The organism is Sphingomonas sp., assembly GCF_017304635.1.
In the GTDB taxonomy this organism is placed as follows: domain Bacteria; phylum Pseudomonadota; class Alphaproteobacteria; order Sphingomonadales; family Sphingomonadaceae; genus Sphingomonas.
On sequence record NZ_JAFKMA010000001.1, the window covers coordinates 228718 to 283900 of the forward strand.

Genomic DNA, 55183 nt, shown 5'->3' on the forward strand with positions numbered 1-55183 from the left:
GGTGCTGTTGCTGGCGGCGCGGTTCGACTTGCCGGTCTGTCCGCATGCCGGCGGGGTCGGGCTGTGCGAATATGTCCAGCATCTGTCGATGATCGATTACCTGTGCTTCTCCGGCACGACCGACGGGCGCGTCGCGGAATATGTCGATCACCTGCACGAGCATTTCGTCGATCCGTGCATCGTCGAACACGCCGCCTATCGCGCGCCCGCTCAGCCGGGCTATTCGATCGAGATGAAGCCGGAGACGCTGGTCGATTATCGCTATGTGCCATGACGTCGCGGTCTGTCGGCAATAAGCTCGACGGCGCGAGGAAATAGGAGAGGGGGGAAGATGACCGCTGGAACCGGACGCCGCTACGTTCCCGCCATCGTCCTGACCGTGTCGCTGTTCTTCCTGTGGGGGATGGCGAACAACCTCAACGATATCCTGATCGCGCAGTTCAAGCGCAGCTTTACGCTTACGGATTTCGAAACCAGCTTCGTTCAGCAATCCTTCTATGTCGGGTATTTCCTGTTCGCGATTCCGGCGGCGATCGTCGCGCGGCGGGGTGGATACAAGGCGGCGATCGTCACCGGGTTGCTGCTATACGCGGCCGGCGCGTTGCTGTTCTATCCGGCGGCACGGTTCGCCGAATATCGCTGGTTCCTGGCGGCTCTGTTCGTGATCGCGAGCGGTCTGGCGTTCCTGGAGACGGCGGCGAACCCGCTGGTCACCGAACTGGGCGCGCCGGAGGGGGCCGCGTGGCGGCTGACGCTCGCGCAGGCGGCGAACCCGCTCGGCACGGTCACCGGCGTCCTGATCGGGCGATTCTTCATCCTGTCCGACTTGCCCGCCGACCCAGCGCGGATCGCGACGCTAAGCGCGGCCGAGCGCGCGGCATTGCTGCGCGCCGACGTCGCCGCGGTGCAGGCGCCGTACATCGCGATCGGCGTCGTAGTGCTCGCGTTCGCGCTCGCGGCGGCACTGATCCGCTTTCCCGAGCGGGCCGAGGTGGAGACCAACGGCCAGGGCGGCGGCGCGCGCGATGTCGCGCAGGCGCTGCGCGATCCACGGCTGCGCTTCGCGGCGGTCGCGCAATTCTTCTATGTCGGCGCGCAGGTCGGCCTGTGGAGCTACACGATCCGCTACGCCCAGGCGAACGTGCCGGGGATGAGCGAGCGTACCGCCGCTGACTATCTGTTCGCCAGCTTGGTCCTGTTCGGATTCGGCCGGTTGGCGGGCTCGGCCCTGATGCGCCGCATCGCGCCGCCGCTGCTGCTCGCCGCCTTCGCGCTCGCCAGTCTGACCCTCGCGATTGCCGCCGCGCTGATCGGCGGCGAGGCCGGCCTGTGGGCGCTGGTCGCGACGAGCTTCTTCATGTCGGTGCAGTTCCCGACGATCTTTGCGTTGGGTATCGAGCGGCTGGGGCCGCTGCGGCGCGCCGGGTCGTCGATCATCGTGATGGCGGTGATCGGCGGCGCGGTCGTCACCGCGATCATGGGGCGCGTGTCGGACCTCGCGAGCATCGATCGCGCCATGCTGGTGCCGGCGGTCTGCTTCGTCGTCGTGCTGTTGTTTGCGCGTCGCGTTCGCAGTAGCGCGCCCGTTGCGATGCGCGTTCATTAATCGCCGCCCCACCCCCTTTACGCCGCTGCTTTTCGCTGCTTGACCGACGTTGAGGCCGGACGCGATCCGGCCCTATTTTAGTCATTCAGGAACCAGCATATGCGATCGTTCGATCAACTCAGCGAGCGTGAAGTCCTCGCGCTGGCGATCAGCAACGAGGAAGAGGATCGCCGCATCTACGGCGATTTCGCCGAGCATCTGCGTGAGAATTATCCGGATTCGGCCAAGGTGTTCGACGATATGGCGGCGGAAGAGGACGAGCATCGCCGCCTGCTGCTCGATCTGTACGAGGAGCGGTTCGGGCGGCACTTGCCCTACATCACGCGGCGCGAGGTGCGCGGAGCGCCACATCCGCGCGAGCCGCGCCAGGTGATTCGGCGCGGGATCGACGCGATCCGCGACGCCGCGCGCATGATGGAGCGCGACGCTAGCCGCTTCTACCAGCAGGCATCGGCGCGGACGACCGACCCCGCGATCCGCAAGTTGCTCGGGGATCTGGCGGCGGCCGAGATGGACCATATGGCCAGCGCCGAGGAAGTGCAGCAACGCCACCTGACCCCCGGCAAGCGCGATGCCGAGGACGACAGCGCGCGCCGCCGCTTCGTGCTGCAGATCGTGCAGCCGGGCTTGGTCGGGCTGATGGACGGATCGGTCTCGACGCTGGCGCCGGTCTTCGCTGCCGCCTTCGCCACGCACCAGCCGTTCAACGCGTTCCTGGTCGGGATGGCGGCGTCGATCGGCGCAGGCATCTCGATGGGGTTCGCCGAGGCGCTGGCCGATGACGGCAAGCTGTCGGGGCGCGGCGCGCCGTTTCTGCGCGGCGCGGTGTGCGGGCTGATGACGACGGCGGGCGGGATCGGCCACACGCTGCCGTTCCTGATCGGCGATTTCCGGCTGGCGATCATCGTCGCCGGCATCGTCGTGCTGATCGAACTCGGCACGATCGCGTGGATTCAGTACAAATATATGGAAACGCCGCCGCTGTCCGCCGCCGCCAAGGTCATGCTGGGCGGTCTACTCGTGCTGGCGGCGGGCATCCTGATCGGGAGCGGGTGACCGGCACGCGGCGCGCGCCGGTCCGATACCCTACAGCTTGATCCGCGCGGTCAGCGTCAGCAGCCGCGGCATGCCCGGCACCAGCTGGATGTCGCCGGTCAGACCCGCGCTTTCGATATAGCGCGTGTCGAACAGGTTGGTGACCTTCAGCGTCAGGTTGAGCCGGTCGCTGGGATTGTAATACAGGCCGGCATCGACCGTGGTGTAGCCTTTGAGCGGCAGCGTGCCGTTTTCCGGCCCCGCAGCGATCGGGCTGACCGGCAACAGGCCGACGCGCTTGCCGATATAGGACACGCCCAAGCCGAGCCCGAGCCGCGCCAGCGCGCCGTCCTGAATGTCGTAACGCGTCCAGAAATTGAACGCGTCGTCCGGCGAGTTGGTCTGTCGCGCGCCGACCTGGGTCGCGACGTTCGAGCTGACGACCCGCGCCTTGGTATGGGCGTAGCCGCCGGTGATATTCCAGCCGGGCAGGGGGTTGGCGTTGACTTCGACCTCGAAGCCGCGTGAACGGTCGGCGCCGAGCTGGTTGGAGCACGTACCGGTGGCGATCGTCGCCCCGGTCGGAATGGCGATTCCCGCCGCGATCAACTGCGCCTGTGTCAGGCAGTTGAAGGTGTTGAGCACGTTCTTGCGCTCGATATCGAAATAGGCGGCGGTGAGATTCAGCCGGCCGTCGAACAGGTTGGTCTTGACGCCGCCCTCATACGATTTCGCCTCGGTCGGCTTGAACGGGTTGAGCCCGAAATTATCCTGCGAGGACGCCGCGACCGGGACGAACGACGTGCTGTAGCTGGCATAGAAGGTCAGGTGCCGGTTGGGCTCGATCAGCAACCCGGCCTGCGGCAACAACTTGGTGTCCTTCTTGTAGATCGGCACGAACGTGGTGATGCGCTTGTCGGAGATCGCCTGCCGCTCGTTGGCGTAGCGGACGCCGACCATCAGTTTCACGATGTCACCGAACGAGATCAGGTCGGACGCATAGGCGCCGAGCGAATTCTGCGACGTGTAGCGCCAGTTCAAGTTGGCCGATTGCCCGGTATTGTAGAGCGGAAAGCTTTCGAGCGCCGGCGCCACGCCGAGCGCCGGGTTGTAGATCGACAGGTTGAGCGAGGTGCAAGCCGGTGTCGGGGTCGGCTGGCAGTTGTAGAATTGCGTGCGGTCGAAGCTCGACGTCTCCTGCCCGCCATTGAACCCGACCAGCAGCGTGTTGCCGATCCCGGCGACCGTGAACTTGGCCGACAGGTTGGTGTCGACGAAGCTGTAGGTGCGCAGGTTGATCTGACCGCGCGCGCGGCGCGTGATCGTGGTCAGCGGGCTGGTCGAAGAGAAACCGATGACGTCGTAATTGCGCTGGCGATCATCGTGATCGACGTAGCGATAGCCGACGTAGAACTTCACTGCGTCACTGAACTGATGGTTGAAATAGACGTTGCCGATCGCCCCGCGCTCGGCGAGGAAATCGCCCGGCTCCTGATAGCTGGTGTCGATATTGGCGATCAGGTTCGCATCCTTGCCGGGCGCGACCAGATAGGTGTCCTGGTGAGTTTTCACGTAGCGATATTCGCCGCCCACGGTCAGCGTGGTGCGCGGCGACAGGCGCCAGGTCAGGCTGGGGGCAATGTAGATCGGCTGCTCATAGGCATATTGCCGGAAGCCGCGGGTATAGCCGGTCTCCCCGACCACGCGGACGGCCAGGTTCTCGGCACTGTCGACCGGCCCGGTGAAGTCGAAAGACACCAGCCCACCGAGCTGGCGGTTGTACGGGCCGAGCCCGGTCAGCCCCTTGAACTCGACCTCGAACTCGGGCGTGAACTTGGGCTTCTTGGTTATGATATTGATGAAGCCGCCGGGCTGGCCCTGGCCGTAGAGGACGGCGGTCGGGCCCTTGACCAGATCGATATGGTCGGTGCCGATGGTCGGCGGCGATCCGAACCGCACCGACAGGCCGGGCAGGCCGTCGGTCAGGATCGCGCCGCGATCACTGCCCGACGTCTTGAACCCGCGGAAGGTGATGTCGTACCCGGTGTTGCCGGCGCGCTGGATGCCGGTCATGTAGCGGTAGAGGTCGGAGACGTTGGTCGTCTCGATCGCCTTCAGGAAATTGCCGTTGTAGCTGTCGGTACTGGCCGGCGTGTCGAGCAGGCGGATGTCCATCTTCGACGCGGTCGATCCTTGCGTATCGACGAAGCGGCCGGTGACGACGATATCCTTCTCATCGGCGGCGGCGGCGTCCGCTGCCGGTTTCGCAGTCTGGCCGGCGGCTTGGTCTGAGGGAGCCGGGGCGGCGGCCGGGTTGGGACCGGTCTGCGCGGAAGCGGGCGTCGCCAGCACGACCGCGAGCGCGCCCAGCGAGCAAGCGCCGATCGTCTTGATCCAAACGGCCCGGCCGGCCGCCATCGCTTCACCCGTCATGATCCCTCTCCCCAGCGGTCACGGGCTCCGGCCTTTTGCCGTGTCCGGACATCGTAGGGAAGGTCTTTGCATATGAGAGCGCGACCCAATCTAAACTGCGCATGAAAACGCGTTAAGCTGAGTGTCAGGACGGCCTCAGCTTCGCCGCCCGAGGTAGAGAGGGGTGAGCACGACATTGGGCGCCGCGCCGCCGAAGCGCCGCTCTACCAGATCGCCGATGCGGTCGAGCAGGCGGTGGCGATCGGCATCCGGCAGCAATCGCACGAACGAGAAACTGGCATAGAGCCCGCGCATCGCGGCGGCGTCGAGCATGCGTTCGGTGGTGAACACCTCCGCTTGCACCGCATCGAACCCGCCGTCGGCCAGTTCGGCGCACTGGCGCTCGCGGTCGAGGTAGCGATGGCCGCCGGCACCCTCGGACGGCGGCAGGGCGAGGCCGTGCAGCGATTCCGCCAGCGCGTCGAAGAACGGATCGCGGTGCGGGTTGCGTAGGAATGCCACCACAATGCGACCGCGCCGCCGCGTCGCACGATCGCGCGCAGCTTGGCATGGCCGGCGGCCGGCTCGATCCAGTGGAACGCGCACGCCGCCACGGCGAGGTCGAACGCGGCGTGCGGCAGGTCGGTATCGACGAACCCGGAATCCACGATGTGGAGACGGCGGTCGGCGATTGTCGCGCGGAGGTATTCGACCATGCCCGCATCAGGCTCGACCGCGACGAGATCGGCGACGCCGCGATCGAGCAGCGCGCGGGTCGCGAGTCCGGTGCCCGGCCCGATTTCGACCACGCGCGGCGCGCTGTCGCCGGCATAGGTCAGGATGCGGTCGAACAGCGCGTCCGGATAGCCGAGGCGCGCCGCGTGATAGCCCGTCGCATCGCTGCCGAAGACGACGCTGCCCGCCGACCGGGCGAGCAACGTCGGGTCGTCGCGCACGTCAGCCGCCAAACCGTGCGAACAGCGCCAGCGCGACGGTCACCGTCAGCGCGCCGCCGATCCGCGTCGCGACCTGCGCGAATGGCATCAGCACCATCCGGTTCGACGCGCTGAGGATCGCGACGTCGCCGGTCCCGCCCTGACTCGCGCGGCACGCGGTGACGATGCCCGCTTCGACCGGATGGATATTCACCAGCCGCCCGGTCACGAAGCCGGTCACGACCAGCGCGCCGACGGTCGCGACGATCGTCAGGATCTCGGCGACGTTGAATGCGCTCATCAGCTTTTCCCACGGCGTCTTGGCGACGCCCAGCGCGAACAGCAGCGGGTAGGTCACCACCTGCGCGAAGAACTGGTAGCTGCGATAGGCGCCCTGTTCGAGCTGCGGCGACACCAGCCGGCCAAGTTTCAGCGCCAGTGCCACGAACAGCATCGTCACCGGCCCGGGAAATCCGGTCAGCTGCTGGACCAAAGCGCCGATCGTGTAGAGCGTCATCGCCAGCACGACCGCGCCGCCGATCGTCGGCAGATCGGGCAGGAAGCGGGGCGCCGCGGAACCGCTCAGCGGCACGTCGTGCTCGCCCGGTTGCAACTCGCCGTCGCCGGTCAGGTGCGGATGTCGCTTGCCGAGCAGGTTGAGCCCGCCAGCGCTCAGCACGGCGGCGAGGTTGCCGAACATCACCGCCGGCAGGATTTCGGCGAGCATATCGCCCTGCGGCATGCCGGACAGCGCGGCGTACCCGATCGACAGCGGAATCGCGCCTTCGCCGACCCCGCCGCCCAGCACCGGCACGACGATGAAGAATGCGACGTGCGACAGGCTGAACCCCAGCGCCACCCCGACCGTGCACCCGGCGATCACCGCGGCGATCGACCCCGCCAGCATCGGCGCCAGAATCTTCAGGAAACCGCCGATCAGCATCCGGCGGTCCATCCCAAGGATCGACCCGACGATGATCGTGCCGATGAACAGATAGAGGAAGTTGCTCTGGTCGGTAAAAGTGGCGATCGACGCCTTGAGCGGGGCCGGGATGATGCCGAGCCAGACCAGCAGCGACGGCACGAATGCGGCCAGGATCGCGGCGGCCCCGACGCGGCGCAACCCGGGCAGATGCTTGCCGACCTCCGCACAGGCGAACCCGCCGGCGGTCAGGATCAGGATATTGGTGGTCAGGTCCGCCGGCACCTTGCCCAGCCGGACATAGGCCGCGATCAGGCCGACGATCACCACGAATACCGGCAGCGGAACGATACCGATTCGCGTCTCCATGATCCGCCACCACCAGCCCGGGCCGCTCTCGCCATCGGCAGTGTGTGCCGGGTCGACCGGCGTCACCTCGACCTGCGCAGAGCCGGCGAGCGGGGTCACCGGAACGGCACCCCGACGATCGCCTTGACCGTCCAATGGTCCTTGTTGGCGCCGTAGCCGCGGCCGACCCCGACATTCAGGTCCCATTTGCCGACATGCGTATCGGCGGTCAGGTAGGTCGACTGGTCGCTGGTACCGAACCGCCCCAGCCGGCGAAATTCGCCGACGCCGTTGTAGTTCTCGATTCCGATCGAGAAGCCGCGCGTCACCGCATAGCTGATCTTGCTCGCGATCTCGAGCGAGGCGGGACCGGGGGCGGGACCTGACACGGTGAAATCGATATTGGCGTTCGCCGCCACCGTCCAGCGTCCGGCATGGACGCCGCCGATCAGCTTGGCCTCGGCATTGTAGGGGTTCTGGTCGAGCGCGTAGCGGACGCGGCCGATCTCGAAATTGGCCCCCCAGAATACTTTGGTGTCGCGTTGGCTGCCGATATATTTCAGCCGGAACTTGATTCCGTCGACGGTGAAGCGGCCGCGATGGTCGATCGCCGCCAGCGGCAGATACGCGCCGAGCTCGAAATGATCGGACAGGCCGTAGGAGAATTCGGGCGTGATGCGATATTGGTGCAGCGACTGCCGCTCACCGAGATAATCGGGGGTGCGGTCGCCGCTCAGGACGTAATTATTGTGGATGTCGAGCCCGAACTCGCGCGCCCGGCTCATCTCGTCCATATATACCTGGATTTCCTCGGGCGCCGCCGGCGCCGCGACCGGCCAGATCGCGGCCATGACGGACGCCATCGCCACCAGATTGTGCCGCATCGTCTCAATCCTCCCCCAGCGCGATCGTTCGCTGACGGGCCTGCTACCGAAGCGGCGCGCGGCGGGGCTGTATTTTTCCCTAATTCCATTTCAGGTTGCCTTCAGGCAGCGTCGCGCGGCGCCTGTTACGCGCGACGGTGGAGAGGACAGGCGGATGAAGATTCTGGTGGTCGAGGACCACGCCCAGCTCGCCGCCTTCGTTCGGCGGGCACTGACCGAGCAGAGTTATTCAGTGTCGCTCGCGACGACTTGTGCCGAGGCGGCGGACATGCTGGCCGAGGAGAAGTTCGACCTAGTCGTGCTCGATATCGGCCTGCCCGACGGCAGCGGGCTCGGGCTGCTGCGCGCCTGGCGGGAGACCGGGTTTAACGAGCCGGTGCTGATCCTGAGCGCGCGCGACGCGGTCGACGATCGCGTGACCGGGCTCGATATCGGCGCCGACGTATACCTCGCTAAGCCGTTCCAGGTGAACGAACTGCTGGCGAACGTGCGTGCGCTGCTTCGCCGCCAGTCGATCGCGCGCAAGACCATCCTGACCCATCGCGGCATCACGCTCGACCTCGTCGCGCACACCGCGATGCTCGACGGCCGCGCGCTCGAGTTGACCGCCCGCGAGTTCGCGTTGCTCGAAATCTTCCTCCACAATGCCGGCCGCATCCTGACCCGTACCTTCATCAGCGAGAAGATTTGGCAGAGCCACGAGGACGTCGATACCAACCTGCTCGACGTCTATATGAGCCGGTTGCGCGCGCGGATCGAAACGCCGGAGGACAAATATTTCCGCACCGTGCGCGGCGTCGGATACCAGCTGCAATGACCTCGCTCGCGGCACGGCTGACGTTGCTCTATGCCGCGACCTTCCTGATCGCGACTGCCGGCATCCTCGGCATCGGCTATTGGCAGATCGACAACCGGCTGGTCGCGGGCGTCGACCGGCTGCTGACCACCGAGAACCAGCGGATCGACACCCACCTCGATCTGCTGGGGAAGGCCGACGATCCCGCGGTGCTGGCGCGCGGATTGCGGCGGACGACCGACAATGCGGCGGCGCTGTTCCGGGTCGAGATCAAGGATGCGGCGGGGCGCTCGCTGTTCCGCTCGACCAACCTGGCGCAGCCGATCGTGTCGGCCGGCGGCGCGCCCGCGTTTCACAGCATCACCATGCCCGATGGCGAGCGAGTTCGTGTCGGCCGGTTCGCGCACGCCAACGTCTTCGCGCTGATCGCGACGCCGCTGACCAACGTGACCGCCGGGATGTGGGCCTATGTCGAGATGTCGGCGGTATTGCTGGTCGCGATGATCGGGGTGGGGGTGGGGCTGGGCTATGTGCTGAGCCAGGTCGCGCTGCGTCCCTTGCGCGATATCGCGGCGACCGCGTCGCGGGTTGGGTCCGACAATCTCGCCGAGCGGATCCCGGTCGGGCGGCGCGACGACGAGGTGGGGGCGCTGGCGCGGTTGCTGAACGCGATGCTCGATCGCATCGAATCGTCGTTCCGCCAGATCCGCCAGTTCACCGCCGATGCCAGCCATGAGCTCAAGACGCCGCTGTCGCTCGTCCGCCTGCATGCCGAAGCGCTGCTGACCGGCCCGCCACTGTCCGAGCCGCAGGAGAACCATGTCGTCGCGCAGGTGGCGCAGATCGATCAGCTGTCGGCGATGATCGAGGATCTGCTGGTGCTGGCGCGCGCCGATTCGAGCAGCATGGCCTTGGCGATTGCTCCACATGACCCGAGCGCGTTCCTCGACCTGCTCGCGCCCGACGCGCGCGTGCTGGCGGAGGCGAGCCAGTGCCGGCTCGAGATCGCCCATCGCGGCACCGGGACGGCCGCGTTCGATGCCGTCTGGCTGCGGCGGATCGTCTTCAACCTCTTGTCCAACGCCTTTCGCGCGAGCCCGGCGGGCGGCACGGTGACGGTCACGTCGATCCGCGACGCCCGCGGCTGGCGGCTGGCGGTGCGCGACGAGGGCCCGGGCGTGTCGGCCGACGTGCGCGAGCGGTTGTTCGACCGCTTCTTCACCAATGCCGATGGCGGAACAGGGCTCGGGCTCGCGATCTGCCGGAGCATCGTCGAGCTCCATGACGGTACCATCACGGCGGCGCCGGCGCCGGATGGCGGACTCGAAGTCGCATTCGCGATCCCGCACCCGCCGATCACCTGAATACGGTTTCAGGCGGCTTTCAGTCATCCCGCCGACCGTGCCGCTATCCTTTGCCATCCGCACGCATCACGCGCGCCGGCAGGATCGATCATGAGCAGGATCAAGCGCTTCGCGACCTTCACGCATCTGTGGTTCGGGCTCACGGTCGGCCTGCTCGGCTGTTTCCTGGCGGCGACCGGCGGGTGGGTGTTGTTGCGGCCGCAGGGCGATGCGATCGCCAACACCTATCTGGTTTCGCCGACACGGTGCGCGACGCCGACCTCGTTCGACGGCATCCTGAAGACCGCGCGCGGGGTGCACGCGTCGCCGGTCGATTCGCTGTGGTGGAAGGCCGATCCGGCGGCGTCGCTGATGGTGCGGTACAAGGATGAGCAACAGGCCTATTTCGATCGCTGTGACGGGCATCTGCTCGGGCTGCATTCGCGCTGGGACGGCGCGTTCGGGTTCATCGAGAAGCTCCACCGCCTGCGCTTCCTGCCGACCGATATCGCGGGTCAGGTTGCCGCGACGATCGCCGCGTGCATGGCGGTGGTGATGGCGGGGTTCGGGCTGTTCATCTGGTGGCCGCGGCGACGATCGGCGTGGAAGCCGGCGCTGCGCTTCGACGGGTCGCTCGACGGTCGCGCGCGGACGCGCAACCGGCATTCGGTGGTGGGCGCGTTCGCGGCGCCGATGCTGCTGCTGATCGCGGCGACCGGCGTCGTGATCGGGTTCGACTCGGTGCAGGCGTTCATCATGACCGTCACTGGCTCGAAGCCGCTGCACAAGCCCAGGCCGGCGGCATTGCCCAAGGGCCGGCCGGCGGCGGTGGACGCGGCATGGCGCAACGTCGTGGCGCTTGCCGGCACCCTGCCGCGCACCGCGACGCTGAAGCCGCCATCGGCCAAGCAATCCGCGATCGAAATCTATTATAATCTGCCGAGCGACGCGCATCGCGAGATCCGCAACTATGCCTATGCCGAAGCGGCGACGGGCAGCATCGTCCAGGCGACGCCCTACGCCAGATTGTCGCTCGGCCAGCGCATCTATCAATGGATCCTGGGATTGCATCAGGGTGCGGTCGGTGGACTGTTCGGCCAGTTGCTGACGCTCGCGGCGATGCTCGCGATCCTCTATCTCGGCTATAGCGGCGTGCGCAGCTACGTGCAGAAGCGGCTGGGCAAGCGTCCGCCGCTGCTCGTCCGCGTCGCCGCGATCCGGGACGAAGCGCCGGGGATCAAGTCGTTCGAACTGACCTCGGTCGGCCGCCGCCTGCCGCGCTTCGCGGCCGGCGCGCATATCGACGTGCACGTGCCCGATGGCCCCAAGCGGCAATTCTCGCTGACCAACGGTCCGCGCCAGCGCGACCGCTTCACCATCGCGGTGCGGCTGGAGGACGAGTCGCGCGGCGGGTCGCGCGGGATGCACAAGCTGGTGCCGGGGCAGGAACTGCGTATCGGGGCGCCGCGCAACCTGTTCCCGATCGATCGCGCGACGCGCCATGCGACGCTGATCGCGGCGGGCATCGGCATCACGCCGATCCTGAGCATGGCGCGACATCTGGCAGCGCGGCGGGTGCCGTTCGTGATCCACTATTTCGGCCGCGACGCCGAAGGGATGGCGTTCCGCGACGCGCTCGCCGAGCCGCCGCTGGCGGGGCATGTCCAGACGCATGTCGGCCTCGGCCGTGCGGCCATTCCCGCGGCGCTGTCGGCCATCCTCGCGAATCGGCCAGTCGGCGGGCACCTCTACATGTGCGGGCCGGACGGGTTCATGACCGCGGTCGACGAAGTGGTGCAAGCAGCCGGCTGGCCAGCCCGCGCGATCCATCGCGAGCATTTCGCCGCGCCGCTCGCCGCCTCGGCCGGCCCGCGCGAGGCGATCGAGGTCACGCTGGCGCGATCGGGCCGCAAGCTGCTCGTCGCGGCCGACGAAAGCATCCTCGACGCGCTGAAGGCGGCGGGCGTCGCCAGTTCGAGCTCGTGCGAGCAGGGCACCTGTGGCGACTGTGCGCTACGCGTGTGCGCCGGCGAGGTCGACCATCGCGACCACTTTCTGACCGAGGCACAGCGCCAGCGCGGCGACGTCATGCTGCCGTGCGTGTCGCGTGCGCGGGGTCGAGCGTTGACGCTCGACCGGTGAGGGTTACTGGCTGAGTGCGCCCTGGAAGGTGTCGCACTGCTGCGGGTCGCCGGTGTCCATCCCGCGCTTCAGCCATTCCATCCGCTGCGCCGAGGTGCCGTGGGTGAAGCTGTCAGGCACGATGCGGCCCTGCGTCTCCTGCTGCAACGTGTCGTCGCCGATCGCGCGGGCGGCGGTCATGCCTTCCTGGACGTCGCCCGGGTCCATCCGGTCGCGATTCTTTGCCGCCCAGACGCCGGCGAAACAGTCGGCCTGGAGTTCGAGCATCACCGAATAGCGATTGCCCTCCGCCTGGCTCGACCGGGCCTCCATGCGGGTGACCTGATCGGAAATACCGAGCAGGTTCTGGATGTGATGGCCGAATTCGTGCGCGATCACGTAGTCCTGCGCGAAATCGCCCTTCGCGCCGAAGCGGCTGGCGAGTTCGTCGAAGAAGCTGGTGTCGAGGTAAATGTCATGGTCGGTCGGGCAATAGAATGGCCCCATCGCCGATTGCGCCGCACCGCACCCGGACTGGCCAGATCCCGAATAGAAGCGCAGGCCCGGCTTCTGGAAAGTGCGCCCTTGCTGCGCGAAGATCGCTGCCCACGTCTTTTGCGCCGAATCAAAGGCGTTGCATGCGGACTTCGCGTTTGCATTCGCGGTGCAGAGCCGGGTGACTTCCGCCGGACCAGTCGTGGTCTGTTGCGACTGCGGTGCTCCCCCGCTCAATAATCCGCCAAGATTGCCGAATCCGCCGAACACCAGCAACAACCCGAGCACGATCGCCGTTCCGAGACAGCCGAGCCGGCTGAATAGCATCGGCAGGAACGCGAACAGCAGACCGCCACCGCCACCGCCAAGGTTGAACCCGCCGCCGCCACGGGCCTCGCCAACGTCGATGTCGTTAGGATCGAAATCGTCGAGCCGCATCGCGGATGCCCCCTTGGTCGTTGCCGTCGCGTACCAAATGCGCCGCGCTCGTCCGAGTTGCAATCGACGCGTGCAATCGTGCGGTTGATCGCCGGCCTGGCTTGGCCCATGCGATAGCCGCAATCACGAAAGGCACGACATGTTCCTGAAGGGCAAGAGCGCGATCGTCACCGGTTCGACGTCGGGGATCGGCCTGGCTTACGCAAGGGCGCTGGCGGCGGAAGGTGCGGCGGTGGTCATCAACGGCTTCGGCGACGCTGCCGCGATCGAGGCGGAACGCGCGGCGCTGGCGGCGGCGAGCGGATCCGTCGCCCTGTACGACCCCGCCGACATGACGAAGCCGGACGAGATCGCGGCGATGGTGCAGCGTTGCACCGACACGCTCGGCGGCCCCGACATCGTCATCAACAATGCCGGTATCCAGCACGTTGCGCCGGTCGACCAGTTCCCGACCGACAAATGGGACGCGATCATCGCGATCAACCTGTCGAGCGCGTTCCACGTCATCCACGCCGCGGTGCCGGCGATGAAGGCGAAGGGCTGGGGGCGCATCATCTCGACCGCCTCGGCGCACAGCCTGGTCGCGAGCCCCAACAAATCGGCCTATGTCGCGGCCAAGCACGGCGTCGTCGGGCTGAGCAAGGCCGTCGCGCTGGAGGTTGCGCGCGACGGCATCACGGTCAATTGCATCTCGCCCGGCTACGTCTGGACGCCGCTGGTCGAGAACCAGATCCCCGACACGATGAAGGCGCGCGGGCTGACGCGCGAGCAAGTGATGAACGACGTGCTGCTGGCGGCGCAACCGACCAAGCAGTTCGTGACGCCCGAGCAGGTCGCGGCGCTGGCGCTGTTCCTCTGCCGCGACGAAGCGAGCGCGATCACCGGCGCCAATCTGTCGGTCGACGGCGGGTGGACCGCGGCATGACGGCGTTGCGCTGGGCGATGCTCGCGGGGCTGGCGCTGGTCGCGGCGCCGGCGGCGGCGCGCGATTCGGTGCCGACCAACTGGCGCAACGTCGTGGCGGAGCACGACGCGATCAGCCTGCGCAACACGCGCCAGGCGTGGATCGATGCGCTGGCGAAGGCGCGGGCCGGCGGGGCGGGCGCGAGGATCGCGGCGGAGGGCGCCCTGTTCGATTTCGATCGAGCCCAGCCCAAGGTGAAGCTGCCGGTCGGCGAATATCGCTGCCGCGTGTTCAAGCTGGGGGCGAAGGCGGCGGGCAATCTCGATTTCGTCGCCTATCCCTGGGCGCATTGCCAGGTGACCGCCGACGGTCCGCTGACGCACCTGACCAAGCTGGACGGGGCGCAGCGGCAGGACGGGCGGCTGTACGACGATGGTACCGCAAGGCAGGTGTTCCTGGGCACGCTGGCGCTGGCGGACGAGACGAAGTGGCTGACCTATGGCCGCGACACGCTGCGCGACGTCGCGGGCATGGTCGAGCGGGTCGGGCCGGCGCGGTGGCGGATCGCAATCCCCTATCCGAAATTCGAATCCATGCTCGACGTGATCGAGCTGGTGCCGGCGAGTTAGGCGCCACTGGCCTCGCAATGACGAGGGGAAGTCGTCTTGAGGGTATCCCGCGCTAAACGGTCAGTCCGAACTCGCCGACCAGCCAGTCGTATATCTCGGGCAGCTTCTGCCGCACCAGCATGCGCGTATAGGGCGGCCGGGCGGCGTGGCCGCACAACGTCACCGACGCCACCATCGCGAAGAATTCGAGCGGGTTGGTGTAGAGATACGCCTGGGCCGGCCAGTCGCCGCGCGCCTTCGCCGCATCGTAGAAACGGATCACCGTCCGGTTGGCGCGACCGTCGGGCAGGCGCAGCAAATGGTAGCGATGGAGCAGTTCGTGGAGCAGCACCGGATCCTCGGGCGGCGGCAGCGGCGATCGTTGGAAAAACACGCCGCGCGGGCCGGCGCGCGTCTTCGTACCGGCCTCGCGATCGACGGTGATGACCTGATCGGCGAAGAAGGTCGCGATGCCGGGCTTGATCCGCAACGCCTTCACGATCGCGATCTGCGCGTCGAGCGCGGCGGCAAGTTCGGGCGTCCGTTCGCCGCCCTGCCAGTCGATGACGAAGGCGCGCTCGCTCTGGCCGAACGCCAGCCGCGGCAGGGTCGCGGCCGCCGCGCCGGCCAGCAGCGCGCGGCGCGTCGTCGTCGCCGTCACGCGCCTGCCGTATCGAGGGCGTCGATTTGCGCCGGTGTCAGCGCCAGATCCATTGCCGGCAGCAGTTCCTGCAATTGCGCGACGCTGGTTGCGCTAGCGATCGGCGCGGTGATGCCGGGTTGCGCGGCCAGCCACGCCAGCGCGATCTGTGCCAGCGTCGCGCCGGTTTCCGCGGCGATCGCATCCATCGCCGCCAGCACTGCCGGCCCCGTGCCGTCGAGATAGGCCTGCATCCGGCTGCCGCGCACGCTCTTCCCGAAATCCGCGGCGGAGCGGTACTTGCCGGTCAGGAATCCCGAGGCGAGCCCGTAATAGGGCAGCACGCCGATATTGTGCTCGACGCAATAGTCCTGCAACTCGCCCTCGTACTTGTGCCGGCTGACCAGATTGTATTCGGGTTGCAGCGCCTTGAAATGCGGCGCGCCGGCGGCTCGCGCAATGTCGTTGGCCGACTTGAGCCGCGCGGCGTGAAAGTTGGACGCGCCGAGCGTCGCGACCTTGCCCGCCGCGACCAGCTTGGCGAACGCCTCCATATACGCCTCCTGCGGCGTCGCATCGTCGTCCTGGTGCGCGTAGTAGAGCGCGATCTGCTCGACCCCGAGCCGCTTGAGCGAGGCTTCACACGCCGCCGCGATCCGCGCCGGTGCCAGCTTCTCGCCGCCTTCGCCGGGCAGCATGCCGACCTTGGTCGCGACGCCGACCTGCTTGCCGCTCGTCTTCAGCCATTCGCCGATCACGCTCTCCGACTCGCCACCCCGATGCCCCGGCACCCAGGCCGAATAGACATCGGCGGTGTCGACCAATGTCCCGCCGGCATCGACAAAGGCGTCGAGCACGGCGAAGCTGGTCGCCTTGTCCGCGGTCCAGCCGAACACGTTGCCGCCCAGGCACAATTTGGGGGTGTGGAGGTGGCTGGCACCGACGCGGCGCTGTTCGGTCATTGCTGATTTCCCTAATCGGCGGGGGCGGTTGCGTTAGCGGCAGGCGCGCTGGTGGCGGCGTTCGGCGCTTCCTGCGAGGCGGCGGCCTCGTTCAGCATGCGGTCCTCCTCGGGCGACACCGCGCCGGGATCGGCGCGGTGCGAGTTGCACGCCGCCAGCAGGAGTAGGGGCACGGCGAGGGCGAGGCGCACGCGCGTCAGTCCTCGATGTCGTTGCCGATGTCCTTCATCGCGGCGCCGGCCTTGTGCTTGGCGTCGTCGGCGGCGTTGCTGATCTGGTCGGCCTTGTTCTGGGCGTCGCCGAACGCCTTGTCGGCGGCGGCATCGACCGAGTTGACCGCGCGGGCCATCGTGGCGTTGGCGTCGGCGGACATGGTGTTGCCCGCCTGGCCGAGCTCGTCCTGCGCCTTCTGGCTACAGGCGGCGAGCGCGAGCGACGCGAGGGCGAGCGTGAGGGGAAGGCGCATCGACGGTCTCCGAAGGTGTAAAAGGGATCGGGCGGGAAACGTACCGGAGGGCGATCGGCTCCGCAACGATCGGCGGAAGGTGACGAAGTTGACGCGGAGAGGCTAGTTCTCGTTGACCGGATATAAAGATATCTTTATATCTATAAGCGACATGCCGAACACGCTCGACATCTTCCGCGCGCTGGCCGACTCGACGCGGCTGCGAATCGTCGCGCTGGTGCGGTCGATGGAATTGTCGGTCGGCGAACTGGCGCAAGTGCTGGGACAGAGCCAGCCGCGTGTGTCGCGTCACGTCAAAATCCTCGCCGATGCGGGCATTGTCGAGCGTCGCAAGGAAGGAAGTTGGGTTTTCGTGGCGCTGGGCGCTCCGGAAGTTGCCGCCCCTTTGTGCACCGCGCTCGATACGTGGGAGGGCGATCGCGCGCATGCCCGGGCCGAGGCCGACACTGCGCGGCTGGCGGCCGTGCGGGCCGATCGTGCGGCGCATGCGGCGGGCTGGTTCGAACATCATGCCGGCGAATGGGACGCGATCCGCTCGCTCCACGTCGCCGAGGAACAGGTCGAGGCGGCGATGGCCGCGGCGCTGGGCGACGTCCGCATCGGCCAGCTGGTCGATATCGGCACCGGTACCGGGCGGATGCTGGAGTTGTTCGGCCGCCGCGCCGACCATGCGCTGGGGATCGACCGCAGTTCGGAGATGCTGCGGCTGGCCCGCGCCAAGCTGAGCGAGCAAGGCCTCGACCATGCCGAACTGCGCCAGGCCGATCTCTACGCGCTACCGCTCGACGGCGGGTCGGCCGACCTCGCGATCCTGCACCACGTGCTGCACTTCGCGCAGAGCCCCGACGCGGCGATCGCGGAGGCCGCGCGCGTGCTCGGCGCGGGCGGACGGCTGCTGATCGCCGACTTCGCGCCGCACGGTCGCGAGGAGTTGCGGACGCGCGACGCGCACGCCCGGCTCGGCTTTTCGGACGAGCAGATGCTCGGCTGGTTCGAGGCGGCGGGGCTCGCGCCGGTGCGGACCGAAACGCTGGAGGGCGGCGAGTTGACGGTGAAATTGTGGCTCGCGCGCAAGGCCGCCGAGCCGACCACGGGGAAAGTCAGGGTGAAGGAAGCGGCGTGATGAAATCGGTCAAGCAGATCAGCGAGGCGCGCCGCGCCGCCGCCAGCCCGATGTTCGCCGATCTGGCCGGCGATGCTAGTATAAGCTTCGAATTCTTCCCGCCCAAGACGGAGAAGATGGAGGAAACGCTGTGGGAGTCGCTCCAGACGCTCCGGCCGCTCGGTCCGCGCTTCGTCTCGGTGACGTATGGTGCCGGCGGGTCGACCCGCGAACGCACGCACGCGACCGTCGCCCGGATCGCGCGTGAGACCGACATCCCGGCCGCCGCGCACCTGACCTGCGTCGAGGCGACGCGCGACGAGATCGACCAGGTCGCGGAGGATTACTGGAACGCCGGCGTGCGCCACATCGTCGCGTTGCGCGGCGATCCGCCGGTCGCGGGCACCAAGTTCCAGTCGCCGGCGGGGGGCTACGAGAATGCCGCCGCGTTGGTCGCGGGACTGCGCAAGCTGCACCCGTTCGAGATTTCGGTCGCGGCCTATCCCGAATGCCATCCAGATTCGCCCGATGCCGCGCACGACCTCGACAATCTGAAGCGCAAGATCGACGCCGGTGCGACGCGCGCGATCACGCAATTCTTTCACGAGGCCGACACCTTCTTCCGCTTCCGCGACGCCGCGGCGGCGGCGGGGATCGACGCGGAGATCGTGCCGGGCATCATGCCGGTGATGAACTTCGCCAGCGTACAGCGCATGTCGGCGATGTGCGGGACGGCGGTGCCGGCGTGGATGGCGCAATTGTTCGACGGGCTCGACGACCGCCCCGCCGCGCGCCAGTTGGTCGCGGGGACGATCGCGGCGGAGCTCAGCCGCCGGCTCTATGCGGGCGGGGTGCGCGACTTCCACTTCTACACGCTCAACCGCGCCGAACTGAGCTACGCGATCTGCCACTTGCTCGGCATCCGGCCGCAAGGCGCGGCGAAGGCGGCGGCGGCGTAACAATGCCGTCATCCCCGCGAAAGCGGGGACCCAGCTCCTTCGGGTGCAACGGGTGAGACGGTCGGGAGATGGGTTCCCGCTTTCGCGGGAATGACGAGGAATTGATGATGACGGCTCGAGAAAAACTGTTGGCCGAAGCGGCCAAGCGCATCCTCATCACCGACGGTGCGTTCGGGACCGAGATCCAGAACTGGAAGCTGGCCGAGGCCGACTATGCCGGCACGCTGGGCCTGAGCCACGACCAGAAGGGCAACAACGACATCCTGGCGCTGACCAAGCCCGAAGTGCCGGAGACGATCCATCGCGCGTACTTCGCGGCCGGGGCGGACATCGCCGAGACCAACACCTTCTCCGCCAACCGTATCAGCCAGGCCGATTACGGCGCTGAACATCTGGTCCGCGAGATCAATGTCGAGAGCGCGAAGCTCGCGCGGCGGATCGCCGACGAGTTCCAGGCAAAGGATGGCCGCCCGCGCTTCGTGGCGGGCGCGATCGGGCCGACCAACAAGACGCTGTCGCTGTCGCCCGACGTCAACGATCCGGGCTATCGCGAGATCGACTTCGATTATCTCAAGGACGTGTATCGCGAGCAGATCGACGCGCTGGTCGAAGGGGGCGCGGACTTCGTGCTGATCGAGACGGTATTCGATACGCTGAACGCCAAGGCCGGCATCATGGCGGCGATCGAGGCGGGCGAGGCGCTGGGTCGCGACCTGCCGATCATGCTGTCGATGACGCTGACCGATCTGTCCGGGCGCAACCTGTCGGGACATACGGTCGAGGCGTTCTGGCACGCAGTGCGGCACGCCCGGCCGTTGACGATCGGGCTGAATTGTTCGTTCGGAGCCGAGCAGTTACGTCCGCATGTGAAGACGCTGTCGGAACTCGCCGACACGCTCATCATGGTCTATCCGAACGCCGGCCTGCCTAACGAACTGGGTGCGTATGACGAACTGCCCGCGACGACCGCGGGGCTGGTCGGCGAGTGGGCGGAAGCGGGCCAGGTCAACGTGCTCGGCGGTTGCTGCGGCTCGACGCCCGCGCATATCAAGGCGATCGCCGACTTCGTCGCGACCCTGCCGGCGCGCAAAGCGCCGGTCGCGGAGGTGCGGACGCGGCTGGCCGGGCTCGAACCGATGACGATGGCGGCGTGACGTTCCCTCTCCCCTTCGGGGAGAGGGTGCCGAGCGAAGCGAAGGCGGGAGAGGGGCCCGCCGTTTGTGAGACACACTGCCCCTCTCCCCGACCCTCTCCCCGATGGGGAGAGGGAGAAAGCAGATGATGACCAACCTCTCCACCAATTTCGTCAATATCGGCGAGCGGACCAACGTCACCGGCTCGGCGCGGTTCAAGAAGCTCGTCATGGCGGGCGACTATACCGCCGCGATCGAGGTCGCGCGGCAGCAGGTCGAGGCGGGCGCGCAGGTGCTCGACGTCAACATGGACGAGGGGTTGCTCGACGCGCATGCGGCAATGACGACCTTCCTCAAGCTAATCGCCGCCGAACCCGATATCGCGCGCATCCCGGTGATGGTCGATTCGTCCAAGTGGGACGTGATCGAGGCGGGGCTGAAGTGCGTGTCCGGCAAGCCGATCGTCAATTCGATCAGCATGAAGGAAGGCGAGGACAAGTTCCTCGCCGAGGCGCGCAAGTGCATGAATTACGGCGCGGCGGTCGTGGTGATGGCGTTCGACGAGGTCGGCCAAGCAGACACCCAGGCGCGCAAGATCGAGATCTGCGAACGCGCCTACAGCGTCCTGATGTCGATCGGCTTCCCGCCCGAGGACATCATCTTCGACGCCAACGTCTTCGCGGTCGCGACCGGGATCGAGGAGCACAACAATTACGCGGTCGACTTCATCGAGGCGGTGAAGGAGATCAAGGCCCGCTGCCCCCACGTCCACTTCTCGGGCGGCCTGTCGAACCTGTCGTTCAGCTTCCGCGGCAACGAGCCGGTGCGCCGCGCGATGCACTCGGTGTTCCTCTACCACGCGATCCCCGCCGGGCTCGACATGGCGATCGTCAACGCCGGACAATTGGACGTTTACGATACGATCGACCCGGAACTTCGCACCGCGTGTGAAGACGTCATCCTCAACAAGGACCCCGACGCGGGCGAGCGGCTGGTCGCGCTGGCGGAGAAGTTTCGCGGCACCGACGCAGCGGCGGAAAAGGCGGCGGAGGAATGGCGTGGCTGGCCGGTCGCCAAGCGGCTGGAGCATGCGCTGGTCAAGGGCCTCGACCAATATGTCGTCGAGGATACCGAGGAAGCGCGCCAGTCTGCCGCACGGCCGATCGAAGTGATCGAAGGCCCGTTGATGGACGGGATGAACGTCGTCGGCGACCTGTTCGGGTCGGGCAAGATGTTCCTGCCGCAGGTGGTGAAATCGGCGCGCGTGATGAAGAAGGCGGTCGCCCACCTGCTTCCCTTCATCGAAGCGCAGAAGGAGCCCGGCGCCAAAGGCAAGGGCAGGGTCGTGATGGCGACCGTGAAGGGCGACGTCCACGATATCGGCAAGAACATCGTCGGCGTCGTGCTTCAGTGCAACGGTTTCGAGGTGGTCGACCTGGGCGTCATGGTGCCGTGGTCCAGGATCCTGGAGGCGGCGAACGAGAACGACGCCGACATGATCGGGCTGTCGGGCCTCATCACGCCAAGCCTGGACGAGATGGTGACAGTCGCCGAGGAGATGAAGCGGTCGAAGATGACGATGCCGCTCCTGATCGGCGGGGCGACGACGTCTAAGGTGCACACGGCGTTGCGCATCGCGCCGGCCTATGACGGCCCGGTCGTCCACGTGCTCGACGCCAGCCGCGCGGTCGGCGTCGCGACGACGCTCGTCTCCGATACCCAACGCGACGATTACGTGACCAAGGTCGCCGACGAGTATGAGGCCGTCCGCCGCGCGCGCGAGGGCAAGGGGCAGAACGACCTGCTCCCGCTGGCGACCGCGCGCGCCAACGGCTTCGTCGCCGACATGGCGTTGAAGGCGGGCACACCGAAGCAGCCCGGCCGCCACGTCTTCGCCGATTGGGACTTGAACGACCTGCGCGAGTGCATCGACTGGACGCCGTTCTTCCGCGCCTGGGAACTGGCCGGCACCTATCCGGCGATCCTCGACGATGCGGTGGTCGGCGAAAGCGCGGGCTCGCTGTTCGCCGACGCCAACAAGATGCTCGACCGCATCATCGCCGAGAAATGGCTGACCGCGCGCGCCGTCGTCGGGCTGTGGCCGTGCGTGCGCCATGACGACGACGTGTTCGTCGACGGCGAGGGCGTGTGGAGCCCGGAGGAACTCGGCGGCTTGGAATATCTCGGTCTCGCCGACAGCGACGACCTGACGCGCCTGCCGATGCTGCGCCAGCAGATCGCCAAGCGCGAGGGGCGGGCGAACATGTGCCTGGCCGACTTCATCGATCCGGCGGGCGACTGGATCGGCGGGTTCGCGGTCAGCATCCACGGCATCGAGCCGCACCTCGCGCGGTTCAAGGCGGCGATCGACGATTATTCCGACATCCTGCTGAAGGCGCTGGCCGATCGCTTCGCCGAGGCCCTGGCCGAGCGGCTACACCAGCATGTCCGTACCACGCTATGGGGCTATGCGCCTGACGAGCAGTTGACCAACGAAGCGCTGATCCGCGAGCAGTATCGCGGCATCCGCCCGGCGCCCGGCTATCCGGCGTGCCCGGACCACAGCCTGAAGCCGATCCTGTTCAGGCTGCTCGACGCGCACCGCGCGACCGGCATCTCGTTGACCGAAAGCTATGCGATGCTGCCGACCGCGGCGGTCAGCGGGCTCTATTTCGGGCATCCGCAGAGCGAGTATTTCGGCGTCGCGCGGATCGGGATGGATCAGGTCGAGGATTATGCGACGCGGCGCGCCGCCGAGCTGGAGGCGACCAAGCGCTGGCTGCGGCCGAACCTGGACTGAGGCGGTCGTCCGGCTCGGCTCTGCGTTGGCCTCGCCGTCTCAGGCCGCGCTTGCCCCGCGCGCGGTGTCCGTCAGTTCGTCGGCCAGCGGGTAGAGGATCGTGTTCTCACGCTCGATGCGATCGGCGAGGGCGGTGAACACCGCGCGCTGCTCGTCGCGATAGCCGGTCCAGTCGGCGACGATCGCGTCGGGGCTGCGCCAGCGTTCGACGAACGCCATCAGCGCGGGGCCGAGGTGCCCCATCTCCTCGAAGAAGCGCCGCGCCACCGCTGCGGTGCCGCCCTGGCCCGACGCCATCAGCGAGGGATAAAGGTGGCGATCCTCCTGCGCGAAATGGATGCGCAGCGTGCCGACCAGCTTCGCCAGCAGGATCGTCAGGCGGAACGCCTGCGCCGATGTCGGCTGCGCGCCGATCTGGGCGACCATGGCGACGATGTCGGAAACGATCAGCGTCGCGGCATCGTGCTGGCGGCGAAGATTGGCAGTGGCGGACATGTAACTCTCCTATTCGATACCACCATAATGGAGAGAAACAGGTTAACGCGCTGATAAGAAAGATTGGGGAAGTGATTGCCGGTCAACGATATTTTCGTGTGGTAGCGATGGCGCCAATCGATTGCTTAAATCCGCAATCAGCATGGCTCGATTCTGTCTCGTTTTGGGACAGTGGCGAGTGGCGCTGACGCCAGCGGCTGCCGGCGCGCGCGATTAACGATCAATCCGGCTGGCGCTGGCGTCGCGCTCGCGACAGGCCGGGCGGCAAAGGAGTATCACCATGCGCCGCGTCCTGATCTGCCTGTCGCCGCTCGCTCTCGCCCCCGCGGCGCCGCTCGCCGCGCAACCCGCCGCGGCGCCGTTCGTGGTGCAGGAAACAGGGCAGGGCTACGCCAATCTCGACGATGCGGTGCAGTCGATTCGGATGGGGACGGGCACGATCCTGATCGCGCCGGGCACCTATCACCAGTGCACCGTGCAGGCGGGTGGCACGATCACCTTCCGCGCGGTGCAGCCGGGCACCGCGATCTTCGACGGCGAGGCGTGCGAGGGCAAAGCGGCGTTCGTGCTGCGCGGCGCGTCGTCGACGGTCGAGGGGCTGGTATTCCGCAACATCCGCGTGAACGACGGCAACGGCGCCGGTATCCGGACCGAAATGGGCAACCTGACCGTGCGCAACTCGATGTTCCTCGACAGTCAGGAAGGCATATTGGGCGGCGAGCCGACCGGGCAACGGATCGTGATCGACCATTCGACCTTCGCCGGCCTGGGCCAATGCGACGAGACGCCCGATTGCGCACACTCGATCTACCTCGCCAATCGCGGGTCGGTGACGATCACCAATTCGCGGTTCGAGCGCGGTACCGGCGGTCATTACGTGAAGCTGCGCGTGCCGACCGTCGCGATCACCGACAACAGCTTCGACGATTCGAAGGGGCGCAAGACCAACTACATGATCGACCTGTCCGAAGGGGGCACCGGCACGATCGCGCGCAACACCTTCGCCGACGGACCGAACAAGGAGAATTGGTCGGGCTTCATCGTCGTCGCGGCGGAGGCGCGGACCTATTCGTCCGCGGGGCTGAAGGTGGTCGACAACGTCGCGACGCTGGCGCCCGGGTTCACCAAGAGCCCCGCGTTCGTCGCCAATGTCGGCCGCGATCCGCTGAACATCGGCGCGAACCGGCTGGCGCCTGGTATCCGGATGTTCGAGCAACGGTAACGCTCGTCGCCCCGGCGAAGGCCGGGGCCGCCATGTGGGAAAATGCGGCCAGCGGCCCCGGCCTTCGCCGGGGCGACGACGTGCTACTTCGCGCTCACCCGCCAGATCGCGTTGCCGACATCGTCCGCCACCAGCAGCGCGCCGGTCGCGTCGAGCGTCACCCCGACCGGTCGGCCATGGGCATGGTCGCCCGAGGCGTCGAGGAAGCCGGTCAGCACGTCGACCGGCTTGGCGTTGGGCAGCGGGAAGCCGTTGTCGCCGAACGGCACGTAGACCACCTTGTACCCGGCCTTGGGCACGCGGTTCCACGATCCGTGCTGGCCGACGAACGCCCCTTGCGCGTAAGTGCCGCCCAGCTTCGCACCATCGGCGAAGGTCAGGCCGAGCGACGCGGTGTGCGGGCCGAGCGCGAAGTCGGGGCGCTTGATATATTCGGCGAGGTCTGGTCGCTCGGGCTTGACGCGGTGGTCGGGGTACATGCCCCAATAGAACCAGGGCCAGCCGAAATTGTCGCCGGTCTCGATCGCGCTCATGTAATCGGGTGGCACGTCGGAGCCGAGCCCGTCGCGTTCGTTGACGACGGCCCAGAGCGACTTGGACTTCGGCTCGATCGCCAGGCCGTTCGGATTGCGCATCCCGCTCGCATAGACCTGCCAGTTGTGATCGTCGGGAAAGACGCGGATAATCATCGCGCGCATCTTCTCCTTGTCGAGGCCGTTTTCGGCGATGTTCGACGACGATCCGATCGACAGATACAACGTCTTGCCGTCCTCCGCGACGATGACGTTGCGCGCCCAATGCTCGCCGCCGCCGGGATATTTGACGACCGTCTCGGGCTTGGCGGTGATCTGCGTCTGGCCGACGGTGAAGGGGAAACGTAGTAACTGATCGGTGTCGGCGACGTAAAGGTAACTGCCCAGCACCGCCATGCCGTAGGGCGAGTTGAGCCCCGACAGCAGCACGCTGCGGCTCTCCGCCACGCCGTCGCCGTTCGCGTCGCGTAGCAGCACGATACGGTTGGGGGAGGGGGCGCCGGCACCGGCCTTCGTCATCAGCCGGTTCTCGACCCAGCCGCGAATCCCGCCGCCCTCACGCGGGGGCGAATTGCTTTCGGCGACCAGCACGTCGCCATTGGCGAGCCGCAGCATCCAGCGCGGATGGTCGAGCCCGGTGGCGAAGACGTTGACCTTAAGCCCGGCGGCGGGGGTCGGCATCTCGCCGCTCTTCCACCCGATCGCTTCGGCGACGGAGAAGGTCGGGACCATCTGCGCGCGGGGCGGCGTGATCTTGGGCAGCCGGCCGCTGACGTCGGCGACGCTGAGGCGCGCCTCGTCCGGCTGGAAGAAGAAGAGATACACGCCGCCCAGCACCACCAGGAAGAGCGCGAGTCCGATCAGGATTTTCTGCCGCATGGCCGCACGATAGTGAGGCGGCGAGCGACGGGCAATGACGGGGAACCGGCAAATGAAAAGGCCGCCGGTGCCCGAACACCAGCGGCCGATTATCATTGCTCGACGATCGCTATCCCATCCCGTGCTCCTGCGGAAGCAGGAGCCCAGGGTCATGGGCGACGCCTCCGCGGCCCTGGATTCCTGCTTGCGCAGGAATACCAGGTGGGCAGGGATGCGACCCGCTTAGCGCTTCAGGTCGTAACGGTCGGCGTTCATCACCTTGGTCCAGGCGGCGATGAAGTCCTTGGCGAATTTCTCCTCGTTGCCGTTCTCGGCATAGACCTCGCCGACCGCGCGCAGTTCCGAGTTGGAGCCAAAGATCAGGTCGGCGCGAGTCGCGCGCCACTTCTCGTTGCCGCTCGCGCGGTCGGTCGCGACATATTCGTCCTCGCTGCCGTCGGCCGCCTTCCACACGTTAGTCATGTCGTAGAGGTTGACGAAGAAGTCGTTGGTCAGCTGGCCCGCGCGCTTGGTGAAGTGGCCGTGGCCGCGCTCGCCGTGATTGGCGCCGAGCACACGCAGGCCCCCGATCAGCACCGTCATCTCGGGCACCGACAGGCCGAGCAGCGACGCGCGATCGAGCATCATTTCCTCGACCTTCACCGCCAGCTTCTTGGCTCCGACATAGTTGCGGAAGGCGTCGGCCTCGGGCTCCATCACCGCGAAGCTGTCGGCGTCAGTCTGCTCCGCCGTCGCGTCGCCGCGGCCGCCGGTGAACGGCACGTTGGTCGCGCCGGCCTTTTCGAGACCGACCACACCGCCCAGCACGATCGCATCGGCCAGGCTCATCGACCCGCGCAGGCCGTTCAGCGTGTCAATCACCTTCGCGAGCATCTCCGGCTCGTTGACCTCCCAGTCCTTCTGGGGGCTAAGCGCCACGCGCGCGCCGTTGGCGCCGCCGCGGAAGTCCGACTTGCGGAACGTGCTGGCCGAGGCCCAGGCGGTCTTGACCAACTGGCTGACGGTGAGGCCGCTGTCCGCGATCTTCGCCTTCACGGCCGCGACGTCGGCGTCGGACGGCGTGGTGCCGGCGGGGATCGGGTCCTGCCAGATCAGGTCCTCGGCCGGCACATCCGGGCCGAGGTAACGGATCTTCGGCCCCATGTCGCGATGGGTCAGCTTGAACCAGGCGCGGGCGAAGGCATCCTCGAACGCCTTGTGATCCTTGCGGAACTTCTCGCTGATCGCGCGGAATTCGGGGTCGCGCTTCAACGCCATGTCGGCGGTGGTCATCATCGTCGGGACCTTGACGTTGGGGTCCCAGGCCGCCGGCGCCATGTCCTCGGGCTTCTGGTCGATCGGCTGCCACTGGTTGGCGCCCGCGGGCGACTTCACCAGTTCGTACTCGTAATCGAACAGCAGGCGGAAATAGTTCTCGGTCCATTCGCGCGGTGTGTTGGTCCACGCGCCTTCGATCCCGCTGGTGACGGTATGCTCGCCGATCCCGCCGCTCTCATGCCCGCTGACCCAGCCGAAGCCCTGTGCGACCAGATCGCCGCTCGACGGCGCCGCGCCCAGCAGCGACGCGTCGCCATTGCCGTGCGCCTTGCCGAAGGTGTGGCCGCCGGCGGTCAGCGCGACGGTCTCCTCGGCGTCCATCGCCATCCGCGCAAAGGTCTCCTTCATGTCGCGCGCCATGCCGGCATCGTCGTGCGGGTTGCCCTGCGGCCCTTCCGGGTTGACGTAAATGAGCCCCATCTGGATCGCGGCGAGCGGCCCTTCGAGTTCGTGCATGCCGTGCTCGGGGGCGATGCGGGTCTGCACACCCTGATTGACCCACTTGTCTTCCGAGCCCCAATAAATGTCGCGCTCGGGTTCGAACACGTCGGCACGACCGCCGCCGAAGCCGAACACCGGCCCGCCCATGCTCTCGATCGCGACGTTGCCGGCCAGGATGAACAGGTCGGCCCAGCTGATGTGCTTGCCGTACTTCTGCTTGATCGGCCACAACAGGCGGCGCGCCTTGTCGAGGTTGCCGTTGTCGGGCCACGAATCGAGCGGGGCGAAGCGCTGCTGCCCGCTATTGGCGCCGCCGCGGCCGTCCGCGGTGCGATAGGTGCCGGCGGCGTGCCACGCCATGCGGATGAAGAAGGGGCCGTAATGCCCGTAATCGGCCGGCCACCACGGCTGGCTGTCGGTCATCAGCGCGGTCAGGTCAGCCTTGAGCGCGGCATAATCGAGCTGCTTGAACGCCTCGGCATAATCGAAGTCGGCGCCCATCGGGTTTGACGCGCCGTTGGGGTTGAGGATTTCGGTCGCCAGCATTTCCGGCCACCAATCCTTGTTGGTCCGGCCGAGCAGGGCGCGCACTCCGCCGCTGCCCATCGGGCAGCCGCCATTGTCGATCGATCCGGTCTTCGCGTCCATTGCGGTCGTTCCTCTCGCTTCGGGGGTTTGATCCTTCCCTAGCGCCCGGATGTGACACCGCAATAGATTTAGCCGATGACTTAATCCAATCTCGGCCAACGAGAAAATCGATTAATGCCGTCATTCCGGCGAAGGCCGGGATCGCTGGCAGTATCGCAAAGTGGCCGGCGGCCAGCGGCCCCGGCCTTCGCCGGGGCGACGGTCAGGCTTCTACCCCCTCCGGCACCGGCTTGGGCGGGTGCAGGCGCAGGCGTTCGATCCGCCGCGTGTCGGATTGCAGCACTTCGAGCGTCCAGCCCGATGGCGTAGCTAGGCACTCGCCCTTGGCCGGCACGCGGCCAGCGATCACCGCCGCCAGGCCACCGAGCGTGTCGACGTCCTCGTCATGCTCGCCGAACCGTGCGTCGACCGTATCGGCGACGTCCTCCAGTTCGACACGCGCATCGGCATCCCACGCGCCGCCGTCGAGCGGCACCAGCATCGCCTCGGGCGCGTCGTCATGCTCGTCCTCGATATCTCCGGTGATCTCCTCGATCAGGTCCTCGATCGTCACCAGCCCCTCGGTGCCTGAATATTCGTCGAGCACGATCGCGAGATGGACGCGCTTCGACCGCATCTCGGCCAGCAGGTCGAGCGCGCCCATGGCCATCGGGACATAGAGCGGCTGGCGGACCAGGATGTCGATCGTCTCGGGCGGCGGCGTTTCGCTCGCCAGCAGCGCGAAGACGTCCTTGACGTGGACCATGCCGATCACTTCGTCGAGGCTGCCGCGATAGACGGGCAGGCGGCTGTGCCCAGCTTCCGCGAACACGCGCACCAGGTCGGCGAAGCTGGTCTGTTCCTCGACCGCGACGATGTCCGCGCGCGGCACGCCGATGCCGCCAGCATCGCGCTCGCCGAAATGGAGCACGTTCTTCACCATTTGCCGCTCGATCGGCGACAGGTCGCCGGCGGCGTCGGGGGCGGGATCGTCCTCGTGGCGCTCGATCACGTCCTCGAGCTGGTCGCGCAGGCTGGTTTCCTCGCCGAAGATCGACGCCTTCAGCTTGCGCCAGATACTGTCGCCGTTCTCCGAACCGGATTGCCCCTCGGCCATGGTCGTCGTCAGTCCTCGTCGATCAGATAGGGGTCGGCGATGCCGAGTTGCGCGAGCGCGGCGGTCTCGATCGCCTCCATCGCCGTCGCCTCGTGGTCGCTCATATGGTCGTAACCTAGCAGATGCAGCGTGCCGTGCACGATCAAATGCGTGGCATGATCGGTGATGGCGATGCCCTTGTCCGCCGCCTCGCGCGCGCAGACGCCGTGCGCGAGCACGATGTCGCCGAGCAGCACCTCGCCATCGTCCGAATTATGCGTCACGGTATCGAGCAGATCGGGCTGGATCATCGGGAAGCTCAGGACGTTGGTTGGCTTGTCCTTGTGCCGATACTGGTTGTTGAGCTGGTGGACCTCGTCGTCGGAAGTGAGGCGCACCGAAATCTCGATCAGCGTTGGCGACGCCAGCAGATCGCCATGCGGCGTCAACCCGATCGCCGTTTGCGCAGCGCGGGTCGCCAGCGCTTCCCAGTCCGCCTCGGGCCACGGCTTTTCGGACGACAGCGCGACTTCAAGCATTACGCCTTCGGCCCCTCATATGCCTCGACGATGCGGCCGACGATCGGGTGGCGGACGACGTCGGCGGCGGTGAAGCGGGAGATGGCGATGCTTTCGATCCCCTCCAGCCGGATCACGGCGTCGCGCAGGCCCGAGGCATCGACGCCGCCGGGCAGGTCGACCTGGTTGGGATCGCCGCAGATGACCATGCGGCTGCGCTCGCCGAAGCGGGTCAGGAACATCTTCATCTGCGCCGGCGTCGTGTTCTGCGCTTCGTCGAGGATGATGAACGCGTCGGACAGCGTGCGCCCGCGCATGAACGCGATCGGCGCGATCTCGATCTCGCCGCTCGCGATCCGCCGCTCGACCTGTTCGGCGGGCAGGCAGTCGTTAAGCGCGTCATAGAGCGGGCGGAGATAGGGATCGACCTTCTCCTTCATGTCACCGGGCAGGAAGCCCAGCTTCTCGCCCGCCTCGACCGCCGGGCGCGACAGGATCAGCCGCTGGACGCTGCCGGTGATGAGCTGCGATACGGCCTGGGCGACCGCCAGATAGGTCTTGCCGGTGCCCGCCGGGCCGAGCGCGAAGATCATGTCGTTGCCGACCAGCTCGCGCATGTAGTGCGCCTGGGCGGGCGTGCGCGGCACGATCGTCTTCTTGCGCGTGCGGATCATGATCGGCGGGGCGGCATGGCCGTGATCGGCCGAGACGATGCCGTCGAGCGTCGGTTCCGCCATCATCGCGATCGAGGCGTCGACCAGGCCGGGGTCGATCTCCTCCCCGCGCTGGATCCGCTTGTAGAGGTCGTTGAGCACATCGCGCGCCATCGCCACCTGTTCGGCCGATCCCTCCACCCCGACACGATTGCCGCGCGCGGTGATGTAGATGCCCAGCCGATGTTCGAGCGCGACCAGGTTCTGGTCGTATTGCCCGAAGAGTTGCGCGAGCAGCTGCGGCTTGTCGAAGGTCAGCTCGACCCGGCTGCGTTCACCGGATTGGGCGGGGACCGGCTTGCGGCTCATGAAGTCCTTTCGGCGCGTGGGGGCGGTGAGGCCGGTCCCACAAATGGCAGAGCGCGCGGGCCGCGAACAGGGGAAAAGCGTCGGCGTCGGCGGAACCGTTCGCGCCGCCGTCCGCTGTCGGTCGCGGGAGAAACAGGAGAGCAGGATGCCCAAGACATTGAAAGACATCGCCGAAACCATGCGCGACATCGACTTCACGATGCTGTCGACGCGCGCGAGCGACGGCGGTGTCGCCGCGCGGCCGATGAGCAACAATCGCGACGTCGACTATGACGGCGACAGCTGGTTCTTCGCGCTCGACGATACCGAGATGGTCGCCGACATTCAGCGCGATTCGCACGTCGGGCTGACCTTGCACGGCAACACGGGCCTGCTCGGCAAGCCGCCGATGTTCATCGCGGCGGCGGGCAAGGCCGAGTTAATCCGCGACAAGGCGGCGTTCGAGGCGCATTGGAACAGCGACTTGGAACGCTGGTTCGAACAGGGCACCGACACGCCGGGCCTGGTGCTCATCAAGGTCCACGCCGACAAGCTGCATTACTGGGACGGCGATGAGCAGGGCGAAGTCGCGGTCTAGGCGGCGGCGCGGACTTTCTCGATTCCCGACAGCGAGTTGGGGCCGGCCTGGACGATCTCGACCTCGATCAGGTCGCCGATCGCGGCGTCGGTCAGCAAATGGATCGATTGCAGCCACGGCGACTTGCCGAGCATCTGGCCGGGCAGCTTGCCGCGGCGCTCGATCAGCACGTCGCAGGTGCGCCCGACGGTCGCGGCATTGAAGGCGGCCTGATCGCGGTTGAGCGCGGCCTGGAGCCGTTGCAGGCGGTCGTCCATCACGTCCGCGGCGACCTGGTCGGGCATGTCGGCGGCGGGCGTGCCGGGGCGCGGGCTGTATTTGAAGCTGAACGCCTGGGCATAGCCGACCGCGTCGATCAGGCTCAGCGTATCCGCGAACTCGGCCTCGGTCTCGCCGGGGAAGCCGACGATGAAGTCGCCCGACAGCGCGATGTCGGGACGCGCCGCGCGGACGCGGTCGAGGATGCGCAAATAGCTGTCGCGGCCGTGGCTGCGGTTCATCGCCTTCAGCACGCGGTCGTTGCCCGACTGCACCGGCAGATGAAGAAACGGCATCAGTTTCTCGACGTCGCGATGCGCGTCGATCAGCCCCTGCGTCATGTCGTTGGGATGGCTGGTCGTGTAGCGGATTCGCGCCAGACCGGGGATGCGATCGAGTTCGCGGATCAGGGCACCGAGGTCGCGGTCGCCATCGCTCCATGCATTGACGTTCTGGCCGAGCAGCGTGATCTCGCGCGCGCCGGCATCGACCAGCGCCTTGGCCTCGTCGACCAGCGCGGCCCATGGCCGGCTGATCTCGGCACCGCGGGTATAAGGCACGACGCAATAGGTGCAGAATTTGTCGCACCCTTCCTGCACCGTCAGGAACGCGCTCGGCCCGACCTGGCGACGCGCGGGCAGGGCGCCGAACTTCGACAAGACCGGCATGTCGGTATCGAGCCCGAGCTCGCCCCGCGATGCCTTGGCGACTAGATCGGGCAGGTTGTGATAGGCTTGCGGGCCGACGACGATGTCGACGCCGGCGCGGCGGGCGATCTCTTCGCCCTCGGCTTGCGCGACGCAGCCGGCGACCGCGATCATGGGATCGCTGCCGTGTTTGCGGAGGCGACCGATGTCCGAATAGACCTTCTCGGTCGCCTTTTCGCGGATGTGGCAGGTGTTGAGCACGACGAGGTCGGCGGCGTTGGCATCGGCGGTCGCGGTCAGGCCCTGCGCGGCCATCAACTCGGCCATGCGCTCGCCGTCATAGACGTTCATCTGGCAGCCGAACGACTTGACGTGGAAGGTCTTGGGAGTGCGGGTGGTCATTGCGGGCGCCGTTACCCCACTTTGCTGTCATGCTGAACTTGTTTCAGCATCCACCGTGCCTCGGGGCGGTATCGCGTGGGGAAGAATGAATCCTGAAACGACGTCAGGATGACAGAGAGGCGGGCGGAGGCTCGGCTTCATACCGCACCGGCGCGACGTCGTAGGCGAAGGGGCGAAGCGGCTGGCCGAGCACCGCGACCAGCGCCGCTTCGATGCGACGGCGGCTTTCGGCGGCGATCGCCTTGCGGCCGGGGAAGTCGCGCGGGTCGAACGGGTCGAGGAAATGGACGCGTAAGCGGAAGCTGCCCGGGCGGGCCAGGATGCGCTTCGCATTGTCGATCCCGGCCTCGACCCCGATCCAGCCAATCTCCTCGCCGACCGCGCCATATTCCAGCATCACCGGCTGCACCATCACGCCTGGCGGAGGCGGTTCCAGCACCCGCAGCATCGGCGTCTTGAACGGCAGCAGCGAGCGGCCGTCGGTGGTGGTGCCTTCGGGAAAGACGGTGACCGACCAATTCTCCGCCAGCGCGTCGCGCAGTTCGTTGATCTGCTCGGCCACGCCCATCCGGTTCTCGCGCTTGACGAATACGGTGCGGTTGAGCGTCGCCAGCCAGCCGACCACCGGCGCCTTGCGCAACTCGTCCTTGGCGACGAACGCGGTGCCGCTGGCGCCGGCGATCGCCAAGATGTCTACCCAGGAAAGGTGGTTGGAGATGTAGAAGACATCGCGCTTCAGTGGCACGCCGACTCGCTCGACGCGCGCGCCTGCGAACCACGCCGCCCAGCCAAGGAACTGCTTCGGCCAAGGCGACGGCGCGCGGACCAGCCGCCAGAGGTAATGGAGCGGCACCGCGATCAGCATCGCCGTCAGCAGGCCGAGGAAGCGGACGAAGATGCGCAGGCGACCGGGCAGGCTCAGCGGCTGCGGCTGTCCGGCGGCGATGGCGGCTCTGGCTTCGGGAGTCATGGCAGTCACGCTATCCCCCAAACTTCATGCCGGGCTCGTCCCGGCTCCACCGTGCAGCAAATTGCCCGCGTGGCGGTGTGCGGTACGGTGGACCCCGGCACAAGGCCGGGGTGACGGATACGCGTTATTTCCGCTCCAGGCTGACGCCGTAGAGTTCCATCCGGTGATCGACCAGGCGGAAGCCGAGCTTTTCGGCGATCTGCTTCTGCAACTGCTCGAGCTCGGGATCGACGAATTCGATCACCTTGCCGGTCTCGATATCGATCAGATGGTCGTGATGCGCCTCGGGCGAGGGTTCGTAGCGGGCGCGGCCGTCGCCGAAATCGTGGCGGTCGAGGATGCCGGCCTCCTCGAACAGTCGCACCGTGCGATAGACCGTCGCGATCGAGATACCCGAATCGATCGCCGAGGCGCGCTCGTACACCTTCTCGACATCGGGATGGTCGTCGGCCTCGCTCAGCACGCGCGCGATGACGCGACGCTGTTCGGTGATGCGCAGCCCCTTTTCGGCACAGAGCGCTTCGAGATCGATCTTTCGCGGCATGCCCGCGATATAGGCGATGCCGGCTTATTGCGAAAGCCGAGAGTGATTCGCAATTAGCCGGCGTTGGGCGGTCGATCCTATTGCGACTTGCGCGGCTTGGTGCCCAGGCCGATCTGCTTCGCCAGGCTGCGGCGTTGCTCGGCATAGTTCGGCGCGACCATCGGATAGTCGGCGGGCAGGTTCCATTTCTGGCGGTATTGCTCCGGCGTCATCTGGTAGTGCGTCATCAGGTGGCGCTTGAGCATCTTCAGCTTCTTGCCGTCCTCCAGACACACCAGATAGTCGGGCTTGATCGACGCGCGGACCGACACCGCCGGCTCGGGCCTGGCCGCCGCCTCGGGCGTTGCCATGCCGAGCGCGAACAGGCCGCGATAGATGTTCTGGATGACGAGCTCGATGTCGGACACGGCGACGTTGTTGTTACCGAGATATTCGGCGGCGATGTCGGCGGTCAGCGTGACCAGCGTTTCCTGCATCTCCAGGCTGTCGGACATTCGTATTCCTCTTGGATTCAACGGATTGCGGGGGAGGGGTCGCGGCCTTTGCGCCAAGTCCGGCGTGGGCGCAATAGCTTTCCGAAAGGTTACGGGAGCGTTAACGCGTCGGGCGTTGCAGGGTCAGCGCGGCGTAGCTCTTGCCGTCGGCGCCGCGATAATAATCGCGCCGTTCGCCGACCTTGGCGAAGCCGTGCTGCTTGTACAATCGGATCGCATCGTTGCCTTCGCGCACTTCGAGGTGGAGCGTGGCGATGCCGCGCCCCCCGCAATCGGCGACGACGGTGCGGAGCAGCGCCGCGCCGATCCCGCCGCGCCGGGCCTGCGGCGCGACCGCGAGCAGCAGCAGTTCGGCTTCGTCGAGCGTCGCGCGGGTGAGGGCGAAGCCCAGGCTCGACCCGCCGCGCTCGGCGATGGTCAGCCAGACGCCGGGCAGCGACAGCATTCCGATCACCTGATTGCGCGTCCACGCCTCGCCCCAGCGCGGGTCGAACGCCGCCGCCATCAACCGCTCGACCTGATCGAGATCGCGCGCATCGCCCTCGCGCAGGTCGAGCGCGAGCGTGCTCATGCCGGGACGCTTGCCGCCGGTGCCATCGGCTTGGCGTCGGGCGCGCGACCATAGATCGGGCGGGGTGGTAATTCGGTTAGTTCGGCGGGTAGCAAGACGATATCGGCCGCGACGGGCAACGCGCCGCGCGGCGCCTCGCGTGGATCGCCGAAACCGAGCCAGCGCACGCCGTCGCCGACCAGCGTGGTGCCGCCCGCGCGTACGCGTGCCGCGGCCGGGCTCAGCGATTCGAGCGGCCCGATTGCGCGTAGCGGGAAAGAAGCGAATGTCTGCATGAACACCTCGCCATGCCCACCCTCCAGCACGACGGCAATCGGCAAACCGTCATTGTCCTCCGCCAGCTTGCGCGCAGCGACCAGCGGCAGCGACGAGAAACCCTGCACCGGCACGCCCCAGCCAAGCGCCAGCCCGCGCGCCGCGGCGATCCCGACGCGGATGCCGGTGAAGCTGCCCGGCCCGCAATCGACCAGGATCGCGTCGGTACGCCCGCCGTCCGGCAATTCGGCGATCATCGGCACAAGCCGCTCGGCATGCCCGCGCCCGACCACCTCGTGCGCCGCCGCGACCACACGACTGCCCTCGATCAGCGCGACCGAGCAGGCGGCGGTGGCGGTTTCGATGACTAGGGTGCGGGTCATGCCAGACCCGCTAGCCCAATTCGCCCGTCACAGGATAGTGTTGAACTTGTCGAAGGCCGGCCGCGGCAGGCGGCCGAAGATGCTCGAGGGGTCGCCATGGCCCAAAGTCGAGATCATGAACGAGCGATAATGCGGCTGGTCGGCGAAGAACGCGCCGTCGACTCCGGCATTGTCGAACCCGGTCATCGGCCCGGTGTCGAACCCGACCGAGCGCGCCGCCATGATGAAATAGGCCGCCTGCAACGTCGCGTTGAGGAAGGCGTGTCGCTCGCGCGCGACCGGTTCGGCAAACCAGGGCCGGGCATCGACATGGGGGAAGAGCTCCGGCAGGTGTTCGTGGAATTCGGTGTCGTACGCGACGATGACCGACGCCGGCGCTTCCCGGACTTTCGACGCATTGTTGGCGCTGGCGAACCCGGCGAGCCTGTCCTTGCCCTCCTGGCTCAGCAGCCAGACGAAACGCGCCGGCTGCTGGTTGGCGGAGGTCGGCCCCATCTTCACCAGTTCGTAGATTTCGTGGATGTCGGCCTCGGTCACGGGCTCGTCGACATAGCCGTTATAACTGCGGGCGGCGCGGAACAGCGTGTCGAGTGCGTCGTCGGTGAGCTTGGTGCCCATGACTTTCCCTTTCGATGGAATTCCGGGTGGTGGTGCGGCGTCGGTCAGACCGCGCGGACCTCGGTGACTTCGGGGACGTAATATTTGAGCAATTGCTCGATCCCGTTCTTCAGCGTCGCGGTGGACGAGGGACAGCCCGAACACGCGCCCTGCATGCGCAGATAGACCTTGCCCTTGTCGAACCCGCGATAGACGATGTCGCCGCCGTCATTGGCGACGGCAGGGCGCACGCGCGTGTCGATCAGCTCGCGGATCTGCGCGACGATGTCGGCGTCGGCGGGATCGTCGGCGAGGCCGCCGTCGTCGGCCGGGACCGAGATGCCGGCCGCTGAAGCCGGCTTGAACAGCGGCATGGCGGCGCTGAAATGATCGAGCAGGATCGCGAGCACGTCGGGCTTGAGGCCGGGCCAGTCGACGCCGGGTGCTGCGGTCACCGACACGAAGTCGCGGCCGAAGAATACGCCGGTCACGTCGCCCAGCGTAAAGATCGCCTCGGCCAGTGGACTCGCCTCCGCTTCCTCGGGGCTCGCGAAGTCGCGCGTGCCGGCGTCCATCACGATCCGGCCGGGCAGGAACTTCAGTGTCGCCGGGTTGGGCGTGGTCTCGGTCTCGATCAGCATGCCGGCCATGTGGGCGGGATGCGTGCGCGGATCAAGCGGGCGACGCGAAACGCTGCGTTGCTCGGAGCCTGCCCGCGCGGATCAGAAGCTGAAATGCAGTCCGATCATGTCGGCCTCGACCCACATCGCGACGGCGTTGCGCTTGGGCGCGCCGTCCTCGGTCAGCGTCACGTCGTCGCCGACCCGCAGGCCGCACGGCGCCTGGATGCGCGCGCCGGTGTCGGACACGTCGTGGATCGTGCAGCGCGCGGTACCGTAGCCGCGATGCGAGACCCAGGCGATCGTGCCGGTGCGCCGCCGCACCGCGCTGCGCCGGTCACGACCTGTCGCTTGCGCCATCGTGCCGGTCATCGGCCCGTTTCCCCACCGACGCTCGCGCCGCCCGCGCGGGCGCTCTGCCCGGTCGCCGTTGCTGGTCCCCACGACCCGTCGAGCAAGCGGTCGTGGCTCGACACCACGTCGCGTGCGATGACGACCACCAGCGGGGAAAGCGCGATCTTCAATCCCGATCTCGACACCATAGCATTGGAGCCACGATGCCTAGCGCGGGGCGGTAAAGATTTTCCTGACGGATAGTCGGGCGAAGAATAGGTCGCGCCGAGGCGTCAGATATCCAGGTGTTTTACTGCAGCATTCCACGCCGTCACGTTGTCGCGTGCTTCCTGCACGAAGGCGGAGCGGCGGACGATGTTCAGGAACGTCTCCGCGATCCAGCGGCCGGGATTGCGCAACGGACGCTTGATCTGGATGAGCAGCACGACGCGGATACTGGCGGCGTCGTTCCAGACCTCATGGTCGTAGGTGTCGTCGAACACCAGGGTCTCGCCTTCGGCCCAGCGAACGATGCGATCGTCGATCCGCATCCGCACGTCGCCGTCGCGCGGCACGATCAGGCCGAGGTGACAGGTGATGAGTCCCTTGGTCACGCCGCGATGGGGCGGGATGTGCGTGCCCGGTGCCAGGATCGAGAAGAACGCGCTGTTGAGATCGGGAATCTCGGCGACGGTCGCGCTGGTCACCGGGCAGCGTGCCAGATTCTCCTCGACGCTGTAGCCATAGCCCCACAGGAAGAAGCTGCGCCACATGTCGATCGGCGCGATCGCGCGGTGATCGGGCGAGACGCTGGCGAGCGAGGGGGAGTTGCGGCCGAGCGCGACGGCGATCGCCTCGTCGCGGATCGCCTGCCAATTGTCGCGCAGCGCCTGCGTCCACGGAAAGTCGCGCACGTCCAGCACGGGCTCGTTCGACACCAGCGACGATCCCGCGATCAGGCGGTCGAAGAACCCACGGAAATGCTTGCCGTAACGGATGATGCGGGGGCGCTTCGCCATGGCCGCGCGTTCGGCCTCGGCATCGGGCAACCGCGCGCCCGACAGCATCGCCAGGTCGGGCACGGCATCGTGCGCGATGCTGACGCCGTCGTTGCGATCGATCGTGCGATGTGCGGTCACCAGTCCAAGCCTTTTCGAGCGACGGCACCGGATATAGGAGGCCGACGCCGTGCCGCGACTGCCTATGGGTCAGATTGGACCAAAAGATGGCCGTTTTCGTGACATGGCGTGACAGGTGTCGCGCGCCAGCCATTGCCCGTTCAGGGAGCGATCCCTAAAACGGTCCATATATGACGTCTTCCCGTCGCGCGTCGCGCCTCCCGCTTTTCGTCGTCCTGTCGCTGGGACTTACGCTTCCCGCCATCGCGCAGGAGGTCGCGCGCAAGGCGGTTCCCGCGCCGGTCGCGACGACGCCGACCGTCCGGCCCGAAGTCGATCGCTCGCCCTGGCTGTTCAAGGGCAGCGACATCACCCCCGATCTCAACTGGCATTTCGGCACGCTGCCCAACGGCCTTCGCTATGCCGTGCGCAAGAACGGCGTGCCGCCGGGACAGGTGTCGATCCGCGTCCGCATCGATGCCGGCTCGCTGTACGAGGACGACAACCAGCAGGGCTACGCCCACTTCATGGAACACCTCGTGTTCCGCGGCAGCAAGTACGTCGCCGACAATGAAGCCAAGCGGACGTGGCAGCGGCTGGGCGCGACCTTCGGCAGCGACACCAATGCCGAGACCAGCTTCACCCAGACGGTGTTCAAGCTCGATCTGCCCGCCGCGACCCCCGCGACCGTCGACGAAAGCCTGCGCATCCTGGCCGGGATGATGGAGGCGCCGTCGTTCGACGATACCGTGGTCAATTCCGAGCGTCCGGTCGTCATGGCGGAACAGCGCGAGGCGCCGGGACCGCAGGTTCGCTACGGCGACGCGATGCGCGCGACGATCTTCGCCGGCCAGCCGTTTGCCACGCGATCGCCGATCGGGACCGTGAAGAGCCTGCAGGCGGCGACCGCGGCGTCGTTGCGCGCGTTCCACGACAAATGGTACCGGCCCGACCATGCCGTCGTCATCATCTCGGGCGATATCGACCCAGTGCTGCTCGAGACGCTGGTCGACAAGAATTTCCAGAGCTGGAAGGGGGCGGGCGCCAACCCCGCCGATCCCGATTTCGGCACGCCGTCGCCCAAGGAGCCGACCACCGGTACGCTGGTCGAAGCCGGCATGCCGACCCTGGTGTCGACCGCGGTGCTGCGCCCGTGGCACTTCAACGCCGACCTCGTCCTGTTCAACCAGAAGCGGTTGGTCGACCAGATGGCGGTGCAGGTCATCAACCGCCGGCTGGAAACACGCGCGCGCGCCGGGGGCAGCTTCGTCCAGGCCGGAGTCAGCCTCGACGACGTGTCGCGGTCGGTCAACGGCACCTTCGTGTCGATCCAGCCGGTCGGCAACAATTGGGAGCAGGCGCTGAAGGACGTCCGCGCGATCATCGCCGACGCGATGACTCGCCCGCCGAGCCAGGCCGAACTCGATCGCGAGCTCGGCGTCTATGATTCGGCGATGAAGAATCAGGTCGATACCGCGCGCGTCGAAGCCGGTTCGGCGCAGGCGGACAACATGGTCAGCGCGCTCGACATCCGCGAGACGGTGGCCTCGCCCGAAGTGTCGTACAAGATCTTCACCGACGCGCGCGAGAAGGGGATGTTCACCCCGGCGTCGATCCTGGCGTCGACCAAGCGCATCTTCCAGGGCGACGCGACGCGCGCGTTCGTGTCGACCCAGACGCCGGACGCCGCCGCCGCGACCAAGCTGACCGCCGCGCTCAACGCCGACGTGTCGAAGCTGGTGCCGAAGCGCAATGCGGTCGCCGCGATCGATTTCTCGAAACTGCCCCCGCTCGGCCCGATCGGCATGGTCGTCGCTCGCGAATCGATCGCGCAGCTCGACATGCAGAAGGTCGTCTTCGCCAACGGCGTGCGGCTGATGCTGTACCCGAACGACGGCGAGACCAATCGGGTCTATGTCCGGGTGCGCTGGGGTCGCGGCTATGGCGCGTTGCCGGCCAATCGCGTCAGCCCGGCCTGGGCGGGCGATCTGGCGCTGGCCGCCAGCGGGATCGGTTCGATCGGTCAGGAACAGCTCGACCAGCTGATGTCCGGCCGTCGGTTGGGCATGGATTTCAACATCGACGACGATGCGTTCTCGTTCGTGTCGGTCACGTCGCCGGCCGATTACAAGGATCAGTTGCGCCTGCTCGCCGACAAGCTCGCGACGCCGGGCTGGGACCCCTCGCCGGTGCTGCGCGCGAAGGCCGTGCTGGCGACGGGTTATGCGACGCTCGGATCGTCGCCGTCGGGCGTGCTCAACCGCGACCTCGATTACTACCTTCACGACCGCGACCCGCGCTGGGGCCTGCCGCCGGCGCCGGTCGTGTCGGCGCTGACCCCCGGCCAGTTCAAGGCGTTCTGGCAACCGCTCATGGCGACCGGCCCGATCGAGGTCCAGGTGTTCGGTGACGTCAAGGCGGAGGATGCGATCGCCGCGGTCGCGCAGACCTTCGGCGCGATGAAGCCGCGCGACGCGGTCACCACGCCGCCGCCGCCGGTCCGCTTCCCCGCGCACAATGCGACGCCGCTGGTGCGGACGCATACGGGGCAGGAGGACCAGGCCGTCGCGCTGATCGCCTGGCCGACCGGCGGCGGTGTCGCGGGCGCGTCGGAGGGGCGCAAGCTCGACATCCTAGCGCAAGTGTTCAGCGACCGTCTCTACGATCGCCTGCGCACGGCTTCGGGCGCGAGTTACAGCCCCAGCGTCAATTCGACCTGGCCGGTGGGCGCGCCGAGCGGCGGACGGATCATGGCGATCGGCCAGGTGCCGCCCGACAAGACCGACCTGTTCTTCCGCCTGTCGCGCGAGATCGCCGCCGACCTCGCCAAGAACCCGATCACCGCCGACGAGCTCCAGCGCGCGAAGGAACCGATGCAGCAATATGTCCTGCGCGCGTCGACCGGGAACACGTTCTGGATCCAGCTGCTCGCGGGCGCGACCTACGATCCCAAGCGGATCGATTCGGCGCGGTCGATCCTGTCCGATTACCAGACCGCGACCTCGGCGGAATTGCAGGCGGTGGCGGCGAAGTATCTCCGCCCCGACACCGACTGGACGATGGAAGTCCTGCCGGCGAAGGTCGCGGCCAAGCAGGGGGTGAAGACGGCGGAGCGGTGAGTCTTTAGCTCACCGCAGGCCGTCATTGCGAGCGTAGCGTAGCAATCCAGCGCCCCACGCGCGGCCCTGGATTGCTACGCTACGCTCGCAATGACGAATTGGCAGTCCGGGTCGGCTAGTTAGCTCTTGTACAACGCGTCCAACCTTGCCCCGTACACGTCCTTCAGCACGTGCCGACGGATTTTCAGGCTCGGTGTCATCTGTTGATTCTCGATCGTGAACGGCTCATCCGCCAGGATGAAGCGGCGGACGCGTTCGATCACCGACAGGTCCTTGTTCACCCGCTCGACCGCCGCCATCAGCGCCGCGCGATAGTCGAGGTCGTCGATCAGCGCCGTCGCGCTGCACGCCGCCCCCGTCCGCGCGCACCATTCCTGGGTCCATTCGGGATCGGGCACCAGCACCGCGACCATGTAGGGCCGGCGGTCGCCCGCGATCATCGCCTGCCCGATCTCGGGCTGTAGCGTCAGCATCCCCTCGACCTTCTGGGGCGAGACGTTGTCGCCCTTGTCGTTGATGATGAGGTCCTTCTTGCGGTCGGTGATCTTGATCCGCCCGCGATCGTCGATCTCGCCGATATCGCCGGTGTGGAGCCAGCCGTCCTTCAGCACGCGAGCGGTCTCTTCGGGGTTGCGCCAATAGCCGTGCATGACGAGTTCGCCGCGCACCAGGATCTCGCCGTCGTCGGCGATCCGCACCTCGACCTCGTCGAGCGGCGGACCGACCGTATCCATCTTGAGGCCTGCGCGCGGGCGGTTGCACGAGATCACCGGCGCCGCCTCGGTCTGGCCATAGCCTTGCAGGAAGGTCAGCCCGAGCGACTGGAAGAAGATGCCGATCTCCGGGTTGAGTGGGGCGCCCCCCGACACCATCGCCTTGATCCGTCCGCCGAAGCGCTTGGCGATCTTGGGCTTCAGCAGCGCGCTGACGATCAGGTTCATCGGCTGGTCGTAGAGCGGCACGCCGCCCGCCGCCTTCTTGCCGCCGATCGCGACCGCGCGGTTGAGCAGGTAGTTGGACAGGCCGCCCTGCTTCTCGACCGACTTGACGATCCGCGTGCGCAGAACCTCGAACAGGCGCGGCACCACGACCATGATCGTCGGGCGCACTTCCTCGATGTTGCTCGCCAGTTTCTCCAGCCCCTCGGCGTAGAAGATCTGCGCGCCGAGCCCGATCGGGAAATGCTGGCCGCCGGTATGTTCGTAGGCGTGGGAAAGGGGGAGGAACGACAGGAAGATTTCGTCGTCCCAGCCGAAATCCTCGGCGATCAGCGTGCAGCACGCCTCGACATTGTGCAGGATCGCGCCGTGATGCTGCTGCACGCCACGCGGCGCGCCGCCAGTGCCGCTGGTGTAGATGATGCACGCGAGATCGTCGCGCGTCGCGGTCGACACGACGTCGGACGGATCGGTCGGGTGGTCGGCGATCAGCTGGCGCCAGCTATGATATTCCAGCGCGCTCTGGCCGATCCGCATGTCGTCGATGCCGATCACGATCTTCGCCTCGCTCGCACGGATCGCGGCGGGGAGGAGGGGGCGGGCCAGCTTCGCGTTCGACACAATGATCGCGCGCGCGCCCGAATTCTCGATGATGTGGGTGTGGTCGCGCTCGGTATTGGTGATGTAGGTCGGCACCGTCACGCAGCCGGCGGCCATGATCGCCAGGTCGCTGATGCACCATTCGGGCCGGTTCTCGCTGACCAGCATCACGCGGTCGCCCGGTTGCAGGCCGATCGCGCGGAGCCCGGCGGCCAGGCTCGCGACCTGTTGCGCCACGTCGACCCAGCTCAGCGACACCCATTCGTCGCCGACCTTGTGCCCCAGGAACGGACGGTCGCCGGCGGCGGTCGCGCGCGCGAAGAACATCGCGACCAGGTTGGGAAACTTCTCGATCTGCCGCATCCGGCTCCTCCTTCGCGACGCGCCGCATTCGGCTGCGCCATCCCCCTTTTGCGCTGGTTATTCGGGCGGGCGAAAGCCCTTCGCCTCGAACCGCTTGATGACCGTAGTGCGGCCGTCCTGGCTCATCGCGACGCCCTCGCTGCGCGGATCGGCAGCGCCGACCCAGCGATTGCCGACGCGCTCGATCGCATTGGCCTTCAGGCCGAGCGGGGCGACCACGATCTTCTCGCCCAGTGCGCGCAACGCCGGCACCATCGCCTCACGTTCGGTGCCGGCCTCGGCCATCGCGGTCTCGCCGGGCGCGAAGATCAGGCCGAGCCCGATCGCGTCCTGCGCGCTCAGCTTCCAGTCGATCACGCCGACGATCGCCTTCGCCACCTGTGCGATGATCGTCGAGCCGCCCGCCGCGCCGATCGCCAGCCGGACCTTGCCGTCGGGGCCGTAGACGATCGTCGGCGCCATCGAACTGCGCGGGCGCTTGCCGCCCTGCACGCGGTTGGCGACGAGGTAGCCGTTCTTTTCCGGCACGATGTCGAAGTCGGTCAGCTCGTTGTTCAGGACGATGCCGTCGACCGACAGACCGGAGCCGAACGGCCCCTCGACGGTCGTGGTCACCTCGACGACGTTGCCGGCCTTGTCGGTGACGACGAGGTCGGTGGTGCCCGGTGTTTCGCGTGGCGTCGCGCGGATGCGTGGCGGGGCGCCGGGGGGCTTACCCGCGACCGGCTTGTCGATCGACCGGTCGGGCGAGATCAACGCCGAGCGCGACACGATGTAGCTGCGGTCGAGCAGGCCGGCGAGCGGCACCTGCACGTAATCGGAATCGCCCAGATACATGTCGCGATCGGCGTAGGCGAGGCGCGAGCTTTGCGAGAACAGGTGCCAGGCGACCGGCGAATCCTTGCCCAGCTTCGCCATGTCGAACCGTTCGAGCTGCTTCAGGATCATCAGCACGGTGAACCCGCCCGACGACGGCGGCCCCATTCCGCAGATGCGATAGACGCGGTACGTCCCGCACAGCGGCGGACGCGGCTTGGCGCGGTAGCTGGCGATGTCGGTCAGCGTCATCTTCGACGGGTTACGCTGCGCGGAGTTCACCGTGGCGACGATCCGGCCGGCGGTCTCGCCGCGGTAGACGGCATCGGGGCCCGTCCGCGCGACCCGGTCGAACAGGTCGGCCTGGGCCGGGTTTCGGATGACCGTGCCGGCCGCGGGCGGGTTGCCGTTCGCGTCCATGAAGATCGCGCGCGTGTCGGCATCGATGTGCCGTGCGAACTGGGTCAATCCGTTGACCAGCCGGGGCGAGGCGGCGAAGCCCTGCCGCGCCAGCCGGATCGCCGGCTGGAACAGCCGCGCCCAGGGTAGCTTGCCCGATTGCGCATGCGCCATCGCCATCACGCGGAGTTGGCCCGGCACGCCGACGCTGCGCCCGCCGGGCACCGCCGCTTCGTGCGACAGCGGGTTGCCGCCGGCATCGTAGAACCATTTGTCGTCGGCGGCGGCCGGCGCCGCCTCGCGCCCGTCGATCGTCGCGACCTTGCCGGTCGCGGCGTCGTGACGGACGTAGAAGGTGCCGCCGCCCATGCCCGAGCTTTGCGGCTCAACCACGTTGAGCGCCAGCATCGTCGCGATCGCCGCGTCGGTCGCGCTGCCGCCGGCGTTGAGGATCTCGACCCCCGCCGCGACCGCGCGCGGATCGGCGGCGCTGACCATGCCCTGCGCAGGCGTGCGTAGGGTCGCGGCGACGGCGGGCCGGGTGCGCTGGCGCGCCGGGGCGGTCGTCGGGATCGACGCCGCGATCGGCAGGAGCAGCAGGGCGGCGGCGAGCGATCTCTTCATGCCGCGAACCCTAACGACGAGGGCGCGCGTGGCAACCCGTTACGCAGTGCCCACCGCGTCGGCGATGCTCGCGAAACCGTCTCGCGCGAGCAGGGTGGCGAGATCGCGCAGGACGCGGACCGGCAGGCCGGGCCCTTCGTAGACCAACGCTGTGTAGAGCTGGCACAGGCTCGCGCCCGCGCGGATGCGGGCATAGGCCTCCGCCCCGCTGGCGATGCCGCCCGCCGCGACCAGAGGCAGCGCGCCGCCGGTCGCCGCGCGGAAGTCGCGCAGCCGTTGGGTGGCGAGGGCAGCGAGGGGGGCGCCCGACAGGCCGCCTTGCTCGGCCGCGTTCGCCGATCGAAGCGCGGGGCGGCCGACCGTGGTATTACCGACGATCAACGCGTCGATCCCAGCGGCGAGCGCGGCGCGCGCAATCTCGTCGATCTGCGCCGGCTCCTGGTCGGGTGCGACCTTCAGGAACAGCGGCGTGGTCCCTCGTGCCGCAGCCGCGCGCGTCAGCAGGTCGGTCAGCGCCGGCCCGTGTTGCAGGTCGCGCAGGCCCGGCGTGTTGGGCGAGCTGATGTTGATGGTGACGTAATCGGCGACCGGCGCGGCAGCGGCGACGCCCGCCTCGTAATCGGCGATGCGGTCGGTCGCGTCCTTGTTGGCGCCGACGTTGATGCCGAGCAGCCCGCGCCGCCTGGCCGCCTTGGCGCGCGGTAAGGCGGCGGCGAGCCCGCCATTGTTGAACCCCATCCGGTTGATGACCGCGCGATCCTCGACCAGCCGGAACAGCCGCGGACGCGGATTGCCCGGCTGTGGCAACGGGGTCAGCGTCCCGATCTCGACCGCGCCGAACCCGAGCCCGAAGAAGCCCGCGATCGCGCGCCCGTCCTTGTCGGCCCCGGCGGCGAGCCCGAGCGGATTGGGAAAGTTCAGTCCCGCGACCGTCACCGGCATCGCGGGCGGCGTCGCGGCGACCGGCGTTCCCACCGCTCCCCATGCCGCCAGCATGTCGATCGTCAGGCCATGGGCGCGCTCGGCATCGATCGCGAACAGCAACGGGCGCAGCGGAAAGGCCATGGCGCGCGCATGGCATCGCCGCGCGCCGCCGCCAACCGCAAACTCGTTCCCGACGTCGGATTCGTCCAATCCGCCGCCGGCGCGACTCGCTAGGTTATGCTCGCGACCCGAGGAGCTCCCTTCACCGGGAGCTCTCGACTTAACGGCCCGGTCTTCCTGGGGGGACCGGGCCGCTTTTCGTTTGCCGGGTTGACGCGAGCGGTCCGCGCGACCATTTGGCAATCGGATCGAATTGATCCGATTTGAGAACCGTTCGCAACAGCCCTTTTTCGCTGTTGCGCCTAGGGCTAACCGGAATGCGCCTGTCCAGCCTCGCCGACTATGCGGTCGTGATGATGTCCGCCGCCGCGCGCCATTGCGGCGGGGCCGGCCGGCTGAACGCGACCGCGCTGGCGGAGGAGACGGCGCTGCCGCTGCCGACGGTGCAGAAGCTGGTCAGCCGGCTGTCCGCCGCCGGTCTGATCGAAAGCCAGCGCGGGTCGGGTGGGGGTTTCCGCCTGTCGCGTCCCCCGGCCGCGATCAGCCTTGCCGAGATCGTCGAGGCGATCGAGGGGCCGATCGCGATGACGGCCTGTGTCGATCATGGCGCGCACGATTGCTGCGTCGAGGAGAATTGCCGCGTGAAACCGCACTGGAATGTCGTCAATGGCGCGGTCCGCGGCGCGCTGGCCGGGGTGAGCCTCGCCAGTCTGGCCTCCCCGGTGCGCATGGCGGAGATCGCGTGATGGCCACCAAGAATGCCGAGGCGTACGCCGCCGTCGCCAAGAAGTACGAATGGGGCTTCGCGACCGACATCGAGCAGGACTTCGCGCCCAAGGGGCTGAGCGAAGATACCGTCCGCTACATCAGCGCCAAGAAGAACGAGCCCGAATGGATGCTCGACTGGCGGTTGAAGGCATATCGCCGCTGGCTGACGATGGCGTCGCCCGACTGGGCCAAGCTGAACATCCCGCCGATCGATTATCAGGACGCGTATTACTACGCGGAGCCGAAGGCGAAGAAGACGATCGCGAGCCTCGATGAGCTCGATCCCGAGATTCGGCGGACGTACGAGAAGCTCGGCATCCCGATCGCTGAGCAGGAAGTGCTGGCGGGGGTCGAGGGCGCGCGCAAGGTCGCGGTCGATGCGGTGTTCGACAGCGTGTCGGTGGCCACCACGTTTCGCGAGGAACTGAAGTCGGCCGGTGTCATCTTCCTGTCGATCAGCGAGGCGATCCGCGAATATCCCGAGCTGGTGAAGAAGTGGCTCGGCAAGGTCGTGCCGCAGCACGACAATTACTTCGCGACGCTCAACAGCGCGGTCTTCAGCGACGGCACCTTCGTCTATGTGCCCGAGGGCGTGCGCTGCCCGATGGAGCTCAGCACCTATTTCCGCATCAATGCCGAGAATACCGGCCAGTTCGAACGCACGCTGATCGTCGCCGACAAGGGCGCGTACGTGTCGTACCTGGAGGGCTGCACCGCGCCGATGCGCGACGAGAACCAGCTCCACGCCGCCGTCGTCGAGCTGGTCGCGCTCGACGATGCCGAGATCAAATATTCGACCGTCCAGAACTGGTATCCGGGCGACGAGCACGGCGTCGGCGGCATCTACAATTTCGTCACCAAGCGCGCTTTGTGCCAGGGCAAGAACAGCAAGGTGTCGTGGACCCAGGTCGAGACCGGCAGCGCGATCACCTGGAAATATCCGAGCTGCGTGCTGGCGGGCGATGGCTCGGTCGGCGAATTCTATTCGGTCGCGGTGACCAACAATCGCCAGCAGGCCGATACCGGGACCAAGATGATCCACCTCGGCAGGAACACTCGTTCGACCATCGTGTCGAAAGGGATCAGCGCCGGCCATTCCGACAACACCTATCGCGGGCTGGTCCGCGTCGCGCCGACCGCGGAAGGCGTACGCAACTTCACCCAATGCGACAGCCTGCTGCTCGGCGACCAGTGCGGCGCGCGCACCGTGCCGTATATCGAGGTGCGCAACCCGAGCGCGCAGATCGAGCATGAGGCGACCACGTCGAAGATCAGCGACGATCAGTTGTTCTACGCGATGCAGCGCGGGCTCGATCAGGAGGCGGCGGTTGCGCTGATCGTCAATGGTTTCGCGCGCGAGGTGCTGCAGCAATTGCCGATGGAATTCGCGGTCGAGGCGCAGAAACTGCTCGGCATTTCGCTTGAAGGGAGCGTCGGATGATCGCCGCCCTCGCCCTCGCCCTCGCCCTCGCCCTCGCCAGCGCGGCGTTGCCCGATCAGGGTCAGACCGATTTCGACGCCTATGCCAAGGCGGTCGAGAAATGCGACCGCAAGGTCGTCGCGGAAACGGTCAGCGAATCGGTCGCGCGGCACAGCCGGTTCCTGATCGACGCTTATAAGGAACAGCGCGCCATCGCGGTCGCGCGGCTTGACATCGCCGACCGCCGCCGCAAGCTGCACGCCGGCGAACGCACGCCCGACACGGAAGCGGCGCTATCGCTGCTCGGTGAAACGCTCGACGACCGCCAGCACGCGCTCGACGACCAGCGCCGGCTCGATCAGATGGAACAGGACATGGTGAGCTACTTCCGCTCGCAATATCTGACGCGCTGCGCGGGGCGGGGGTCGTGATGATATTGAATTTATTGAAAACTTGTCGAGCGGAAGGCCTTGGTTGATGATCCGTATTTTTGTTCAGGCCTACGATAATGCTGGAGAGCCGTTGGTAGCGAATCACTATTCTTTTGCGAATATCCCGAGAGTTGGAGAGTACGTGATCGTCGACGACGGCACACAAAAAGATCTTCAACTTCGCGTTGTCGCCGTCACTCATCACTCTGAACCGCTGGACGATGAGGCAATGTCCCCGATCAGCTATGTTCAGCTAAATTGTGAGTTAGTTGACTGATGCTCCAAATTAACAACCTCCACGCCGAAATCGACGGCAAGCCGATCCTCAAGGGCCTCGACCTCTCCGCGAAGGCGGGCGAGGTGCATGCGATCATGGGGCCGAACGGTGCGGGTAAGTCGACGCTCGGATACGTGCTCGGCGGGCGGCCGGGATATGCGGTGACCGACGGATCGGTGACCTTCGACGGGGCCGACCTGCTCGACATGGAGCCGCACGAGCGCGCCGCCGCCGGTCTGTTTCTCGGTTTTCAGTATCCGGTCGAGATTCCCGGCGTGTCGAACGTCCAGTTCTTGCGCGAGGCGCTGAATAGCCAGCGGCGGGGACGCGGCGAGGCGCCGCTGTCAGGTGGCGACTTCCTGAAGCTCGCCCGCGCGCAGGCGGCGGCGCTCGGCATGGATGCGGAGATGCTGAAGCGGCCGGTCAATGTCGGTTTTTCCGGCGGCGAGAAGAAGCGCAACGAGATGGTGCAGATGGGCATCGTCGCGCCGCGCCTCGCGATCCTCGACGAGACCGACAGTGGGCTCGACATCGACGCGTTGCGCGTGGTCGGCGACGGCATCAACCGGATCATGCGCGGGCCGGACAAGGCGGTGGTGCTCATCACGCATTACCAAAGGCTGCTCGATTACGTGCAGCCCGATTTCGTCCATGTGCTGGAGGCCGGGCGGATCACGCGCTCGGGCGGGCCGGAACTCGCGTTGCAGCTCGAGCGCGAGGGATACGGGTCGGTGGCGGCGTGACGCTGGCGCTCGCCACCTTGCCGACGCGGCGCGACGAGGCGTGGCGCTACAGCGACCTCGACGCGCTGGCGACCGCATGGCCGACGCCGCCGGTCGAGACGATCCGCGTGGCGGCCGGCGAGGCGATCGCGCGCGTGATCGTGCAGGATGCCGGCGACGATGCGGCGGTCGTGCGCGATTTCAGCGTCGAGCTGGAGGCCGGCGCGCAGGCGACGTTCCATGTCCTCAACACCGGCGGCAAGCTCGGTCGCGTGACGATCGACGTGACGGCCCGCGAGGGCGCGCATTTCGAGCTCGGCGCGGCGATCATCGGCGGGGGCGAACAGACGCTGGAGATCGTGACTCGGCTCAACCATGTCGAGCCGAACGCGACGTCGAACCAGGTCGTCCGGTCGGTGCTGGGCGGCAAGGCGACCGGCAGCTATCTCGGCAAGGTCGCGGTCGCGCGAGGCGCGCAGAAGACCGACGCCAGCCAGTCGGTCAAGGCGATGCTGCTGACGCGCACCGCGACCGCCAACGCCAAGCCGGAGCTGGAGATCTTCGCCGACGACGTGAAGTGCGCGCACGGCGCAACGGTCGGCGAGCTCGACGACAATGCGCTATTCTACCTGCAAAGCCGCGGGATCGCGCCGGCCGAGGCGAAGGTGCTGCTGCTCAAGGCGTTCGTCGGCAGCGTTTTCGACGGCATCGCCGACGCGGACGAGCGTGCGCGGGTTGAGGCGGCAGCGCAGGCGGCGTTGGAGCGAGTGCTGTAATGCACGGAAGGCCAATCACCTTCCGTCATGCTGAACTTGTTTCAGCATCCATCGAATCACACACGACGCCGTCGCTGGTGGAGAAATGGACCCTGAAACAAGTTCAGGGTGACGGAATATGAGTGTCTTGGCATCCACCCGCCGCCTCGACGTCCTTGCCGACTTTCCGGCGATCCCGGCGGGCTGGCACTATCTCGACACCGCCGCGACCTCGCAGAAGCCGCAGCCCGTGCTCGACGCGATCGCGCGGGCCTATGGCGAGGATTACGCGACCGTCCATCGCGGCGTGTACCAGCGCTCCGCCGACATGACCCTCGCCTACGAGGCGGCGCGGCGGCGCGTGGCGGGCTTCATCGGTGCGCAGCCCGAGGAATGTGTGTTCGTGCGCGGCGCGACCGAGGGCATCAACCTCGTCGCGCAGAGCTGGGCGGGCACGCAACTGAAGGCAGGCGACCGCATCTTGCTGTCCACGCTCGAGCATCATTCGAACATCGTGCCGTGGCAGCTGGTCGCCGAGCGCATCGGTGCCGCGATCGACGTCGTGCCGCTGACCGACGACGGCCGGGTCGATCTCGACGCGATGGCGGCGATGATCGGGCCGCAGCACAAGCTGGTCGCGCTGGCGCACGTGTCGAACGTGCTCGGCTCGGTGCTCGATGCCCGGCGCGCGGTCGAGATCGCGCACGCGGCCGGCGCGAAGATTCTGCTCGACGGGTGTCAGGCGGTGCCGCGGATGGCGGTCGACGTCGCCGCGCTCGGTTGCGATTTCTACGTCTTTTCCGGGCACAAGCTCTACGGCCCGACCGGGATCGGCGTGCTGTGGGGCCGCGCCGACCTGCTCGACGCGATGCCGCCGTATCAGGGCGGCGGGTCGATGATCGACCGCGTCAGCTTCGCGCGCACGACTTACGCCCCGCCGCCGGGCCGGTTCGAGGCGGGCACGCCGCATATCGTCGGCGCGGTCGGGCTGGCGGCGGCGATCGATTATGTCGAGGGGATCGGGCTCGACCGCATCCACGCGCACGAGACGGCTTTGGTCGCCGCGACGCGCGAGCGGCTCGGCGCGATCAACTCGGTGCGGCTGTTCGGGCCGGCCGACGCCGCCGGGATCGTCAGTTTCGCGGTGGAGGGGGTGCATCCGCACGACGTCGCCACCATCTTGGACGAAGGTGCGGTGGCGATCCGCGCCGGGCATCACTGCGCGCAGCCGCTGATGGACGCGCTCAGCGTGCCGGCGACCGCGCGGGCGAGCTTCGGTGTCTATTCGAGCGTCGCCGATGTCGAGGCGCTCGCACAGGGAATTGAACGGGTTACGAGGATCTTCGGATGAACGATGTGAGGAAGATCGCGATCGAGGAAGTCGCGTCGGTGGCGCCGCCGCCCAAGGCGCGGGTAGAGGAAACGGCGACCGAGACGTTCGAGCGCAAGCGTGACTATCTCGCCGGTTTCCTGGCGCAGAAGCCGGAACCGCTGGCGGGCGGCGAGCCGGGCGGGGCGCTGTACGAAGCGGTGATCGACGCGCTGAAGGAAATCTACGATCCCGAAATCCCGGTCAACATCTACGATCTCGGGCTGATCTACGACGTAACGGTGACCGACGACGCGCATGCGATGGTGACGATGACGCTGACCACGCCGCACTGCCCGGTCGCGGAATCGATGCCGGCCGAGGTCGAGCTTCGTGTCGGCAGCGTCCCCGGCATCGCGATCGCCGACGTCAATCTGGTGTGGGACCCGCCCTGGGATCCGCAGAAGATGTCCGACGAGGCGAAGCTCGAATTGGGAATGTTGTGATGGCGACCACGCTGCGACAACGTCCCGCTGCCGTGAAGCTGACCGATCGCGCCGAGGCGCGCGTGGCGGAATTGATGGCGAAGGCGCCGGCCGACGCGATCGGCGTCAAACTGTCGACCCCGCGCCGCGGCTGTTCCGGCCTCGCTTATTCGGTCGATTACGTGACCGCCGCCAACCCGATGGACGAGCGGATCGAGACGCCGGGCGGCACCTTCTTCGTCGATGGCGCGTCGGTGCTGTATCTGGTCGGATCGACGATGGACTGGGTCGAGGATGACTTCGCCGCCGGCTTCGTGTTCGAGAATCCCAACGCCAAGGGCGCGTGCGGGTGCGGGGAGAGCTTTACCGTCTAGCGGCGTGCGATCGTCATCGCGACCCGCACCGTATCGCCGAGCGCGATATCGAGTTGCCGCCGGACGGCGACCTTGATCGGCAGCAGATAGCCGCCGTCGCGCGGAAACAGCGACGTGGTGAAATCGACTCCGCCGATCCGGGCGGTGACCGGCACGCACCCCCAGCCGTAACTGGCCTCCCGCGCTGCCCATTTGACGTCGCCGATCTGCGCCTCGGGGATCGTCGCGAACAGATACGGCGGTGGCCCGCGCCACTCGACGACCGCCGCTTCGAACGCGAGTTCGAGCAGCGGTTCGCTCATGCGCCTTTCCGCATCAACAACGCCGTCCGCAGGCACTCGCACACCACTTCGTCGCGCTGGTTGAGCATGCGGTGGCGCCACGTGACCAGCCCGGCATTCGGCCGCGACTTGCTCTCGCGCAGGTCAGTGACCTCGCTCGTTGCGCGCAAGGTGTCGCCGATGAACACCGGCTTCGGCATCACCAGTTTGTCGTAGCCCAGGTTCGCGACGAGCGTGCCCATCGTCGTTTCGGCAACGGTGATGCCGACCATCAGGCTGAACGTGAAGGTGCCGTTGACGAGGATGCGGCCGAACTCGGAGGCCGCGGCCGCCTCGGCGTCGAGATGGAGCGGTTGCGGATTGTGAGTCATGGTCGACCACAGCAGATTGTCGGTCTCCGTCACCGTGCGGCGCAGCGGATGCTCGATCGTCTCGCCGATCGTCCATTCGTCGAAATGCTTGCCCGGCATCAGGCGGTCTCCAGATAGAGCTTGAACCCGGCATGGCTCTTCGCCCAGCCGAGCCGTTGGTAGAAGCGATGCGCCGCGACGCGATCGTTGTTCGAGGTCAGCTGCGCCACGAAGCAACTGTGCGCGCGGAACCAGTCGACCGCCCAGTCGATCATCTGCTCGCCGATCCCGCCGCTGCGATGCGCGGCGGCGACGCGCACCGCCTCGATCTGGCCGCGCCATGCGCCGTGGTTGAGCAGGCCGGGGAGGAGGGTGAGCTGCATCGTGCCGAGGATTGCGCCGTTGGTTTCAACGACGATCAGGCGGTGGGCGGGATCGGCGTGGATCGCGTCGAACGCGGCGACGTAAGGCGAGGCGAGCGGTTCGCGTGGATCGTCGGCGCGCCCGCCGATCTGGTCCTCGGCGAGCATCGCGACGATGGTTGGGAGGTCGCTGCTGGTGGCGTCGCGATAGGTGAGGGGAGTCACACTGCCTCTCCAAATCCGTCATGCCGGGCTCGTCCCGGCATCCACCCATCCACGCGCCTCATTGCTCATGGCACGGTGGACCCCGGCACGAGGCCGGGGTGACGGCTGTGGAGCGGATAGGTCACTCTGCCTTCTCGATCCGCGCGAGCAGCGCGTCGACCTGCACCTGCGCGCCGGCTTCGGCGTTGAGTTCCGCGACCGTCCCGTCGAACGGCGCGACCAGGCCGTGCTCCATCTTCATCGCCTCGAGCGTCAGCAGTTTCTGTCCCTTGGTCACCGCATCGCCTGCCGCAACCTCGACCACCGTCACCCGCCCCGGCATCGGCGCCAGGATCGCACCATCGCCGGCCGCGCCAGTGACACCTCCACGCACAGCCACGGGTTCGAAACGCCACGTCGCTCCTTGCATGGTGGCCAAGATCGCATCTCCATCACGATCGATCACCGGGTAAGCGCGCTGATCGAAGGTCGCGCGGTTACCGAGGAAGCCGTCATAGTGCATTGAGCGATCTTGCAAGTGAACGCGCATTTGTGGTGCGGCATTCAAGCGAAACCCGCTGAGCCCACCACGTGCCTTGCCGACCAGAATTTCCGCAACGAGGTCGAGCAACCATTGTGGCGGATTCATTTCGAACACGACATCTTCAGCGTGTTGTTCAATGAAACCGGTATAAACGCGGCCTGCTGTGAAGT

The 55183-nt window shown here is 67.2% G+C and carries 57 protein-coding genes and 1 pseudogene (2 of these 58 running past the window's edge); 24 read left to right on the forward strand and 34 right to left on the reverse strand.

Annotated features, from left to right (window positions below; translation table 11 throughout):
- The 3 genes from J0I47_RS01085 to mbfA all read left to right on the forward strand — a co-directional run.
- Positions 1-274: the final stretch of an L-fuconate dehydratase gene (locus J0I47_RS01085; protein ID WP_294044595.1), read on the forward strand. Its footprint begins 1004 nt before the window's first position; 274 of the gene's 1278 nt are visible here — the last part of the coding sequence; its start codon lies off the left edge, out of view; the stop codon is at positions 272-274.
- Positions 275-331: 57 nt separating this feature from the next.
- On the forward strand, positions 332-1606 hold the full coding sequence (fucP, locus tag J0I47_RS01090; protein ID WP_294044596.1) for an L-fucose:H+ symporter permease: 1275 nt from the start codon (positions 332-334) through the stop codon (positions 1604-1606).
- A gap of 99 nt (positions 1607-1705) precedes the next feature.
- Entirely contained in the window at positions 1706-2662 is a 957-nt protein-coding gene (mbfA, locus tag J0I47_RS01095; RefSeq protein ID WP_294044597.1) for an iron exporter MbfA, read from the forward strand.
- A 30-nt stretch (positions 2663-2692) separates the two neighbouring features.
- On the opposite strand, the gene J0I47_RS01100 is transcribed toward mbfA, so the two are convergent.
- From J0I47_RS01100 to J0I47_RS01115, 5 genes and pseudogenes are all read right to left on the reverse strand, one after another.
- Positions 2693-5074, reverse strand: coding sequence for a TonB-dependent receptor (locus tag J0I47_RS01100; protein WP_294044598.1), 2382 nt, complete (start codon positions 5072-5074; stop codon positions 2693-2695).
- Between the two features lie 135 nt (positions 5075-5209).
- On the reverse strand, positions 5210-5575 hold the full coding sequence (locus tag J0I47_RS01105; RefSeq protein ID WP_294044599.1) for a hypothetical protein: 366 nt from the start codon (positions 5573-5575) through the stop codon (positions 5210-5212).
- 17 nt (positions 5576-5592) lie between these two features.
- Positions 5593-6009, reverse strand: a pseudogene (locus tag J0I47_RS15745) (class I SAM-dependent methyltransferase); the annotation flags it as partial.
- A gap of 1 nt (position 6010) precedes the next feature.
- Positions 6011-7378 carry a 2-hydroxycarboxylate transporter family protein gene (locus J0I47_RS01110; RefSeq protein WP_294044600.1) on the reverse strand — a complete coding sequence of 456 codons (1368 nt, stop codon included), beginning with the start codon at positions 7376-7378 and terminating at the stop codon, positions 6011-6013.
- Positions 7375-8142 carry a hypothetical protein gene (locus J0I47_RS01115; protein WP_294044601.1) on the reverse strand — a complete coding sequence of 256 codons (768 nt, stop codon included), beginning with the start codon at positions 8140-8142 and terminating at the stop codon, positions 7375-7377. The genes J0I47_RS01110 and J0I47_RS01115 overlap by 4 nt, the downstream gene beginning before the upstream one ends.
- Positions 8143-8296: 154 nt before the next feature.
- On the opposite strand from J0I47_RS01115, the gene J0I47_RS01120 reads away from it, so the two are divergent.
- The 3 genes from J0I47_RS01120 to J0I47_RS01130 all read left to right on the forward strand — a co-directional run bounded on the left by J0I47_RS01120 (position 8297) and on the right by J0I47_RS01130 (position 12423).
- Positions 8297-8959: a response regulator transcription factor gene (locus J0I47_RS01120; protein WP_294044602.1), complete on the forward strand. Its 663-nt coding sequence runs from the start codon at positions 8297-8299 to the stop codon at positions 8957-8959.
- A complete protein-coding gene (locus J0I47_RS01125) occupies positions 8956-10302 on the forward strand; it encodes an ATP-binding protein (protein ID WP_294044603.1) in 1347 nt (448 codons plus the stop codon). Before J0I47_RS01120 ends, J0I47_RS01125 begins: the two co-directional genes overlap by 4 nt.
- A 90-nt stretch (positions 10303-10392) precedes the next feature.
- On the forward strand, positions 10393-12423 hold the full coding sequence (locus J0I47_RS01130; protein WP_294044604.1) for a PepSY domain-containing protein: 2031 nt from the start codon (positions 10393-10395) through the stop codon (positions 12421-12423).
- A gap of 3 nt (positions 12424-12426) precedes the next feature.
- Here J0I47_RS01130 and J0I47_RS01135 read toward each other — a convergent pair whose 3' ends face one another.
- Positions 12427-13335, reverse strand: coding sequence for a neutral zinc metallopeptidase (locus J0I47_RS01135; RefSeq protein WP_294044605.1), 909 nt, complete (start codon positions 13333-13335; stop codon positions 12427-12429).
- 139 nt (positions 13336-13474) lie between these two features.
- Between J0I47_RS01135 and J0I47_RS01140 the strand changes: the two genes are divergently transcribed.
- Both J0I47_RS01140 and J0I47_RS01145 read left to right on the forward strand, forming a co-directional pair.
- Positions 13475-14260: a 3-hydroxybutyrate dehydrogenase gene (locus J0I47_RS01140; RefSeq protein ID WP_294044606.1), complete on the forward strand. Its 786-nt coding sequence runs from the start codon at positions 13475-13477 to the stop codon at positions 14258-14260.
- A complete protein-coding gene (locus J0I47_RS01145) occupies positions 14257-14868 on the forward strand; it encodes a DUF4893 domain-containing protein (protein ID WP_294044607.1) in 612 nt (203 codons plus the stop codon). The genes J0I47_RS01140 and J0I47_RS01145 overlap by 4 nt, the downstream gene beginning before the upstream one ends.
- A gap of 52 nt (positions 14869-14920) precedes the next feature.
- Here the strand turns inward: J0I47_RS01145 and J0I47_RS01150 are convergent, their stop codons facing one another.
- From J0I47_RS01150 to J0I47_RS01165, 4 genes are read right to left on the reverse strand one after another with little or no spacing between them, the layout of a single operon-like run.
- Complete coding sequence (locus J0I47_RS01150) at positions 14921-15508, reverse strand: hypothetical protein (protein WP_294044608.1); 588 nt, start codon at positions 15506-15508, stop codon at positions 14921-14923.
- Positions 15505-16449 (reverse strand): aldo/keto reductase, encoded by a 945-nt coding sequence (locus J0I47_RS01155; protein WP_294044609.1) that lies wholly within the window; start codon positions 16447-16449, stop codon positions 15505-15507. Before J0I47_RS01155 ends, J0I47_RS01150 begins: the two co-directional genes overlap by 4 nt.
- A gap of 11 nt (positions 16450-16460) precedes the next feature.
- A complete protein-coding gene (locus J0I47_RS01160; RefSeq protein WP_294044610.1) occupies positions 16461-16622 on the reverse strand; it encodes a hypothetical protein in 162 nt (53 codons plus the stop codon).
- 23 nt (positions 16623-16645) lie between these two features.
- A complete protein-coding gene (locus J0I47_RS01165) occupies positions 16646-16915 on the reverse strand; it encodes a hypothetical protein (protein ID WP_294044611.1) in 270 nt (89 codons plus the stop codon).
- Positions 16916-17066: 151 nt separating this feature from the next.
- Between J0I47_RS01165 and J0I47_RS01170 the strand changes: the two genes are divergently transcribed.
- From J0I47_RS01170 to metH, 4 genes are all read left to right on the forward strand, one after another.
- Positions 17067-18038, forward strand: a complete 972-nt coding sequence (locus J0I47_RS01170; RefSeq protein ID WP_294044612.1) for a metalloregulator ArsR/SmtB family transcription factor — start codon at positions 17067-17069, stop codon at positions 18036-18038.
- Positions 18038-18976, forward strand: a complete 939-nt coding sequence (gene metF / locus J0I47_RS01175; RefSeq protein WP_294044613.1) for a methylenetetrahydrofolate reductase — start codon at positions 18038-18040, stop codon at positions 18974-18976. The genes J0I47_RS01170 and metF overlap by 1 nt, the downstream gene beginning before the upstream one ends.
- 107 nt (positions 18977-19083) lie before the next feature.
- Positions 19084-20130: a homocysteine S-methyltransferase family protein gene (locus J0I47_RS01180; protein WP_294044614.1), complete on the forward strand. Its 1047-nt coding sequence runs from the start codon at positions 19084-19086 to the stop codon at positions 20128-20130.
- A gap of 127 nt (positions 20131-20257) precedes the next feature.
- A complete protein-coding gene (gene metH, locus J0I47_RS01185) occupies positions 20258-22909 on the forward strand; it encodes a methionine synthase (RefSeq protein ID WP_294045828.1) in 2652 nt (883 codons plus the stop codon).
- A 39-nt stretch (positions 22910-22948) separates the two neighbouring features.
- Here the strand turns inward: metH and J0I47_RS01190 are convergent, their stop codons facing one another.
- The gene (locus J0I47_RS01190; RefSeq protein WP_294044615.1) at positions 22949-23404 is read right to left on the reverse strand and encodes a hemerythrin domain-containing protein; all 456 of its coding nucleotides are present in this window, start codon (positions 23402-23404) and stop codon (positions 22949-22951) included.
- Between the two features lie 280 nt (positions 23405-23684).
- Here J0I47_RS01190 and J0I47_RS01195 point away from each other — a divergent pair, with 280 nt between their 5' ends.
- Entirely contained in the window at positions 23685-24626 is a 942-nt protein-coding gene (locus J0I47_RS01195) for a right-handed parallel beta-helix repeat-containing protein (protein ID WP_294044616.1), read from the forward strand.
- An 83-nt stretch (positions 24627-24709) separates the two neighbouring features.
- On the opposite strand, the gene J0I47_RS01200 is transcribed toward J0I47_RS01195, so the two are convergent.
- The 5 genes from J0I47_RS01200 to J0I47_RS01220 all read right to left on the reverse strand — a co-directional run bounded on the left by J0I47_RS01200 (position 24710) and on the right by J0I47_RS01220 (position 31059).
- Positions 24710-26038 (reverse strand): sorbosone dehydrogenase family protein, encoded by a 1329-nt coding sequence (locus J0I47_RS01200; RefSeq protein ID WP_294044617.1) that lies wholly within the window; start codon positions 26036-26038, stop codon positions 24710-24712.
- Positions 26039-26260: 222 nt separating this feature from the next.
- Positions 26261-28444, reverse strand: coding sequence for a catalase/peroxidase HPI (katG, locus tag J0I47_RS01205; RefSeq protein WP_294044618.1), 2184 nt, complete (start codon positions 28442-28444; stop codon positions 26261-26263).
- A gap of 202 nt (positions 28445-28646) precedes the next feature.
- Positions 28647-29540 carry a hemolysin family protein gene (locus J0I47_RS01210; RefSeq protein WP_294044619.1) on the reverse strand — a complete coding sequence of 298 codons (894 nt, stop codon included), beginning with the start codon at positions 29538-29540 and terminating at the stop codon, positions 28647-28649.
- Positions 29541-29548: 8 nt separating this feature from the next.
- Positions 29549-30058, reverse strand: a complete 510-nt coding sequence (gene ybeY, locus J0I47_RS01215; protein ID WP_294044620.1) for an rRNA maturation RNase YbeY — start codon at positions 30056-30058, stop codon at positions 29549-29551.
- Entirely contained in the window at positions 30058-31059 is a 1002-nt protein-coding gene (locus tag J0I47_RS01220) for a PhoH family protein (RefSeq protein ID WP_294044621.1), read from the reverse strand. The genes ybeY and J0I47_RS01220 overlap by 1 nt, the downstream gene beginning before the upstream one ends.
- Positions 31060-31204: 145 nt before the next feature.
- On the opposite strand from J0I47_RS01220, the gene J0I47_RS01225 reads away from it, so the two are divergent.
- On the forward strand, positions 31205-31636 hold the full coding sequence (locus J0I47_RS01225; RefSeq protein WP_294044622.1) for a pyridoxamine 5'-phosphate oxidase family protein: 432 nt from the start codon (positions 31205-31207) through the stop codon (positions 31634-31636).
- Here J0I47_RS01225 and miaB read toward each other — a convergent pair.
- From miaB to J0I47_RS01280, 11 genes are all read right to left on the reverse strand, one after another.
- Entirely contained in the window at positions 31633-32943 is a 1311-nt protein-coding gene (gene miaB, locus J0I47_RS01230) for a tRNA (N6-isopentenyl adenosine(37)-C2)-methylthiotransferase MiaB (protein ID WP_294044623.1), read from the reverse strand. The two genes, J0I47_RS01225 and miaB, sit on opposite strands and share 4 nt — an antisense overlap.
- A 103-nt stretch (positions 32944-33046) precedes the next feature.
- Positions 33047-33913, reverse strand: coding sequence for a lysophospholipid acyltransferase family protein (locus J0I47_RS01235; RefSeq protein WP_294044624.1), 867 nt, complete (start codon positions 33911-33913; stop codon positions 33047-33049).
- 124 nt (positions 33914-34037) lie between these two features.
- Entirely contained in the window at positions 34038-34457 is a 420-nt protein-coding gene (locus tag J0I47_RS01240) for a Fur family transcriptional regulator (protein ID WP_294044625.1), read from the reverse strand.
- Between the two features lie 77 nt (positions 34458-34534).
- A complete protein-coding gene (locus J0I47_RS01245; protein WP_294044626.1) occupies positions 34535-34951 on the reverse strand; it encodes a MucR family transcriptional regulator in 417 nt (138 codons plus the stop codon).
- 100 nt (positions 34952-35051) lie between these two features.
- Positions 35052-35522 carry a ribosomal protein S18-alanine N-acetyltransferase gene (gene rimI / locus J0I47_RS01250; protein WP_294044627.1) on the reverse strand — a complete coding sequence of 157 codons (471 nt, stop codon included), beginning with the start codon at positions 35520-35522 and terminating at the stop codon, positions 35052-35054.
- Positions 35519-36160, reverse strand: a complete 642-nt coding sequence (tsaB, locus tag J0I47_RS01255; RefSeq protein WP_294044628.1) for a tRNA (adenosine(37)-N6)-threonylcarbamoyltransferase complex dimerization subunit type 1 TsaB — start codon at positions 36158-36160, stop codon at positions 35519-35521. Before tsaB ends, rimI begins: the two co-directional genes overlap by 4 nt.
- 27 nt (positions 36161-36187) lie before the next feature.
- Positions 36188-36778 carry a malonic semialdehyde reductase gene (locus J0I47_RS01260; protein WP_294044629.1) on the reverse strand — a complete coding sequence of 197 codons (591 nt, stop codon included), beginning with the start codon at positions 36776-36778 and terminating at the stop codon, positions 36188-36190.
- Between the two features lie 44 nt (positions 36779-36822).
- Positions 36823-37398 (reverse strand): NifU family protein, encoded by a 576-nt coding sequence (locus tag J0I47_RS01265; RefSeq protein ID WP_294045829.1) that lies wholly within the window; start codon positions 37396-37398, stop codon positions 36823-36825.
- Positions 37399-37479: 81 nt separating this feature from the next.
- The gene (locus tag J0I47_RS01270; protein WP_294044630.1) at positions 37480-37749 is read right to left on the reverse strand and encodes a PilZ domain-containing protein; all 270 of its coding nucleotides are present in this window, start codon (positions 37747-37749) and stop codon (positions 37480-37482) included.
- On the reverse strand, positions 37746-37901 hold the full coding sequence (locus J0I47_RS01275) for a hypothetical protein (protein WP_294044631.1): 156 nt from the start codon (positions 37899-37901) through the stop codon (positions 37746-37748). The genes J0I47_RS01270 and J0I47_RS01275 overlap by 4 nt, the downstream gene beginning before the upstream one ends.
- 102 nt (positions 37902-38003) lie before the next feature.
- The gene (locus J0I47_RS01280; protein WP_294044632.1) at positions 38004-38849 is read right to left on the reverse strand and encodes an aspartyl/asparaginyl beta-hydroxylase domain-containing protein; all 846 of its coding nucleotides are present in this window, start codon (positions 38847-38849) and stop codon (positions 38004-38006) included.
- A 170-nt stretch (positions 38850-39019) separates the two neighbouring features.
- Here J0I47_RS01280 and J0I47_RS01285 point away from each other — a divergent pair, with 170 nt between their 5' ends.
- Positions 39020-41947, forward strand: coding sequence for a M16 family metallopeptidase (locus J0I47_RS01285; RefSeq protein WP_294044633.1), 2928 nt, complete (start codon positions 39020-39022; stop codon positions 41945-41947).
- Positions 41948-42066: 119 nt separating this feature from the next.
- Here J0I47_RS01285 and J0I47_RS01290 read toward each other — a convergent pair whose 3' ends face one another.
- The 3 genes from J0I47_RS01290 to J0I47_RS01300 are packed head-to-tail and all read right to left on the reverse strand — an operon-like array spanning position 42067 to position 46752.
- Positions 42067-43848 carry a long-chain fatty acid--CoA ligase gene (locus J0I47_RS01290; RefSeq protein WP_294044634.1) on the reverse strand — a complete coding sequence of 594 codons (1782 nt, stop codon included), beginning with the start codon at positions 43846-43848 and terminating at the stop codon, positions 42067-42069.
- A gap of 57 nt (positions 43849-43905) precedes the next feature.
- Complete coding sequence (gene ggt, locus J0I47_RS01295; protein WP_294044635.1) at positions 43906-45687, reverse strand: gamma-glutamyltransferase; 1782 nt, start codon at positions 45685-45687, stop codon at positions 43906-43908.
- Between the two features lie 39 nt (positions 45688-45726).
- A complete protein-coding gene (locus J0I47_RS01300) occupies positions 45727-46752 on the reverse strand; it encodes a quinone-dependent dihydroorotate dehydrogenase (RefSeq protein WP_294044636.1) in 1026 nt (341 codons plus the stop codon).
- A 296-nt stretch (positions 46753-47048) separates the two neighbouring features.
- Here J0I47_RS01300 and J0I47_RS01305 point away from each other — a divergent pair, with 296 nt between their 5' ends.
- The 9 genes from J0I47_RS01305 (at position 47049) to J0I47_RS01345 (ending at position 53272) form a co-directional block, all read left to right on the forward strand.
- Complete coding sequence (locus tag J0I47_RS01305) at positions 47049-47477, forward strand: SUF system Fe-S cluster assembly regulator (protein WP_294044637.1); 429 nt, start codon at positions 47049-47051, stop codon at positions 47475-47477.
- On the forward strand, positions 47477-48940 hold the full coding sequence (sufB, locus tag J0I47_RS01310; RefSeq protein WP_294044638.1) for a Fe-S cluster assembly protein SufB: 1464 nt from the start codon (positions 47477-47479) through the stop codon (positions 48938-48940). The genes J0I47_RS01305 and sufB overlap by 1 nt, the downstream gene beginning before the upstream one ends.
- On the forward strand, positions 48937-49350 hold the full coding sequence (locus tag J0I47_RS01315; protein ID WP_294044639.1) for a hypothetical protein: 414 nt from the start codon (positions 48937-48939) through the stop codon (positions 49348-49350). Before sufB ends, J0I47_RS01315 begins: the two co-directional genes overlap by 4 nt.
- 46 nt (positions 49351-49396) lie before the next feature.
- Entirely contained in the window at positions 49397-49627 is a 231-nt protein-coding gene (locus J0I47_RS01320; protein WP_294044640.1) for a hypothetical protein, read from the forward strand.
- On the forward strand, positions 49627-50370 hold the full coding sequence (gene sufC / locus J0I47_RS01325; protein ID WP_294044641.1) for a Fe-S cluster assembly ATPase SufC: 744 nt from the start codon (positions 49627-49629) through the stop codon (positions 50368-50370). Before J0I47_RS01320 ends, sufC begins: the two co-directional genes overlap by 1 nt.
- Positions 50371-50372: 2 nt before the next feature.
- The gene (locus J0I47_RS01330) at positions 50373-51125 is read left to right on the forward strand and encodes a SufD family Fe-S cluster assembly protein (RefSeq protein ID WP_294045831.1); all 753 of its coding nucleotides are present in this window, start codon (positions 50373-50375) and stop codon (positions 51123-51125) included.
- Positions 51126-51243: 118 nt separating this feature from the next.
- Positions 51244-52455 (forward strand): cysteine desulfurase, encoded by a 1212-nt coding sequence (locus J0I47_RS01335; protein WP_294044642.1) that lies wholly within the window; start codon positions 51244-51246, stop codon positions 52453-52455.
- Positions 52452-52919: an SUF system Fe-S cluster assembly protein gene (locus J0I47_RS01340; protein ID WP_294044643.1), complete on the forward strand. Its 468-nt coding sequence runs from the start codon at positions 52452-52454 to the stop codon at positions 52917-52919. The genes J0I47_RS01335 and J0I47_RS01340 overlap by 4 nt, the downstream gene beginning before the upstream one ends.
- Positions 52919-53272 (forward strand): iron-sulfur cluster assembly accessory protein, encoded by a 354-nt coding sequence (locus tag J0I47_RS01345; RefSeq protein ID WP_294044644.1) that lies wholly within the window; start codon positions 52919-52921, stop codon positions 53270-53272. Before J0I47_RS01340 ends, J0I47_RS01345 begins: the two co-directional genes overlap by 1 nt.
- Here the strand turns inward: J0I47_RS01345 and J0I47_RS01350 are convergent.
- The 4 genes from J0I47_RS01350 to J0I47_RS01365 form a co-directional block, all read right to left on the reverse strand.
- The gene (locus tag J0I47_RS01350) at positions 53269-53574 is read right to left on the reverse strand and encodes a DUF1905 domain-containing protein (RefSeq protein ID WP_294044645.1); all 306 of its coding nucleotides are present in this window, start codon (positions 53572-53574) and stop codon (positions 53269-53271) included. The genes J0I47_RS01345 and J0I47_RS01350 overlap by 4 nt on opposite strands.
- A complete protein-coding gene (locus J0I47_RS01355) occupies positions 53571-54023 on the reverse strand; it encodes a MaoC family dehydratase (protein WP_294044646.1) in 453 nt (150 codons plus the stop codon). The genes J0I47_RS01350 and J0I47_RS01355 overlap by 4 nt, the downstream gene beginning before the upstream one ends.
- The gene (locus tag J0I47_RS01360; RefSeq protein WP_294044647.1) at positions 54023-54490 is read right to left on the reverse strand and encodes a GNAT family N-acetyltransferase; all 468 of its coding nucleotides are present in this window, start codon (positions 54488-54490) and stop codon (positions 54023-54025) included. The genes J0I47_RS01355 and J0I47_RS01360 overlap by 1 nt, the downstream gene beginning before the upstream one ends.
- Before the next feature lie 121 nt (positions 54491-54611).
- On the reverse strand, positions 54612-55183 hold the end of the coding sequence (locus J0I47_RS01365) for an acetyl/propionyl/methylcrotonyl-CoA carboxylase subunit alpha (protein WP_294044648.1). It continues 1363 nt past the right edge of the window; 572 of the gene's 1935 nt are visible here — the last part of the coding sequence; the start codon falls outside the window, past its right edge; it ends in the stop codon at positions 54612-54614.

What these genes read in the sequence shown, in the direction of transcription:
- J0I47_RS01165 (WP_294044611.1), bottom strand. Translation starts at nt 16,915, where the DNA reads ATGCGCCTTCCCCTCACGCTCGCCCTCGCGTCGCTCGCGCTCGCCGCC.
- J0I47_RS01245 (WP_294044626.1), bottom strand. Translation starts at nt 34,951, where the DNA reads ATGTCCGACAGCCTGGAGATGCAGGAAACGCTGGTCACGCTGACCGCC.
- J0I47_RS01145 (WP_294044607.1), top strand. Translation starts at nt 14,257, where the DNA reads ATGACGGCGTTGCGCTGGGCGATGCTCGCGGGGCTGGCGCTGGTCGCG.
- J0I47_RS01100 (WP_294044598.1), bottom strand. Translation starts at nt 5,074, where the DNA reads ATGACGGGTGAAGCGATGGCGGCCGGCCGGGCCGTTTGGATCAAGACG.
- J0I47_RS01260 (WP_294044629.1), bottom strand. Translation starts at nt 36,778, where the DNA reads ATGGGCACCAAGCTCACCGACGACGCACTCGACACGCTGTTCCGCGCC.
- J0I47_RS01345 (WP_294044644.1), top strand. Translation starts at nt 52,919, where the DNA reads ATGGCGACCACGCTGCGACAACGTCCCGCTGCCGTGAAGCTGACCGAT.
- ggt (WP_294044635.1), bottom strand. Translation starts at nt 45,687, where the DNA reads ATGAAGAGATCGCTCGCCGCCGCCCTGCTGCTCCTGCCGATCGCGGCG.
- J0I47_RS01335 (WP_294044642.1), top strand. Translation starts at nt 51,244, where the DNA reads ATGAGTGTCTTGGCATCCACCCGCCGCCTCGACGTCCTTGCCGACTTT.
- katG (WP_294044618.1), bottom strand. Translation starts at nt 28,444, where the DNA reads ATGGACGCGAAGACCGGATCGATCGACAATGGCGGCTGCCCGATGGGC.
- J0I47_RS01135 (WP_294044605.1), bottom strand. Translation starts at nt 13,335, where the DNA reads ATGCGGCTCGACGATTTCGATCCTAACGACATCGACGTTGGCGAGGCC.
- J0I47_RS01200 (WP_294044617.1), bottom strand. Translation starts at nt 26,038, where the DNA reads ATGCGGCAGAAAATCCTGATCGGACTCGCGCTCTTCCTGGTGGTGCTG.
- J0I47_RS01315 (WP_294044639.1), top strand. Translation starts at nt 48,937, where the DNA reads ATGATCGCCGCCCTCGCCCTCGCCCTCGCCCTCGCCCTCGCCAGCGCG.
- J0I47_RS01340 (WP_294044643.1), top strand. Translation starts at nt 52,452, where the DNA reads ATGAACGATGTGAGGAAGATCGCGATCGAGGAAGTCGCGTCGGTGGCG.
- metF (WP_294044613.1), top strand. Translation starts at nt 18,038, where the DNA reads ATGAAATCGGTCAAGCAGATCAGCGAGGCGCGCCGCGCCGCCGCCAGC.
- J0I47_RS01240 (WP_294044625.1), bottom strand. Translation starts at nt 34,457, where the DNA reads ATGCCGCGAAAGATCGATCTCGAAGCGCTCTGTGCCGAAAAGGGGCTG.
- sufB (WP_294044638.1), top strand. Translation starts at nt 47,477, where the DNA reads ATGGCCACCAAGAATGCCGAGGCGTACGCCGCCGTCGCCAAGAAGTAC.
- ybeY (WP_294044620.1), bottom strand. Translation starts at nt 30,058, where the DNA reads ATGCTTGAAGTCGCGCTGTCGTCCGAAAAGCCGTGGCCCGAGGCGGAC.
- mbfA (WP_294044597.1), top strand. Translation starts at nt 1,706, where the DNA reads ATGCGATCGTTCGATCAACTCAGCGAGCGTGAAGTCCTCGCGCTGGCG.
- J0I47_RS01195 (WP_294044616.1), top strand. Translation starts at nt 23,685, where the DNA reads ATGCGCCGCGTCCTGATCTGCCTGTCGCCGCTCGCTCTCGCCCCCGCG.
- J0I47_RS01235 (WP_294044624.1), bottom strand. Translation starts at nt 33,913, where the DNA reads ATGACTCCCGAAGCCAGAGCCGCCATCGCCGCCGGACAGCCGCAGCCG.
- J0I47_RS01285 (WP_294044633.1), top strand. Translation starts at nt 39,020, where the DNA reads ATGACGTCTTCCCGTCGCGCGTCGCGCCTCCCGCTTTTCGTCGTCCTG.
- rimI (WP_294044627.1), bottom strand. Translation starts at nt 35,522, where the DNA reads ATGAGCACGCTCGCGCTCGACCTGCGCGAGGGCGATGCGCGCGATCTC.
- J0I47_RS01355 (WP_294044646.1), bottom strand. Translation starts at nt 54,023, where the DNA reads ATGCCGGGCAAGCATTTCGACGAATGGACGATCGGCGAGACGATCGAG.
- J0I47_RS01155 (WP_294044609.1), bottom strand. Translation starts at nt 16,449, where the DNA reads ATGACCGAACAGCGCCGCGTCGGTGCCAGCCACCTCCACACCCCCAAA.
- J0I47_RS01190 (WP_294044615.1), bottom strand. Translation starts at nt 23,404, where the DNA reads ATGTCCGCCACTGCCAATCTTCGCCGCCAGCACGATGCCGCGACGCTG.
- J0I47_RS01320 (WP_294044640.1), top strand. Translation starts at nt 49,397, where the DNA reads ATGATCCGTATTTTTGTTCAGGCCTACGATAATGCTGGAGAGCCGTTG.
- J0I47_RS01290 (WP_294044634.1), bottom strand. Translation starts at nt 43,848, where the DNA reads ATGCGGCAGATCGAGAAGTTTCCCAACCTGGTCGCGATGTTCTTCGCG.
- J0I47_RS01350 (WP_294044645.1), bottom strand. Translation starts at nt 53,574, where the DNA reads ATGAGCGAACCGCTGCTCGAACTCGCGTTCGAAGCGGCGGTCGTCGAG.
- miaB (WP_294044623.1), bottom strand. Translation starts at nt 32,943, where the DNA reads ATGACCACCCGCACTCCCAAGACCTTCCACGTCAAGTCGTTCGGCTGC.
- J0I47_RS01180 (WP_294044614.1), top strand. Translation starts at nt 19,084, where the DNA reads ATGACGGCTCGAGAAAAACTGTTGGCCGAAGCGGCCAAGCGCATCCTC.
- J0I47_RS01130 (WP_294044604.1), top strand. Translation starts at nt 10,393, where the DNA reads ATGAGCAGGATCAAGCGCTTCGCGACCTTCACGCATCTGTGGTTCGGG.
- tsaB (WP_294044628.1), bottom strand. Translation starts at nt 36,160, where the DNA reads ATGACCCGCACCCTAGTCATCGAAACCGCCACCGCCGCCTGCTCGGTC.
- J0I47_RS01220 (WP_294044621.1), bottom strand. Translation starts at nt 31,059, where the DNA reads ATGAGCCGCAAGCCGGTCCCCGCCCAATCCGGTGAACGCAGCCGGGTC.
- J0I47_RS01140 (WP_294044606.1), top strand. Translation starts at nt 13,475, where the DNA reads ATGTTCCTGAAGGGCAAGAGCGCGATCGTCACCGGTTCGACGTCGGGG.
- J0I47_RS01210 (WP_294044619.1), bottom strand. Translation starts at nt 29,540, where the DNA reads ATGGCCGAGGGGCAATCCGGTTCGGAGAACGGCGACAGTATCTGGCGC.
- metH (WP_294045828.1), top strand. Translation starts at nt 20,258, where the DNA reads ATGACCAACCTCTCCACCAATTTCGTCAATATCGGCGAGCGGACCAAC.
- J0I47_RS01115 (WP_294044601.1), bottom strand. Translation starts at nt 8,142, where the DNA reads ATGCGGCACAATCTGGTGGCGATGGCGTCCGTCATGGCCGCGATCTGG.
- J0I47_RS01270 (WP_294044630.1), bottom strand. Translation starts at nt 37,749, where the DNA reads ATGACCGGCACGATGGCGCAAGCGACAGGTCGTGACCGGCGCAGCGCG.
- J0I47_RS01305 (WP_294044637.1), top strand. Translation starts at nt 47,049, where the DNA reads ATGCGCCTGTCCAGCCTCGCCGACTATGCGGTCGTGATGATGTCCGCC.
- J0I47_RS01300 (WP_294044636.1), bottom strand. Translation starts at nt 46,752, where the DNA reads ATGGCCTTTCCGCTGCGCCCGTTGCTGTTCGCGATCGATGCCGAGCGC.
- fucP (WP_294044596.1), top strand. Translation starts at nt 332, where the DNA reads ATGACCGCTGGAACCGGACGCCGCTACGTTCCCGCCATCGTCCTGACC.
- sufC (WP_294044641.1), top strand. Translation starts at nt 49,627, where the DNA reads ATGCTCCAAATTAACAACCTCCACGCCGAAATCGACGGCAAGCCGATC.
- J0I47_RS01265 (WP_294045829.1), bottom strand. Translation starts at nt 37,398, where the DNA reads ATGCTGATCGAGACCGAGACCACGCCCAACCCGGCGACACTGAAGTTC.
- J0I47_RS01120 (WP_294044602.1), top strand. Translation starts at nt 8,297, where the DNA reads ATGAAGATTCTGGTGGTCGAGGACCACGCCCAGCTCGCCGCCTTCGTT.
- J0I47_RS01125 (WP_294044603.1), top strand. Translation starts at nt 8,956, where the DNA reads ATGACCTCGCTCGCGGCACGGCTGACGTTGCTCTATGCCGCGACCTTC.
- J0I47_RS01170 (WP_294044612.1), top strand. Translation starts at nt 17,067, where the DNA reads ATGCCGAACACGCTCGACATCTTCCGCGCGCTGGCCGACTCGACGCGG.
- J0I47_RS01225 (WP_294044622.1), top strand. Translation starts at nt 31,205, where the DNA reads ATGCCCAAGACATTGAAAGACATCGCCGAAACCATGCGCGACATCGAC.